The organism is Chryseobacterium pyrolae (genome assembly GCF_025153485.1).
Lineage (GTDB): Bacteria > Bacteroidota > Bacteroidia > Flavobacteriales > Weeksellaceae > Chryseobacterium > Chryseobacterium antibioticum.
Genome location: NZ_JANZQH010000005.1, coordinates 1 through 57671, shown reverse-complemented (window position 1 = coordinate 57671; position 57671 = coordinate 1). Strand labels below are relative to the sequence as shown.

The window sequence follows — 57671 nt, the reverse complement described above, 5'->3', positions numbered from 1 at the left end:
GCGATGATCCCGGCCAACAGATTTGGAGAAGCGGAAGAAGTCGCGGATCTGGTCGCGTTTTTAGCATCCAGAAAAGCATCCTATATTACCGGGGAAATTGTGAACATCAACGGAGGAATCTACTCTTAAATAATAAAAAAATAATGTAACAATATAACAATGTACCGGTGTAACAATAGTGCTGTGACCTCAATTAGATTGTTACATTGTTAAACTGATACATTGTTAAATTAATAGAACTCATGGAAAATAGGGTTGTAATTACCGGAATGGGAATTTATTCTTGCATCGGGACCTCTTTGGAAGAGGTCAGGGAATCCCTATATCAAGGAAAGTCCGGTATTGCTTTAGTACAGGAAAGAAAAGAATTCGGATTCAGGTCGGGCCTTACGGGTGTAGTACCTAAGCCGGATCTTAAGAATCTGCTTAACAGACGCCAGCGTGTAAGCATGGGCGAGGAAAGCGAATACGCTTACCTTGCGACCAGTGATGCGCTGAAACAGGCAGGGATAGACCAGGATTTCCTGGACAGCCATGAAGTAGGTATTCTATACGGAAACGACAGTGTTTCTCAGGCAGTGGTAGAATCTATCGACATTGCCAGAGAAAAGAAAGATACCACATTGATGGGGTCGGGAGCGATCTTTAAATCAATGAATTCTACAGTAACAATGAACCTTTCAACGATTTTTAAATTGAAAGGCATCAATCTTACCATCAGTGCAGCCTGTGCCAGCGGCTCACATTCTTTAGGACTTGCCTATATGATGATCAGTAATGGTTTTCAGGACATGATCATTTGCGGGGGAGCTCAGGAAACCAATAAATATTCAATGGCAAGTTTTGACGGGCTGGGAGTTTTCTCCGTAAGAGAAGATGAACCCACAAAAGCGTCAAGGCCTTTTGATTCCGGCAGAGATGGATTAATCCCAAGCGGAGGAGCGGCGAGTCTTGTGGTAGAAAGTTTAGAATCTGCGCAGAGAAGAGGAGCAACCATTCTTGCAGAGATTGTAGGCTACGGTTTCTCTTCAAACGGGGGACATATTTCAACACCGAATGTGGACGGTCCGGCTCTGGCTATGCAGAGAGCTTTGAAACAGTCTGGATTAAAAGTGGAAGATATCGACTATATCAATGCTCATGCGACATCTACACCGATTGGGGATGCCAATGAAGCCAAAGCGATCTATGAGATTTTCGGAAGTGAAATTCCGGTAAGTTCTACCAAGTCCATGACCGGCCATGAATGCTGGATGGCGGGAGCAAGTGAGGTCGTCTACTCAATTCTGATGATGCAGAACAATTTCGTTGCCCCCAATATCAATTTGGAAAACCCTGACGATGAGGCGAAAAGGATAAATTTGATCTCAAAAACGAAAACTCAAAAAATTGACGTATTTTTGTCAAATTCTTTCGGATTTGGGGGAACCAACTCCGCATTAATAGTTAAAAAATTTGATTAAAAACATGGAAAGGGAAAAAATTGTTGACATCGTTAATGATTTCTTAGTAAACGAATTCGAGGTAGATGGCGATGAGATCAGTAATGATGCCAACCTGAAAAAAACGCTTGGGCTGGACAGCCTGGATTATATTGATATGGTAGTTGTTATCGAATCTAATTTTGGAGTGAAATTAGGAGAGGCAGATTTTAAACAAATGGTTACATTTGATGATTTCTATACAACTATTGAAAATAAAATTGCTGCAAAAAACGCATAACTATCGATTGAATATTTATTCTTTTTAATAATGTAACAATAAAACAATGTACCAGTGTAACAATAAGTTCAGCCGAAATATTGTTACACTGGTACACTGATAAATTGGTAAACTGTAGGTATGAACAAGTGGAAAGGTAAATCTAAAGGAACCATTGCAGGATATAAAATATTCGTTTGGTGTATTAGAAATATCGGCATCCGGAGTTCATATGTCGTTCTCTATTTCGTTGCTTCCTATTATTTTTTATTTCTAAAAAAAAGCAACCGCTACATTTCCTATTATTTTCAAAAAAGACTTGATTACGGATACTGGAAATCAAAAATCAGTATATTCAAAAGCTATTTTACTTTTGGAAAGGTTTTGATTGATAAAACAGCTATCTCTGCAGGTTTAAGAGAAAAATATACCTACGAATTTGATGGGGTAGAAAATCTTAAGAATCTTTTGGCTGAAAAAAAAGGAGGGGTTCTCATTAGTGCCCACATCGGGAATTTTGAAATTGCAGAACATTTCTTTGCTGATATCGATTTCGACTGTCAGATCAATCTGGTTACTACAGATCAGGAGGTGACGGTCATTAAAGAATATCTGGAAAGCGTTGCCGTAAAACAGAGTAATATCAAATTCATCTATGTCAAAGATGATATGTCACATATTTTCGAGATCAATCAGGCTTTATCGAATAATGAACTGATCTGCTTTACAGGAGATCGTTATTTCGAAGGTTCAAAATATCTCGAAGCCGACTTGCTGGGAAAAAGTGCTAAATTTCCTGCCGGTCCGTTTCTGATCGCTTCACGTCTCGGCGTTCCCGTGGTATATGTGTATGTGATGAAAGAAAAAAATCTTCATTATCACTTATATGCAAGGGTGGCAAAAAATATTAAAAACCGTGATTCTCAGGGACTTCTCAATTCTTACGTAGAGAACCTGGAATCAATGATCAGAAAATATCCCCTTCAATGGTTCAATTATTTCGATTTTTGGGATGATATTGATTAATTTTTCTAATTTTATCCCTGAAAACTAATCAATAAACTCAAATCATTAAATAAATTCAGAAATTAGATAGTTCAAATCTTTATCTAGGTTTAGGATCATTTATAAATCCCTGAATTTCTTGATTTTTTGAATTAAAAACACACAGCTTTTCTCCTATTGAAAAAAGAATACGACATACTTGTGATCGGCAGTGGATTGGGAGGTCTTGTTTCGGCTCTAATTTTGGCGAAAGAAGGTCTGAAAGTCTGTGTCCTGGAGAAAAATAACCAATATGGCGGAAATCTCCAGACCTTTTCGCGGGATAAGCTCATCTTTGATACCGGAGTCCATTACCTGGGAGGCCTTTCAAAAGGACAGAATCTTCACCGGTTCTTTTCCTATCTTGAGATTATGGATGAACTGGAGCTTCACAAGATGAATGAGGACGGCTATGACAGGATCTCGTTTGGTAATGAAAGCATAGATTATCCCCATGCTCAAGGCTATGAAAACTTTGTGGAACAGCTCATTGCCCATTTTCCCAACGAAAAACAAAACCTGGAAAACTATTGCGAAGAAATCCAGTATGTCTGTGCACAGTTTCCGAGATATCAGGTAGTAGGGAAAGACAGCTATAATGAAGAGATCCTTCACCTCAATACCAAGAGATTCCTCGAGTCTGTTACTCAGGATAAAAAATTGCAGGCAGTATTGCTCGGATCCAATTTTTTGTATGGCGGAGATTCTGAAAATATACCGTTCTATGTTCATGCACTTACCGTCAATTCATATATTCAAAGTGCCTATAAATGCGTGAAAGGCGGAAGTCAGATTACAAAACTCCTGATTAAAAAGCTTCGTCAGTATGGAGCAGAAGTACACAAACATTCCGAAGTTTCCGAATTTATTTTTAATGATAACAATGCGCTGTCTTCCGTGAAAACCAGAACCGGAAAAGAATATGTAGCGAAAAAGTTTATTTCAAATATAGAAATCCGTTCTGCCATGAAACTGATCGGCGAGGAACGGCTGAGAAAATCCTTTTCCAACAGAGTAATGAGCTGGGAACCTGTTTCGTCATGTTTCAGTGTTTATCTGGTTTTAAAACCTGAGACTTTCCCTAACTTCAATTATAATATATACCACTATTCATCGGAAGAAATGGTCTGGAATGCCTTCCGGTACAACAAAGAAAACTGGCCGGAAACCTATATGCTTTCCTCTACACCCTCCAAACATCATCCCGACTATGCGGAAAGCCTTACCGCGATCTCTTATATGGATTTTGAGGAGGTGAAATCCTGGCAGGAAACGGTAAACACCGTGGCAGAAGAGTACGAAAGAGGCTTGAGATACGAGCGGTTTAAACTGGAAAAAGCGGAGAAGATGATTACCGCACTAGAAAAGAAAATCCCTAACCTCAGACATTCCATAAAAAGTATTTATACTTCATCACCGCTGTCTTACAGGGATTATATTGGCAGTTTTGAAGGAAATATGTACGGTTACATGAAAAATTCAGATAACCCTCTTAAAACGATGGTTTCGCCGCGGACAAAGACAGACAACCTCTTTCTTACCGGGCAATCCGTCAACATGCATGGAATTCTGGGCGTAACGATAGGTGCATTCAATACCTGTGCAGAAATTCTCGGAAAAGAACTTATAGATGATCGCCTGAAACAAATGATTAAGACTCATGAAAAAAAATAACTGGCTAGCGGCTGCATTTTGGGGAATTCAGGTTTTCCTTATCCTTTCCCTTCTTTCGTGCGGTGTCTCAAAATCGGTCAAACATATCCCAGACATCAGTGCTTATACGCTGGATACGCCAAAGGTCAATACGATCAATGATTCTACATTCAGTTTTAATCAGAATTATTTAACCAAAAATAAACAGCAGCTCTGGGAACTTTATGTCAGGGGAAATCCCTTGCAGCTTGGATATAATAATGGAGCATTAACTCAAAAACTCATGCAGCAGCAGGAAGAAATCTTCTTTTCCAAAGTAGAAGGTTTTGTTCCGTCAAAATTTAAACAGAAACTCCTCAGAGGATTCTTGAAATGGTACAACAGGAAAATGTACCTGAATGTAAGAGAAGATTATCAGGCTGAACTCTACGGGTTGTCCCGGTATTCTTCTGAAAAATATGATTTTATTGCGCCGAAATACCTTCGGAACTTATACCTTCACGGAGCCCACGACATTGGTCATGCCATGCAGGATCTGGCCATGGTAGGCTGCACCTCACTTGCCGTTTGGAATGAAAATACCGAAGACGGAGAATTGTTGATCGGGAGAAATTTTGATTTTTATGTGGGAGATGATTTTGCTAAAAATAAACTGATTGAATTTGTAGAACCCGATACCGGAATTCCATACATGTCCGTCAGCTGGCCGGGAATGATCGGCGTGGTTTCGGGTATGAATAAAGAAGGGATCACCGTAACAATTAACGCAGGGAAATCTAAAATTCCTCTGACGGCGAAGACCCCCATCTCTCTTGTGACACGGGAAATTCTTCAGTATGCGAAAAATATTGAGGAAGCGATAGCCATTGCTAAAAAAAGAAAAGTTTTCGTCTCCGAATCTATTCTGGTAGGAAGCGCTCACGATAAAAATGCAGTAATCATTGAGGTTTCCCCTGAAAATTTTGGTGTTTACAAAGTTGGAAATACAAGCAAAGTTTTCTGTACCAATCATTTCCAGTCGGAAGCTTATAAAGACGATAAAAGAAACCAAAAACATATCATAGAAAGCCATTCCGAATACCGCTACGAAAAGCTTCAGGAACTCCTTCAGGAAAAGAAAAAACTGAATCCTGAAAAGATGGCCGCCATTTTAAGGGATAGATCCGGTTTAAAAGACCAGAAGATCGGTTACGGAAATGAAAAAGCAATCAATCAACTTCTGGCGCATCATGCTGTTATATTTTCACCTGAAAAAAAACTGGTCTGGGTTTCTTCAAATCCTTATCAGCTGGGAGAATTTGTCTGTTATGACCTTAATGAGATCTTTTCGGGTAAAAAGGCAGCTGAAAGCTTACAGGCAAAAACAGCCCTGAATATTGCCAGAGATCCCTTTGCAGATTCTGAAGATTTTGAAAATTATCAGGTATCTAAAATAATGGGCGAAGATCTAAGTGATGCCACAGATGATAAAGACGTAGCACTAACGGATGACTTTATTCCCAATTATCAATCCATGAACCCGGATTTTTGGTGGGTATACTATCAGGCCGGAAAATATTATTTTAGTAAGCATGAGTTTTCAAAAGCCAAAGCTGAATTTGAAAAAGCCCTTACCAAGGAAATTACTACAGTTCCGGACCGACAAAATGTAGAAAAATACCTCAAGAAGACCTTAAAAAAATTAAAATGATCCCCAAACATATAAAACTGCTCTTTTGTATTCCTTTTATCATCATCCTAGGGTACACAGCCTACCTGCTTACCAGATATGATTCTATTCCTGACATTATCCCTATTCACGGCTATGGAGGAAAAAATGACGGATTTGGGAGTAAGTTATTTCTTTTTGCACCCATTGCATTGAATCTTGCTATTTTGACCTTCATCTGGATGACGATCAGAAAACCGGACAAGATCAAATTTACTTTTGACGTGAAAGAAGAAGATAAAGAGAAAACCTATTATCAGTACCAGTTGGTGTTGATCATTCTTGCGATATTTGTCACCTTGATTATGAGTCCGTTATCTTTTTTGGATGTTGTCTTTAAATAATTTTAAATGGTATCCATCACTGAATCATTTATTTATAAACGGCTCCGGGACACCCTCTCCTAAAGATTATGAAATCAAAGGAAATGTAGACGGAGAATTCTTAAATGATCTTATCCAATTTATTCTGAAGTAGAATTTAATTTAGAAATCATTCAATAAGTTGAGCATTTTATACGCAAAATGCTCTTTTTGTTTCTTATGAAATAAATCTTTTAAAGGTTCATGTGTCAATAATGTAACATTTTGTTATTTTTACTACTAACTAGGGAAGTAAATTAAATCAAAGTAAAAAATATGAAAAGAATTCGACTAAGTGTTAAGTTTTTATTGCTTTGTTCTTTCTTCAGTTTTAGTGTTCTTTCTGCCCAAAAACACGAGCAGGTGATCAAAGACTATGTTAATTCTGAAAAGACCTTTCAAAGAATAAATCCCGAACTGAAAGCATTTACCATCGTGAATGTTGACCCTTCAAAAAGTTTAAATGGAGATATTGTAGGAATACAGCAAACGATTAATGGTATTCCGGTTTTTGGAAGTTCAGCCAATGTTTTGGTGAGGGAAGATAAAGTACTGAGCTTTGCAGATACCTTTATTAAAACCTACCCTTCCAGCGTAAAAGGTAAGCAGACTGCACAGAAAGATGCATTGGTATCACAGGCTGCAAAACAATTGAACGGACTGACGACTGTCAAAAACAGTGAAGGAAAAGAAGAACCTATAAAAACGAAGCTGGTTTATTTTGCAAAAAGCGGAGAACTTATCCTTGGATATTTATTCAACGTAGAAGAGAAGGGAACCGGCAATCTTTGGAGTTTAGTGATCAGCACAGAGGATGGATCAGTTTTATACCGTGAAAATCTTACCCTTTCATGTAATTTTCATGATGGTAGCCACGAACACCTTCCTGCCGGATTGTCACAACCGGAAAACAATATTCAACCTTCAATGCTTCCGGCTGGTATACATTCTGAAGCTCATAAGCTTAACAAGAATTTTGTTTTGGCTCCCGACAACGCTTCTTATAATATCTTGCCATTTCCTGTAGAAGCACCTTCTTTTGGAAGCAGATCCCTGCTGAACAATCCGTGGGATATAACCGCTTCTCCTGAAGGATGGCATTCTGATGGAACCAATCATTATACGAACACCAGAGGAAATAATGCGTACGCATACACCGACGAAAACAATACCAATACAGTTCAGTTTTCTGCTGATGGCGGAGCTGCAAGAGCTTTTGATTTTCCAATGGATGTGACATTGCCTCCACAGAACTATACTTCTGCGGCGGTAACCAATTTATTTTATGTCAACAATAAAATGCATGACGTATTTTATAAATTAGGATTCACGGAAACGGCAAGAAACTTTCAAACCAACAACTTCGGGATAGGAGGTACAGGAAATGATGCTGTTTTAGCGGAAGCCAGAGATGGAGGAGCATATAATAATGCGAACTTCCAGGCACCTGCAGACGGATCTGCACCTAGAATGCAGATGTACTTATTTGAGCCTACGCAGATGCAGAATCTATTCTACAATTCACCATCAATTTATACGGGGAGAGTGCCAATAAGTAAGACGGCACAGTTTGGCCCAGCGCTTGAAGGAAATGCTCCTGTAACTGGAAATTTGGCACTTTCTGTACCTGCAGATGCATGTACGGCTGTTGCAGCAGGAAGCTTAACGGGTAAAATAGCGGTAGTAACTGCGGCAACTTGTGGTTTTGCTGTTAAAACCAAAAACCTGCAGAATGCCGGTGCTATAGGAGTTGTACAATATCATCCAAACAGTGATACACCAATACCTTTAGGAGGTACAGATGCTACCATCACAATACCGACGATTATGATCGGAAAAACGGAAGGACAGTTTTTAACGGCTGAAATTACTAATGGTGCAACTATTAACGCAACTTTAAAATATGATAAAGCGAATTACGTTTATAAAGACGGAAGCTTAGACAATGGGGTTATGGCACACGAATACGGACATGGAATCACCAACCGTATGACGGGTACTGGAAACAACTGTTTAAATTACGGTACTTCCAATGAGCAGATGGGAGAAGGATGGTCTGATTTCTTTGCCTTAATGTTGACCAACAAGCCCGGAGACAACGCTTCTGTTCCCAGAGGGATGGCTACCTTTACAGCCAACCAACCTACAGATGGACCAGGGATAAGACCAGCGAAATATTCTCCTGATTTTGTAGTTAATAATTATACCTATGCAAGAACTAATGGTATGAAAGTTAACGATAATGTAAGACTAACTAATGGTACCGTAATTCCGGTTACCAGAGCAGACGTTCATAGTATCGGATTTGTATGGGCAACGATGCTTTGGGATCTTAACTGGAAATACGTAGAGAAATACGGCTATAACAGCAATGTATTGGCTAATCCTAACAGTGGAAGTGCAAGAGTACTTCAATTGGTAGTTGATGCCCTTAAACTACAGCAGTGTAACCCAAGCTTTATACAGGGAAGAGACGCTATCTTAGCTGCCGACATGGCAAAAACCAATGGAGCAGATAAATGTCTGATCTGGAAAGTATTTGCGAAAAGAGGTTTAGGGGTCAATGCCGCGCCTGGAGGACTGGTTGGAATATGGCAGAATTATAATCAGCCTGCTCCGGACTTAAGCGACCAGGTGGAAAACTTCGATGTTCCTGCTGAATGTAATGCATTGGCAGTGAATGAAGCTTCTGCTAATTCCAAAGGAATATCTATCTATCCAAATCCGGTGAAAACAGAGTTTACGATAAAAACTCCTTCAGGAATGGAACTTTCAGGAATCACTACCGTTTCAATTTATGATTTTACAGGGAAATTGGTTTCTTCAGAGAAAATCAACCTTAACAAGCAAACAACAGTGAGCGTGAATACTTTATTGAACGGAGCTTATATGGTGACTATCAAGGGTAGCGCGATTGACTACAGCCAGAAAATCATTGTTTCAAAATAAGAGTATAATAATAACAGTATAAAGAGGAAAGTCCTGGAGCTCAGCTTCGGGGCTTTTTGTTTTAGGGTCAAAGTAGCAAGGGATGAAATACTGAAAGTTTAAAGGAAAATCTGATAAAACAGTATTTAAAAGAGAATTGTAGCTCTTCTTTTCGATCTCAATGACTTCCTTCCTCCCGCTTCCATCTTCAGGCTGCCTAGCCTACTCATTCTCAGGATTCAGTTTATTCAGAAAAAGAAATGTTGTGATTCCGCAAATAGCAGACATAGAGGTCGCCAAAATAGCACTTCCGATTACATATTGAAGAAGATTATTCTTGATCAGTTCAAAATTAAGCTCACTGCCTAAAATATTACTGTCACCCTGTACAAAAGGGGATCCTAAAAATAGAGAAGCCGCAATAACAAAAGGAATCAGGGGTGGGAGACTCACGTTGGAGGCTACAAAAGCCAAAACTTTATTCAGCTTAAAAAGAACCGCCAGCGAGATCACAAGAACCGTATGAAAACCCCAGAAAGGAGAAAACCCGATAAACACACCAAGGGCGATAGAAAATGCCTTTGTACGGTTGCTACCGTCACTTTCAAGAACATCCTCTTTGATGAATCTTTTAAAGCTTTTTTTTTTGAAATTATTCACGAAATTTCGCGGAATAATGTAAAGTAGGGTGATCGTCACTAAAATAGTATTCAGAATACTAATCCGTGTAAAATCTTTGAAGGGTCTGAAATGAGAAACCCTTTCCGCAGGATCATATAAAACCTTGATTGGGACATTCTTTACAGGAACGTGCTTCCAGGCTGTCCGTACAATGATCTCGATTTCAAATTCAAATTTCGGAGTAAAATATTTCTTTGGAATTTTCAGCAATGGGTATAATCTGTAGCCGGATTGGGTGTCTTCCAGCTTGATTCCCGTCTCGAACCAGAACCAAAAATTAGAAAACCTGTTCCCAAAGCTGCTCTTTTTTGGAATTCCGTCCTGTGACATATTCCGGTTTCCAATCAGAAGAACATCGTGTTTTTCCTGAAGAAGCGCTTCTACGAACACGGGAATATCATCCGGATAATGCTGTCCATCCGAATCAATGGTGATGGCATAGTGGTATCCCAGGTCTTTTGCCTTTCTGAAACCGATTTTCAGCCCGTTTCCTTTGCCTTTGTTCTCAGGCAGGGAGATCACAGTGATTTGAGGATATTGAGCTAATAAGGATACGGTAGAATCTGTAGAACCATCATTGACCGCAATAATATTTTCGGTGTAATCCAGAACACCGTCTATGACTCTTTTCAGAGTTTTTTCATTGTTGTAAGTAGGTATTAAAATGCAGATTTTCTTTTCATGAATTGCATTTTGTACTTCAGGAAGGGTCATTGTTTTATTTTATAGTGGCTCTTTCCGCGTCTGTAAAGGATTTAGACTGCATCGCAAACTTTTTCACGTAGCTTTTCAGGGTGGAGTTTTGCTTCCCATAATTATTGATAAGGAATGCTTTATCGTCTTTCATGCTGCCTCTGTAACCTACTATTTTAGGAATGTTTTCCTGAACGCTCAGTCTGATCACGCGCAGTTCTATGTTATTAGGATTGCTTTTGATAATGCTTTCAAGGCTTGTTGCACCGGTTTTTACAAGGGCTTTTCTGTTTTTCTTGGCAATTTTCGCTTCCATGATCTGTGCTGCGGCTTTGTAGCCTGTGGTTACGGCATCAGAACCGGATTGTTTTTCTGCAAGATTGATGAATGCTTGCGTGTTTTCATTGGACTGGTTAGCCTTTGCATAGCTGTTTCTTAAAGACTCAAGGTCTGTCTGGAAGAAAAAGATAAAAGCCGTTATGAGAGATAGGAAAAGTTTCATGAATTTATTTTTTATAGCTTACAGACATTTTTAATGCAATAGTCTCGCCAAAAGAAGTGATATTTTTTACTTTAACATCTTCTTCATTTTCAGTAACATCCAGTTGAAGTTTCAGATCCGGTGTTTCGAAAGGATTGATGATAGCCATGAATTTTACGTTCGAAGCAGTTTTTAAAAATAATTTTGATCCGGTAAATTCTTCTGTCAGTTCTTTTACGATCTGCATCATACAAACTCCTGGTGTTACCGGATTACCCGGAAAATGACCTTTAAAAATATCATGGTCTTTATTCAAATGAATAGAAGCGGTATAACTTCCGTTTTCTGCTTTTTCATAAGATTCTAAAGTGTAAAAGTCTGTAAGAATGGTTTGCATAAAATTATTTTTTCATGTTAAAGGTATAATAAAGTCCTGTCTGGAAAACTACATTAGCGTGTTTACCCTGATAATTATTGATTGTGTGAAGAAAGCCATGCTTTATTCTCGCCTCAACACCCAGGTTTTTTGTGATATCATATCCTGCACCGACTGTAACTCCCAAATCGAAATCGTAAGAAGAATTGAAATCCTTTTCTACTACAACGTCAACGGTAGGTCCTACCAATACATTAAACCCTTTAAAATAGAATTTATTTACCAGCTGCGTTCCAAAATAGGATATTTTATACTCGTCCCGGTCATACCTTCCGAGGCTTTCCACCTTTGCTCCCTGTCTGGAATAATTAAATTCAGGCTGTAAAGCATAAAACTTGGTCAGCCTTATATTTCCAAAAACACCAATATAGAAGTCAGTCCGGTTTTTAAATTTATAAGAAGCCTGTATTTCCTCATAACTGTGGGTGTCCTCATGATAATAAAGATATTCCTGATATCCATCTCCCTGGGTGAAGTGTGAAAAATTGGCTCCCCCTCTTACTCCCAGGCTAAAAGTTACCTGTGCATAAGAAAAACAACAGCAAAATATAAAAAGAGCGAAGTAGATTTTTTTCATGAATGATTTATTCAGTTTCGGTTATTTGAAATAGTTTTATATTGATCTTAAAATCCTTATGTTGCAGGTTTAAGCTATCCGCGAAGATATGTTTTTTTGCCTCAAAACTGAAATCGATTTTCTCCTTATTGTTTTTCGTGTAAATGATGTTCTTCAGCAGGCCGTTTTCCTTGTTGAAAAACAGATAGTAAGCTCTGTTGTCGGCTTTGGACAGATAAATTTTAGAACGGTCGTTTTCAAAAGATTCACTTACCGGAAATTGTCTCTTCAGCAGCTCCCGAAAGTCATTTCTTAAAAAATTGATGACGATCTTTTTATCAAGATCCGGAAGAACATAATTCAGTTTAAAATCATCCTGAGAAATCTCGAAATCAATCAATTTATTTCCAAAATCTGAAGTCATGGCCACGCGATGAGTCGTTTCATTCAGCTTTTTGATGATCAGAATACCGCTTACATGGTTTTTATAAATATCCATCTGACATTTATATACATAATCTTCACCGGAAGAAAAATATAAATTTTCAACCGTTTTCTCAGAACTCTGAACAGGTTTTGCCTCTGTAAGTTGGTAGCTTTTACAGGAAGCCAACAGCAGAAGAACCAGGCTATAGGCTAAACTCTGAAGCTGCAATCGCTGCATTGATCTTGGTATTTTTGAAAACAATATTGGTGGTGTCTCCTGAAGCTTCCGTCATATTCACCTGTGAAACCGTAGACTGATTTTTCGGGAAGTGAAGTTCGATCTGTTTAATGTATTTCAGCAGTTGGGCAGATTTCGGGATGAATTTGGCCACATTGAAGTTCCCGTTTTTGTAATAGGATACGGTAAACTCAGGATCGCTGAACATTTTTCCGTTTGAACTTCCTACGATTAGCTTATTGATCTTCTCAAACGTTTTGCTTTTTGCATCTACAGACGATTTTTTCCCCTGATCGTTGATGAAAATCTTACTGTCTTTAAAAACAATGGAGTACTGGTAAGGTTTGGTGTACCTCCAGCTCAGCATATTGGGTGATTTCAATGACATTTTGCCATAGGTAACGATATTCTTATCCAGAAAGTCCATCTTTTTGGTCTGGGTAAAATCGCTCTGAAGCGTTTTGATCTCCTGGGTTTCAGAAGATACTTTCGTGACAAATGCTTTAGCTTCCGCCCCGGACATCGCTGTCATTTGTGCAGAAATGAAACCGGAAATTAATAAAAATGCTCCGAAAGCAATATTTTTAATCATTTTTCTTTGATTTTTGTAATTGAATCGACGGTATAGGTCGAATATTTTTTATGCTTCAAAAATAACAATAAATCGGCCAATACGTTATATGTCTTTTCAGAGGTGTCGTGAAGGAGAACGATACTTCCTTTTCTCAGGCTTTGGGTGACTTTCTTGTAAATTTTCTTTTCATCGTCTGTAACCGTATCCAGTGAACGGACATTCCAGCCGATGCTCGTTTTTTGTGTTCTTTTAATAGCTTTAGCGATACTTGGATTGGTAACACCAAAAGGAGGTCGGTATACATCTGTTTTGATATCACCAACTTTGGCCATTATTTCATCACATTTCTCAATTTCCTCAGTCATTTTTGAAACGGATAGAAATCCGGTATTGTTGGAATGGGAAAACGTGTGATTCCCGATAGTATGGCCTTCAGCGATTATTCTTTGGAAAGTTTCAGGATACTTCTCGATCTGTTTTCCGATGCAGAAAAAAGTAGCTTTTACCTGGTTTTCTTTCAGCAGATCTAAAAAGCGGGGTGTAAACTCAGTTGGTCCATCATCAAAAGTCAATGCCACTTCATCGATTTTTGTTCTTTTATGGGTAATGCTGTTCACAAAATAACCCAGCGTAATGTCAAATGATCCCCAGATCACTACGAAAGAAAAGGCCAGAAAACCAGCCAGATAAACCCACAAGCTTCCATGGAACGCATAAATAAAAACGTTGCAGAAAAGATAAAATAGAATAAATGGATAATGTTTCATCTTCTGTTATTTAGAATTGTACTTATTTCGGTTCCTGTAGTAGACAGATACGTCCTCTCTTTTATTACAAAGCTCTTTCCAGCAGTACCAGACTATGGTCGCTTCCGGCCAGATGATTGTAAAGAAGAATATATTGTATCTGCTCTTTTTTCGTGGAATTAATCATCATGATCTCCGGAATCTGCTGCTCCTTCAAAATATGGCAAGCCATAAATGTTGAAAAACCACTGGCCGTATTAAATTCACCACTCAAATGTTTGTAATAGAGCAATGATGAATTTTGAAATACATCCATCGCCTTTGTATAATACACATCCGATTTTGCATCACCACTGAAACCTAAAATGACAGCATCTATATCTTCAGCCTTTAAATTATTTTTGGTTAAAAAACTTTCAATAAACGACTTTGCTTCTTCTATTTCTAATCGGTTAATGATTTGAATATCTTTAAGTTGAGCATAAGCATTTTCACTCTTATCTTTTCCTAAAACAAAGAAAGCCGCCCCTTCACCCCAGATCACGCCATCGGTCTCCGAATGTAAATAATCGGCAGGAAGATCTTCTTCTTTTTTTATAGTATTGTTGAGACGGTACAATTCCATTGTTCTGTTAGTCTGCTCATCTGCAGCACCTACGAGAACATTTTCAGCTTCACCGTCGTTGATCTGAAGTTGAGCGTCAAGAAAAGAAAATTCTAGGGATGAGGAGGTGTTGACATACGTGAAATTGTACGCATGACACTGAAGTCCCAGAGCAATCTGTCCCGCAACGGTATTGTGAGTCGATTGAATAAAAAATGTTGGAGTCAGGAACTCTTCGTTGTTATCGATCACGTTTTTCAGAAACTTTTCAGAATCCTGCGAACATCCCATTCCGGTTCCTACAATAATGGCGTCCGGGTTCTCAATTCCTGCCTCTTTTAAAGCGTAATTTGAAGCTACCGAACTCATTTTAACGGTTTTAGACATTCTCCTGATCATGGCAGGCGGAATGAATTCTTTATAGTTGGGATCTACAGCCTTTAAGATCTGAACAGACTGGTCAGCCTTAAGATCCTGGAAAAAATGATCTTTTAAAGTGTCCTGTACAGAGATGCAGGATGCACTGTTGATGTATACTGCACTCATGATTTTGAGAAAATTAAAGTAGAACAGTTACCTCCGAATCCGAATGAATTGGAAAGAACATGGTTGATATCTTTTTCTTTCAGTTCTGTAACCGGAGTTAAATCAAATTCTGCCATTTTAGTTTTGAAATTCAGGTTTGGGAAAATAACATGATGCTGCATTGCCAAAATGGAGAATACAGCTTCAATCCCAGCCGCTGCTGCCAGAGTATGTCCGGTAAAAGCTTTGGTAGAACTGAATTCAGGAACCTGTCCTTCACCAAAGATCCGGATCATGGCAATTCCTTCTGAAAGATCATTATTAGGAGTAGCCGTTCCGTGAACGTTGATATAATCGATATCGTCTTTTTCAAGTCCTGATATTTTCAATGCCTGCTGCATCGCTAAAAAGGCACCCTGTCCGTTTTCTGATGATGCGGTCTGATGATGGGCATCATTGGCATTTCCATAGCCGGAAAGATAGGCCAGCACTTTTTTGTTTTCTTTTTTTACAACCTCATCAGATTCAAGAATGATAAAAGCGGCTGCTTCTCCAAGATTCAGTCCTTTTCTGTCGTTGTCGAAAGGAGTGTTGTAAGAATCTGTAAGGATCATCAGCGTGTTGAAGCCGTTCAAAGTAAATTTTGAAAGGGAATCTGTTCCGCCAACGACCACACGGTCTAAAACTCCGTTTTTAATCAGTTTGGCTCCCATCATAATCGCGTTGGCTGCTGAAGAGCAGGCCGTACTGATGGTTGAAACCATGCCTTTTAATCCAAGATAATCAGCGATAGCCAATGAGGAATTTCCTGCATCATGGGCATCGATATATTTTTGCTTTTCAGGAAAGTTTTCGTAAGAGTAGAAATACCTTTCGGTGATATCCATTCCGGCTACGCTGGTAGAAGAGATCAGACCGGTTTTGTATTCATTGATATCTGAAATTCCGGCAGATGCTACAGCTTCTCTTGCGGCTATCATGCCCAATAAAGAAGTTCTCGTCACATTATTGTCTTCAGGCAGCTGAAGTTGCTGTACAAGCTCTTCATTAGACCATTTTATCTCGCCGGTTTTTATACTTCCGGCATGGCGGGTTTCAAACATTTCGATGTCTGAAATTCCATGTTTTTCGGTTGTTAACGAAATAAAATTTTCCTCCACATTGTTTCCGATGGAGGAAATGATGCCCATTCCTGTTATGGCAATTTTTCGACTCATTTTATTTTATAATGTAATAATGTATCAGTCTACCAGTGTAATAATATTGGTACACTGGTAGATTGATACATTGCTAGATTGAATGAATTATTTCGTTCTGTTGTCTTCAATGAACTGAGCCATTGTATCGATAGATTGGAAGATTTCCTTTCCTTTTTTAGGATCAGCTAATTTTATTCCGTAGTCTTTATCCAAAAGAACAATAAGTTCAAGAGCATCAATAGAATCAAGACCCAATCCGCCTCCGAATAAAGGATCTGTATCTTTGATTTCCTCTACAGAAACGTCTTCAAGGTTAAGAACTTCAATAATTTTGTGCTTCAATTCTGTTTTTAAGTTTTCCATAATTATTTAATTTACCAATGTATCAATGTACCAGTTTACCAATTTTAGGATTGTTACATTGCTACACTGTTATATTGTTACATTTTTACAGGGTTAGCAAATATACAAAAGCTTTATAATTTTCCTGATAAAGTTCTGTCCAGCCGCAGAGAACTTTTTCTGCTTTTCCGGATATCAGGATCTGCTCTGCATAATCGTTTAAAAATTGTTCATCAAATTCATCCAGGACAAAAAAGGCATTCTCCGTCTGCATTTTATGTTTAATGCTGATCTCGCCTACACAGATGTTAGGTAAGGTGTAGACAAATACGGCCGGACTCGGGAAGTAGTTTTCCTCCGAGTTGATGCTTTCCTGGTATTTAAAATCCGTATCCAGACTGGATGATCTGTTGGCAAGAACCAATGCTGTTCTGCTGTGGTCTTCCTCTTTTAAAATCATTTCAGCAGCGAGAAAAGCAAGCTTACTCAGATTATCCATCTTGTGAAATTTGGGATAATTGAGTTCCAGGCTTTTATAAGCTTCTTTCGCAAAGTCATGAAATGTTTCTGTCTGGCTTTCAAAAACGGGATGTCCGTTAACGGTTATTTTTGAATGTTCTATGGTGCAGCTGTCAGTTTTCTTCATCATTTCCATTTTAACATTTTTCTAAAACTATAGCTGCATTGCATCCTCCGAATCCTGAAGCTGTTTTTAAAATATACTGAACCGATGCCGGCTGGTTCTTTTTAATAATGTTTAAAGGCTGGGAAACTCCCATCTCTTCAAAATTTTTAGATGGGATCAGGATTCCGTGGCGGGCACTTTCCATGGAAATAATACTTTCCAAAAGACCTGATGCACCGAGACAGTGGCCGTAATAGCCTTTCATGCTGTTTAACGGAGCATGTTGAAGCTCCATTCTGTTGAAAGCAATCGCTTCCATTTCGTCATTATAGATGGTGGCTGTTCCGTGGGCAGAAATAAAATTAATTTGCTCTGAAGTTACATGAGCTTCAGTTATTGCATTTTTGATGCTGGCATACAGCCCGTCTCCTGTTCTGGAAGGCCCGGAAATATGATTGGCATCATTCACCGCAGAGTCTCCAGCTATTTTAAACCTAAATTTCTCGTTTTCGCTTGGAGCAGAGGTAATATACACCGCTGCCGTAGCTTCACCGATATTGATTCCGTTCCTGTTTTTGTCGTACGGTTTGCACGGCTCTGTTCCAATGGCCTGGAAAGAATTGAATCCTGAGATCACAAACTCTGAAACCTCATCACCGGCAATCACGAAAGCGTCTTTATATTTTCCGGCCTGAATCATATTTTTGGCAACGGCAATAGCCATTACTCCTGAAACGCAGGCATTGGAAACGACAATAGGTTTAGTTTTAAAACCAAAATGATCAGCAATCTTCTGTGCTAAATTTGACAAATAAACCCCTTCAGGTAATTCCGTCTGGTTTTTTAATAAACTGATATTGCCTTTGGTGGTAGATAATATGAAAGCCGTTTCTTCCGAAATTTCATGCTTTTCAATAAGAGGTTTAAGACTGAGAAGAAACATTTTTTCCAGTCTTGTAAAATTTGGGCTGTCAAAATTGCTTTTAAATTCTTCGTCAAGCTTTTCAGTATCAATAATTGAAGCATAAAAAGCTTCCTGATTGTCGATCACTTTATGCAATGCTACCCCTGATTTTCCTTCCACCAGATGATTCCAGTTAGAAGAAACATCAAACCCTAAAGGAGTGACGCAGTTGTAGTCTGTAATATAAATTTCTTTTCTCATTATAATCCCATTTTATTTTTCCATGCCTGAAAAAACTCAGGATTATAAAGGCATAAGCTTCCATTGCTGTCTAAGAAAACCTGGATGGTTTCTCCACTGCACACAAGTTTGTTATCCTGATTGAACAGTTCGTAGGTATAGATAAGTTTTGCAGACACTGAATTCACAAAAGTGGTTACAATTCTAAACGTTTCTCCATATTTTAACGGAAGGAAATGTTCACAGGTGCTTTTTACAATAGGGGTAACGTAGCCTTCTCTCTGAATATCAAGATAAGTAAGGCCGTGCTCTCTTCCGAAAGCTTCTCTTCCGTCCTCGAAATACACGATATAATGTCCGTGCCAGACAATACCCAGCGGATCTGTTTCATTGAACCTTACCCTTACTTCTTCCGTACAGGTTAATATATTTTCTTTAGACTGCATTTTGTTTCCTTTCGTAAAAAATAGAAATCGCGACCATCGCAATGTAGAACGCAAAGAGGAAAGCAAGTTCTTTAGCAATTCCTCCAATACCACTGTTTCTTAAAATAATATCGTAGTAAGCGTTCAGTCCCCAGTTCATTGGGGAAAATTTCGCCACAGTTTGCATAAATTCAGGCATTAGAAATACAGGAACCCATATTCCTCCGATAGCCGCCAGAACGACTACTGAAGTAGCTCCAAAAGGTGCAGACTGTTCCTGAGTATCTGCAATAGTTCCCAGTAAAACACCAAATCCAATAGCTGCCAATCCCGAAAATAAGGTGACCACAATAAGCTGGAACATTTTTCCCGAAACATCGAATGCCGGGAGATCCATATACGGGAAAAGATAGATTCCCACGGCTACCATCAGTAAAAACTGGATGATGCAAATGATCAGATAAGTGAATGTTTTTCCTAAAATATGAACGAAATACGGTGTAGGACTGATCCTTGCTCTTACGCTCGTACCCTGGCTTTTTTCTTTAACCAAATTAATAGAAAGCGGAACTACAATAAAGAAGATCGCAAAAAGGGTCCATGCCGGAACGTTGTGCTGGACAGAATTCGGCATGACGTCTATCGGACCTTTTTTTGGGGTAATTTCTTTGAAACTGATGAGGTTTTTGTTCTCATCGAGGTTTTCTTCCGTGCCCAGCTGATCCTGAAATGCTTTGTAGATCTTTTTGTTTTCGATCTCAAAAACCATTTTATTTACGGAATTCATCACAGAATTTTTGAATCCTGCATTCGTAGCGGGGTCAAAATACAGATGAATTTCTTTTGCTTTTGGAGCTGTTTTTTTCACAGCTGCAGAATCACCTTCCAATCCAAACGAGCTTACGATCGTCTGAACCTTAGAATCAATATTTGAATTTAAATCTTTCGTTAAGTTTTCAGGAATAACGATGGCCATCTGATAATCTCCTGAGAAAACGGCATCTTGTGCTGATTTTTCAGTGTAATTCGTAAGCAGCTGGAATGTTTTGCTGGTTTCCAGTTCCTGTTTTATGTTTTTTGAGACCTCAGACTTATCATTATCAATAAAAATAATCGGGATTTTTGAGCCTTCCAGATTTTTGAAAGTAGAATCCTGAATTAAAGTGATCGTCACAATTAACAGCAACGGCATGACGAAAATAATGACTATTCCCCCGATATCTCTCTTCAGAAGAAGGATTTCCTTCACGAAGCTTCTCCAAAGTTTATACAACAACATCTCTTAGTTCTTTTCCTGTTAATGATATGAAAACGTCTTCCAGATTTTCAGCGTTGGTAATCTGTGACACCAGTTCTTCCGGTGTTCCTACTGCGTGGATTCTTCCTCTGTCGATAATGGCGATCTTCGTACAGAATTCTTCTGCCTCGGAAAGGTGGTGGGAGGTGTAAATGATACACGTTCCGTTTTTATTCAGTTCCTGTAAGAAATCGATGATTACTTTTTTAGACTGAACATCAACACCTACTGTAGGCTCATCCAGAAACAATACTTTAGGATTGTGAAGGGTTCCTGCGATAAGGTTGCAGCGGCGTTTCATTCCTCCTGAAAATTGTTCTACCTTTTTATCTGCAAACTTTGAAAGTCCCATAATCTCTAAAGATTCATCAATGGTTCTTTTCAGTTCTTTATGCTTTAAACCGTACAGACTTCCATAAAACATTAAGTTTTCTTTAGCTGTAAGGGTAGGATAGAGTGCATATTCCTGAGGCACGATTCCGATGATCTCTTTGATCTTGAAACTGTCTTTCTGAGGAGACATACCATTGATTGTAAACTGTCCGGAAGTCGGTTTGATTAATCCAGAAAGCATAGAAATCAAAGTGGTTTTTCCGGCACCGTTGGGTCCCAGAATACCATAGATCTCATTTTTCTCAATATTCAGCGAGATATCATTCACAGAAAACTCCTCGGAGTTTTTGTACTTTTTATATAGATTTTTGATCTCAATCATGTTCTCTGCCATATCAGATCGCTTTTCTCAGTTTTTTATAGAAAGCTTCTTCCAGATCAGCAATGTGAAGCATTGATTTTGAGAGGTTGTTGTAAATATCGCTTTTTGAATTCCTGTTTTTGTAAACACGGGCAATATCCACGGCAAAATCTCTCCACAGGTCACCAATTGCGGTGATTTCTTTGGATAGTTCTTTTAATTCATCATTTTTAAGAATAACTGCCGCTTCCTGAAGAAAGGCTCCATAAATAAATCTGAAACCGCCTCCACCGGTACCAATTTCCTCCTGCATTCTGATCAGTTGGCCCAGATAGTGGTTGGTGACTTTAGTTCCTTTCTTTTCAGCCCATTTTGGGATGCTTTTTGCTACCCACCTCATGGCTTTTACGCCGATAAGAGGAACGGGAGCCAGCATATTTTTGCAGGTATCCTTGATTCCTTTTTTAATGGCCTCTTCAATGTTTACATTTTCAGGAATGTAAGTAGGGTAGTACATATGTCCTTTTGGCGGAAGTGCGCCTTTAGCATATCTTACCTTTTCCAGCTCGGCTTCAGATAATGAGGTGGTGTAATCCATCACCGGATCGCTGATCAGGAATTTCCCGTCTTCTTTTCCGTATACCACAAGGTTGTGTGCATTGAAGTGGAATTTATATTCTTCAGGGAAATAGGTAAGGTTAAAAACGCCCACCTGAAGTCCTGTAGGGATATTCTGCTGTAAGTTTCTTTCTAAAGCAGACTGTGCCTCTTTAGGATTCGAAAACTTTTCTCTTTTGATTTTAATTCCTAATCTTTTTGCCGCTTTGCTGAAAATAGCACCGGGCATCGGGCGATAGCTGAAGCCTGGGGCGAAATTGACTTTCAAAAATGGCAGATAGACAAAAAACAATCCGGAACCGATCCCGAAGATCATTGGTTCACTGAGTTTTAAGCCTTTATTGAGTAACAGATTGGAGGCAACACCGTTTTCGCAATGTGCGGTCTGATGGTGTTCAAAGTTAAGTTTCATTTGCTGCTTTTATCTTTTTCATTGGCGAAATGAAATTACACATATAGGTATGCTTCATTTCTATATTATTTTCCGTCAAAGTTCTTTAGTTCATCCACTGAAATTCCGAATGCATCAGCATATTTTTTCAGTACGGTTTCGCTTAGTGTTTTGAATACTTTTGGTTTGGTGTGTCTTTTCACCCTCCACTGCCACATTCCGACATAGGAAGATAATACACCCAAATCCATTTTATTAAGTTCCATGAAATAAATAATGGGACTTACTGTGTTATTGGCGACACCCTGTCTGGCTTCTTCAATTCTTTCATGAATAAGCTCCAGAGATTCTTCCAGGGCTGCTTTTTTAGCTTCCCAGCCGATGCTGTTGGCTGTCGTGTAATTGTCGTTTTCGTCCGTCACATACAAGACTTCGGTCATGTTTGCTGACTTCAGATTGCTTTCGTCCTGAGGCAGGTCTTGTTTTTTCATGTAAACAGTATTATTCTTTTACTTTAAGATGAAAAATGGTTCACCTTTTTAATTCTTTTTAATGAGTTGGCTAAAATAGTGAAAATACATTATATGTAAATCATATTAAACAGCAATGACCGGGATCGGCATTTTTAAAGGATAAATTCAATTTTTGAGCCGAAAATTTTAATCGTGCATTTGTAATGGATTTGCTGTAACAAGTGTATGATAAGTATAGACTAATATAATTCTAAGAAATTTGGATTAAAATAAATAAGACTTATGAAGAAATTTTTTATTTCTGTATCGCTTTTTTGCATGTTGCATGCAATGGCACAGAAGTTTGATACTCAGAAGGTGACGGACAGCCAGGGGTATACCTATGAAACCGTAAAAAATGATCAAGCAGGAGTAAGGGTTTATACTCTGAAAAACGGATTGAAAGTGTACCTGGCGAAAAATGACGATGCTCCGAGAATTCAGACCTATATTCCGGTAAGAACAGGATCCAATAATGATCCAAGTGACAATACCGGTTTGGCGCATTACCTGGAACATATGGTTTTCAAAGGAACTTCTCATTTGGGAACTCAGGACTGGGCTAAGGAGAAAGCATTGCTACAGCAGATCTCTGATCTTTATGAGCAGCACAAAGCTGAAAAGGATCCTGAAAAGAAAAAATTACTCTATAAAAAGATAGATGAGGTTTCTCAGGAAGCTTCGAAATATGCTATTGCCAATGAATATGACAAGGCTATTTCATCACTGGGAGCAACGGGAACGAATGCTCATACATGGTTAGACGAAACAGTGTATAAAAACAATATTCCTGCTAATGAACTGGAAAAATGGCTGAAAGTAGAAAAAGAACGTTTTTCTGAGTTGGTATTGCGTCTTTTCCACACAGAATTGGAAGCTGTATATGAGGAATATAACAGAGCTCAGGATAATGACGGTCGTCTCGTGAATTATGCGATGATGGAAGCGCTTTTCCCAAAACATCCAAACGGACAGCAGACAACAATCGGAACTTCAGAGCATTTAAAGAGTCCGTCAATGGTGGCTATTCATAAATATTTTGATACGTATTACGTGCCGAATAATATGGCTGTTGTTTTGGTAGGAGACCTGGATTTTGACAAAACCATTAAAATGGTAGATCAGTATTTTGGATCTTTCAAATACAAGGAGCTGCCGATGAAAAAGATGGTGTCTGAACAGCCGATGGAAAGCATTGTGACAAGAACTGTAAAAAGTCCGAGCACACCGAGAATGACCATGGCCTGGAGATCAGATTCCAATGGAACTCAGAATGCAAGACTGGCAGATGTGGTTGCTGAAATTTTAAGTAACAGCGGCGATGCAGGTCTGATAGATCTTAATATGAATCAGACCCAAAAGGTATTAAGTGCAGGAGCTTACGAATCTGCTTTTAAAACCTATGGTGCTTTTACAATGTCTGTGACTCCGAAAGACGGGCAGAGTTTTGATGATGCTAAAAAGCTGTTGTTAGACCAGCTGGATTTAGTGAAGAAAGGACAGTTCCCGGATTGGATGCTGAAAGCCATTGTGAATGATAAGAAGGTGCAGCGTATGAAGACCTGGGAAACGGCAGACGGGCTGGCTACTAATCTTTACAGCATTTATATCAATGGAATAAGCTGGGAGCAGGAGCTTGATGATATCAACCAATATGAAAAAATCACGAAGGCAGATGTTGTTAAGTTTGCGAATGAGTTTTTCAAAGACAACTATGTGGTAGTCTACAAAGAAAAAGGAGTGAATGATAAGTTGGTTCGTGTACAGAATCCCGGAATTACACCAATCAAACTGAACAGAGATGTTCAATCACCTTTTCTTAAAGAGATTTTAGGAACCAAAGTATCTGAGATCAAACCTGAATTTATTGATTATAAAGCTGCGATCCAGACTTCTCAGATTAAAGATAAGAAGGTAAGTTTTGTAAAGAACAAGTATAATGATGTGGCTCAGATCAGTTATATTTTCCCTTTCGGAACGGATAATGATAAGGAACTTTCAATCGCGGTAACGCTTTTTGAATACCTTGGAACGGATAAATATACTCCTGAGCAACTTAAAGGGGAATTCTATAAACTGGGAATCACTTACAGCTTCAGAACATCCAACGACCAGATCTTTATTACATTAAGCGGTCTTGAAGCCAATATGAAGAAAGGAGTAGAGTTGATGAACCACTGGCTGACGAATGTAAAAGCAGATAAAGATACTTACAGCAAGACTGTGAAAACGATCTTAGAGTCGAGAGAGGCTGCCAAAAAAGATAAGACAAGAATCATGAACGCTCTCACGAACTACGCTAAGTACGGCAAAAATTCAAGAATGGCGGATATCGTTTCTAAGGCTCGTCTTGAAAGCATTAATGTTGCAGAACTTACTAAGAAGATCAAAGCATTGAACCAGTCTCCGTATGAAATATTGCTTTACGGACAGGATCAGTCAGGGTTAGAGAAAGCGGTTAAACCTTATATTGTGACAGCGAGCATTCAGCCTGCAAAAGCTAAAGAATATCAGGAGCCTTCAGCAGAAGGAAAAGTATATTTCACGAACTATGACATGGTTCAGATGGAAATGTCTAAAGTAGCCAAAGGAAGTGAGGTGAATTTAGGCAACTTCGGAAAAGCTAATGTGTTCAACGAGTATTTTGGAAGAGGCTTGTCTTCTATCGTATTCCAGGAGATCAGAGAAAGTAAGTCACTGGCTTATTCTGCGTATGTTTCTTATGCTAATGCTACAGAAAAAGGACATGCGAATTATATCACGAACTATATCGGAACTCAGGCTAATAAGCTTCCGTTAGCAGTTAATGCGATGAATGATCTTATGGCTTCTCTGCCACAGATTCCTGCACAGTTTGAGAATTCAAGAGGGTCTGCGCTAAAGCAGATTGCTTCTAACAGAATTAACAGAACGAATATTTTCTTTAATCAGCTGGCATTGAAAAAGCTGGGTGTTGATTACGATATCAGAAAAGATATTTATTCTGAAATTCAGGGATTGACGTTGCCGCAACTTACCAGTTTCTACGATACTGAGGTTAAGCCTGTAAAATATAACACGGCTATCATCGGTAAAAAAGAAAATCTGAATATGGAATCCATCAATAAAATGGGAACGTTCCAGGAGGTGTCTCTTGAAGAGATCTTCGGGTACTAAACTTTTATGATACCAAAACTTTTAAGCGGAGCAGTAATGCTCCGCTTTTTTTGTTTTCTACATTTAATTTTGAAGGGAAAGCTTTTATTTCCTTTGTCTGTAATTCAGCTTAACCAGCAGGTACACTTCTTTTTTCTCAAGATCATTGCACCAGGTACGTTGCGAAACAAGAGCATCATTATACAGATCAAGATCTTCCATATTGCTGTAATATTCTATTCTCTCGGAAGTCTGGTATTTAAAAAATGAAAGAAGATTTACTTCATCCCCAATTTGCGGAGCTACCGGAAACTCAACAGAATTTTCAAACTCGAATTCAACATTATCTGAATAGAACCTTACTTTTACACTCATTATTTTATTTTCATCAAATATATAGAAAAATAGAGGGGATAAAATATTTGGGATCACACTTAACCTGACTTTGGAATAAAAAATTGGATGGAAGTAGGAAGATGGAGGCTGGAAGTTACTGTAGGCTTTCAATATCTGGCAGTTTATAATACCATTTGATGAAGCAGTTTTAAAAGGAAAATAAAACCGTCCTGTTTCAATTTTTCACCTCGAGAAACCTCCCTCTCCCAGCCTCCAGCTTCCTTCTTTAATACCTATCAAAGAAAAAACCAACCTTTATTGAGGTTGGCTTCATTATTTTGAATAAATGATTTTTAAGATTTCACTTCCTGAATAAACAGATTGATCTCTGCTCTGATCAGCAATTCATCATTATTGAATGTCTCACAAAAGATATGACAGATGTTTTCATATTGAGAGATCATTGAGGCTTTTGAAATGATCTTATCGCCTGTCTTTGGAAGTGCAAACAATTCGATCTTTTTGATGTTGGTAATAAAGCCTATTACTTTGGTATCTGCTTCGGGATTTTCAAAGAAGCTCTGTCCGTGAATGGATGAACAGGTTTGAGCCAGATTTTCGATCAGGCCTGCTTCTACAAATTCACCATTGTGGACAAAGATATTATCGTCCTTTATTTCAAAGGAAGTCACAACTTTTTCTTTGGTCAATTCCAGGATGTAATCTGCCATCAGCATCGGTTCGCGGTGCGGCAGAAAGTTGTGTATATTGATGAGGTGGTCTTCCTTGATTTCCATTACATTTATTTTACAGCAGTTTTCATTTGAGATTTTGCAATAATCACATCATTCAGTTTAGTCACGATGTCTACCAGTGTTACCCCCATTACTTCATTCAGAATCGTTACTTCTGATATCAGACGGTCTCCTGTTTTTGGAAGCATTTCTGCCTCAAAAGATTTAATAGCACCTATATATCCTGTAGGAGCATCTTTTCCTAAAAGATAGTACTTGTATCCCGTATGTAAGGCGACACTCTGTGCCTGGTGCTCAATAAGTCCCGAAGCCTGAAAAGTTCCGTCCTGAATAAAAATGTTGTCTTCTTTGATTTCAAATCCGGACACAAGATGTTCATCAGCGTATTCCATCAGTTCATGAACCATGACAAATGGAGAACGCTGTGGAATAAGGCTTCCTACAAAATCTTTGTCGGATGTCGGTAGTTTGTGCTCCATTAGCAAACCGTTAATAAGGCACAAGAGTATGCAAATCTTCCACTTTCAGGAACACAAAGCAATACTTGCTCTCCTTTTTTCAGCTTTCCTGAATTCATTAGTTCTTCCAATGCGATAAAAATAGAGCCAGCACCAATGTTTCCTACTTCAGAAAGGTTGTAGAACCATTTCTCTGCAGGGAAATCCATTCCTTTTTTAGCAAATTCTTCTCTTAAGCCATCTTTAAAGTAGCCTGAAGAAATATGAGCCAGAACATGGTCTATCTTTTCAGGATCCAGATTATGTTTGTCAAAAGAGGATCTTAAACTTTCAGCACCTTTTACGAGGATGTATTTGTCCAGGATTTTGGTATCTTGTTTTATTGCAAAAATAGACTCTTTCAGCCATTCATCAGAAGGATAATCTGCCCATGATTTCAGGCTTCCGTCTTCCAGCTTGTCGCATCCTGCATACATACATGCTTCGATCTCGTGAGCGTAAGAATAAAAATCGATGAAATCTATTTTTAAAGAAATTCCATTTTCTCTTGGCTTATTTTGAAGAAGGAACGAACCTGCACCGTCAGAAAGCATCCATCTCAGGAATTCTCTCTTGAAGGCAACGATAGGTCTTTCTTCCAATGCTTTTAAGTTTTCAGCTTCATGGTTGAATTTATCTGCCGTCATCCATGCAGACATTCTCTCTGATCCCGCACAAATAGCGTTGTCATGTACCCCCGCCTTTACGGAAAGGAATCCGTAGTTCAGGGCATTCATTCCGGAGTTGCAGAGACCTGTAGCGGTATTAATTTCAATAGATCTTCCGATATTCAGTTCGCCATGAACCATAGAAGCGTGTGAAGGCTGCATCTGATCCGGGGAAGTAGTTCCTACAGACAACAGTTTCATATCTTCTTTTTTGAAGTTTTCATCGAATAGTCCTTCTACCGCTTTTGCGGTAAGCTGTGCATTGGTGTGAGTAGGATTTCCTTCTTTGTCCAAAGCATAATATCTTGTTGTGATCTTGTTATTTCTTAAAATCAATGATTTTGCTTTAGAAGGAGCGTCATTTATCAGACCAAGATAAGTCTCCATTTCATCATTTGATACCGGGTTATTAGGTAAATATGTTGATGCTTTTGTTATAAATACGTCGTACATTCTATTTTAAATTAATTCCTTGTAAATATGTTTTTTGTTTTTGTCTTTTAAACCAAAATATGGGGGTTGTCAGTAGGTGTAAAACTAAGACGACAGGTGAGATAATCCATATCGCGGCCATCAAATATACCTTAAAGAATTTTATCAGCAATGGACGTTTCTCTTTTTTCTTGATAATGAGATTAGACCATATCGTGAAGATCTTGTTGCCTACTTTTTCTACCCTTACCAAAAAAGGACGGATCTCTACGGCTCCGTTCTGTACCAGTTCAGGCTGAAGGCCAGACAGATTTCCGTTGCTGAAATGCTTCTCGATAATATGACCATACTTTACGGATCCTGAAATTTCTTCATCCGAAACCCCGGCAGCAGGAAGCATTCCTGATTTTTCCTTTTGCCCGGTAGTAAGCCAGCGTAAGATGGTGAGTACACTTGTATAATTGTCATGTCTGTCTACTAAAGCAATATTTCCTACCAGCTTTGCCCCAAGATCTTTTAAATATACTTTCAGCTTCTCCTGAGAAAGCATCCACATATTTCTGGTTCCTGAGATAGTCACCACATCTGTATCTTTCAGTATTCTTTCGGCAAAACCACTCTTCAAAAAAGAGATGACAGGAATAGAAGGTGTAAGATACCATACCTGATATCCGAATAAGATGAGATCGTACTTTTTGCTCAGAATCTCTTCAGAAGGAGGAAAAATCTCTTTAGGGATCTGAAGATAAGATTCAGGAAAAGTATTGAAGAAAACATCACCGGGCCACGGGAAAGGAAAGTCTTCTTTCAGCTGAATATTATAATAGGTAACGTCATATTCATCCTTTTTGGCTTCAAAAGGTTGAGCCATATTCTTCACAATATCTTCCAGCTGGCCGGTCTGTGAATAGTAGATAACGAGTATGTTTTTTTTCATTAATATTCTTTAGCGGTTACAAAAATATGCTTTTCATATTTATTTAGTGTTTTTTGAATATTTTTATTCCCTTTGAATTAAATTCTTCATAATAATCTGAATTGCCTGGTGCTGAATGTGTGGTATTCAGGAAAATTATAGTTTCGGGTAATTTCTCCAGTGTGTTGATGGTAAAGCTTTGATCCGAAACCAGAAGTATATCAATATTCTTATTAATTTCTGAAAGTTCTTTAATGTAATGCAGTTTTCTTCTCTTAACCAGATAAGTCTGCATAGCTGTCTGCCTCCTTTCTTCATTCTTAATGAGTGAGAAAATCCTTCTTTCCGCTTGGTAAAGTGTCAGCAATACATCTTTCTGTCCGAAATCATCAGCTATATGCAGGATAGAGGCATCTCTTGGAATATGCTTGTTTAGTTCAAAATAAACGGATTTGTTGGTATTAAAATCAACTTTGACTTCTTTGACCACTTCGCTTTCCTTGAATAAATAACTAAAGAATAATTTTTTCCTGAAATAATTTTCATCCTCCAGTTCGTTTCTCAATTCAGCAAACTTTTCTCTGAAATAAGCGTTGATCTTTTTCGTCCTTTCAGAATAGTTTTTTCCAAAACTCAGATCATCTTTACTGATCCTCTCACCTACTTTTACCGTGATGCTTCCGTCGTAGATGATGAAGTCTCCTTTCGGCAGTACTTCAGAATTCCCGTGAATATATAAGGGAAGAATATCCAATCCAAACTGTTTAGCCAGATAAAATGCCCCTTTGTGGAACCTTTTCACATCGTTGGTATACGAACGTTCCGCTTCCGGGAAAACAACCAGAGAATATCCCTGATCAATTTTTTCTTTCAGTTTTTCCATGCCGTTCTCGATTCCCTGCGAAACAGGATAAAAGCCGAGCGCTTTTACCAATTTTCCAAAAACTGGCGATTCGTAGACCCAGTCATTCACCAGATAAATGATTTTATGCGTAGCCATAGCAATAGCCAGCGTGTCCAGAAAAGAAGTGTGGTTGGCGATGATCACGGCCGGTTTACTGAAATCTTCCGAAGGGTTTTTTATGACTCTTTTTCTTACAAAAGGACTGAGGTGCAGCACGGATGTTAAGAATTTAGCTAAAATTAATTTAATGATATCTAAAGTTTTCCCTTTTGATCTCTTGATAAAGATACTTCCGATCAGTGAAAAAATCAATCCTCCCAATCCGTAGTAAAAGAATGAAATGATGCATCTTAAAAACAGTCTGAAAGTGATGGGAGAAAGTCCCTTCTTTGCCCTGTTCGTGATCAGCAATCTAAACCAGAACGGGTACAATGTTGAGGTGATGATGATTACAGAGAACATTCCGATCAAAGCAACCAGTGCCAGTGAATGTAAAGCCGGATGTTTGGCAAAAATCAAAGAACCGATAGACAATATTGTTGTGAAAACAGCCAGAATAATAGATGTCCTGTAGGTAGGAAGCTCGTTTTTCCCTGTTGTATGTTCCTTCTGCATAGCTTTCGTCAGGAAAATACTGAAATCATCTCCTACACCAAAAACCAGTGTACAAACCACTGTGCTGAAAATATTTAATTCCAGTCCCAGGAAATACAGGATACCCGCCGTTACAACTCCTGTCAATACAATAGGAAACATTGTAAGAACGGTAAGTTCAAAATTCCTGAAGAAAACAATGATCGTCAGGACGATAGCTAAAAGGGAATAATTGATTAGTGTACTGAAATCTCTTTTCAGCAGCCCCAGAAAGTTTTCGTTCATCTGCTGACGGTCGATAGCCAGGGCATCGTGATTTTTTTCAACGTCTTTTATGAAGGCGTCTCTTTTCTTTTCATCTATTTTTACCACATTGGAAACCGTATAGAAACCGTTTTCATTGCTCAGGAACTCGGAGATTTGTAATGCTTTTACCTTCTCGTAGTCCTTAAGGCTTAATGTTGTGTAATTCTTACTTAAAATAGTATTAAAGCTGTCAAAAGCACTGCTGTTGAATCCAAATTGAGTTCCGCTGTTCACCAGTTCTGAAACAGTTCTGCTTTTTTTATCAGCACTCCAGAATGTATTCCATACTGCGATCCTGTGTTTCTGATCTTTTTCAGAAAGGACAACATTTCCGAGTGAGCTGTAGCTAAGGATCTTCCCTTCTTTTTTTTCCTTCTCCAGGAAACTGCTCAGACGGGAATTTCTTGTCAGTGCTTGTTCCTCCGAATTCCCATAAGAAATAGTGTAAATAGATTTTGACGTAATATCAGAAAGCTTCTGCAGTTTGGCCTCGCTTATTTTTAATTCTTTCGGAATAAAATTGAGTGCCCCGATATCCTCATTGAAACCCACGTGTCTGAAACCAAACAGACAGGCAATGATGAGTACTGAGCAACCAATGATCAGAGGTTTGTTTTTCTCATACGGATAAGAACCTATCTTATCAATAAAATTGGTACTGTGATGGTCTTCTTTCTGCTTTGGTTTATAAAGCTGGGGAACAATGATTAGCGCGGTAATGGACGATAAAATAACAGTAATGGCGGCAAAAAGGCCGAGATCCTTCAATGCTTCGGAGCGGACAAATACCAGGCACAGAAAAGAAACCGCTGTGGTAGCACTGCTCAGTACGATCGGCTGTGTGATCTCCTTGTAGAGCTCTTCTATATTATTGTTATGCTTATAATGCGTAAGAATATGAAGGGCATAATCTATCGTGATCCCAATAAGAATAGCACCCACACTTAAGGAAATAGCTGAGATTTTGTCTTTGATAAAATAAAGAATCAGCAGGGCTAGTAAAACTGAAAAAACAGTTGGAAGGAATACAATAATAGGTGTAAAAAAGTTCCTGAAGTAATAGATCAACAGGATCAGCAGTACGGTCATGGAGATTATTACCGTATTCTGGATGTCTTTTTTGATCTGTTGTGCATTGGCTACAGCGATAACCGGCGAACCGAAATAGCTGAGCTCTGTTTTTCCTTTGAACTGTTTGTTGATACCGTCTTTTATCTCGTTAAGTTGGTTGATAAAAGCTTCATTGCCCTTGGTGTCATTGCTTTTGTTTTTCGGTTCAATGAAGAGGAGAAGGTTTTTCCCGTCTTTGGTGACAATATAGCTGTCTTCAAGTTTGAAGTCTTTACTGATATTTAAAGCATTTAATTTCTTGATTCCTAAATAAGTAATTCCCAGCGGATCTTTTTTAATGAAATCTTTCATCACAAGACTCGTTGGCGAAACCAGAGAGACATAATTGTTCTCTATCTGTTTTGAAATGCTGTCTTTCTGAAGTTTCCGTTCAATTTCCTTATAATCGTTTTCATCAAGGAAAAGTGGCAGGTTTTGGCTTACAAAATCAAAGGTTTCGGAGATTTCATTGTCGTTTACCTTTCCCTGAATAGAACCAATGTATTTTTTTAAAGGTTCAATTTTCTGCAGAAAAGTATCAGCGGTTTCAGAAAGCTGAAAACTATCTTCGTGGGATTTGTTCTCTATGATCACAATAATCTTATCCGAAAAATTCAGTTGCTTAAGAACTTTTGCCGTAAGATCAGATTTTTCATTTTTAGGGATGATCTGATTAATATCCTCCTCAAAATTAATTTTTGAAGCAAAAAATCCGCATATTCCAGCTATCCCCAAAGCAATAATGGCAGAAAAAATTCTGTTTTTAGAAATCAGATAATATAAAAATATAAAAAAACGATGCATTACATTGTGAGATCAAGTCTGCAAATTTAATTTTTTCAGTTTTAGTTCAAAACATTTCGGCTATAAGTTTTGTCTGAAAATCAACAAAATATTCTAGGCAGAATAAAAAAATAATCTACTTTTGCAAAAGTTCCCTCTCAAAAAATATATTTTAAACTAATATTATTATTAAATAAATAAGAATCTGTTTTTAGATATGTTGAAAAAAAATGATGAAAAAATAAACGGATTTCTATTTGTAATAGTACTTCCGCTTCTGCTATTTGCCATGTCCTATTATGGATTTGAGTCTTCCTATACCAGATTGAAAACATCGGAAAAAACACCAGATTTTCTATTCTCTTCGGTATATGCCTATAGGGTAATTCCGAATTTTATGAGTGTACACATGACAGACCTCATGTACAGCCTGATTGATGGGCCTCTTTCTTTTTTTAAAAATTTCCTTTCGAAAAATGGAACTCCCTTTTATCACGGACTTTTTCTGATGAACAGTGTGTTTTTTGTTCTATGTTCCATTGTTTTGAATACGATATTTAAACTGAAATCGGTAGACTTTCTTCAGAATACCAATACAAGGAGAATTATTCACCTTTTGTCGGTTTTCTTTATTGTCATTACACAGTATGCGCCTACCAACTGTGATACCATTGCTTTGTGCTGCTACCTGACAGGTGTTTTTCTGATTTTAAAATATCTTGACACAGAGAATAATCTTTTTTTTGGTATTCTTGTAGTTCTTACCATATTTTCTACGTTTGTAAGAGAGACAGCCTGTCTTAATATTGCTTTTTTTGCAGCGGTTTTTTTTAGAATAAAAGATTTAAAGGAAGGAAACTATAAAGCCATCTTGAAAATTATTCCTTTGGTTATAGCCTTTCTTGTACCTTATCTTGGTCTCAGAATTATCCTTAAGCAGGAGCAGACAACTTTTGTGGAAGGGTTTTATATCGACAGGAATTTTACAAGTCCTTTTAATCTTGCTGGACTTATTTTTGCCGTTATTGTGCTCTATTTCATCTATAAGCTATGTAGTGGCAAAGAAAACAGAGCCGTTTTTCAAAGATATCTTTTCTTTTCGGCACCATATCTTCTTATGATCACTCTGGTAGGGCTTTTTTGGGAAGTCAGGCTTTTCCTGCCACTGATTCTTACAGGAATGATTATAGTGTATCACAAGTTTAAAAACCCCCTTGAATCAGCATGAGTTTACTACATCCATATTTTTTAGTGGCCATTGCCTATATACTATTCTTTAGTGTTCAGGAAGTTTTTGGGCGGAAGGTAGAAAAAAAATGGTTTTGGTTTTTAGGAGTCTATCTCATTATACTGGTTGGTTTCCGGGATAATGTAGGACCGGATTACGGAAGTTATAAAGGACTTTATATTTACTCAGATACAAAGAGCTATTACAGTATATTCATGAAGATGCTGCATTTGGAAGGTCCTGATCATTTGGATGTGGAGTGGCTGTATACTTTGATCAATAAGATTCTCCTGAATGTCTTTAATGCTCCCTTTTATATTCTTACCCTGGTAATAGCCATTTTTGCAATAATTTTCAAAATAGAGTATACCGAAGACAATACTTTTTATCCTTTTACATTTACCCTGTTTATGTTTATTCCTAACTTTTTTGTAGGGGAAAGCGGGCAGATCCGGCAGAATTTGGGGACTTTCATTGTCTACTTTGCCATACGGTATATTAAAGAGCGGAAGTTTTGGCATTACCTGTTCTTTATATTTCTGGGTTCGGGGATTCACAGTGTATGCTACCTGTTCCTTCCGATGTACTGGGTTGCAAGGGTACCATTAAATAAGACAGTAATGCTCCTGCTGATCATTACTTCTATCTTCCTGTCTCCGTTTGAAGTGTACCGGGTTTTTGGAGATTTCCTTACCAATATGGCATCGGATAACATGCTGGTAGAAGGCTTTAACGGGTATATGGACGAGTCTATACAAAGGCTGAATGGTGGTTTTGGCATTCCCGAGGCGATGATGGCTATTTTAACATTCTTCCTATTTGTCTTCGATACCAAAATGAAGGAGCTTTATCCTTATTATGAATACCACAGGAACTATGCAGTCATCGGAATCTGTTTTTATTTTATTTTCAGAAACAATCCCATCTTTTCATCCAGGCTGGCAGGAACGTTTATCGGGTTTTCCTATATCATCATTCCCAACGCAATGTATGTTGTTTCTGGAGGGGTTAAAAAGATGATTTATGCGTTTATCATTGCTCTGTTTATTTTCAACTTTGTTGTTTTTGGATTCTTTAATAACATTAAAATTGGAAGATTTACGCTCGAACTTTATAAAAATCATATTCTTCCATAGAACTTACCCATTGATCATATCATGTAAAAGACAGCTCTGAAGCTGTCTTTTTTGTAGTTTCCTTTCTCTATACAGATTGTATTGTTACGATTTATTCAACCTGAATTTGCCCATCGGATATATCAACTGAAATATTTACTTTTGCTTGCTATAAAATGAGTTGTGCCGTTTTTGTATTGATAATTCAATAATGATATATTATTAATGATGTAATTTAAATATTAAAATTTTATTTACATTATTAATGACTTATTATTGGTAAAGGCTTAAAAGTTGTATTTCCTGAATGGCACACAAGTTCAAGGATATGAAAAATTTAGTTAAAAATTTTGCGGCAATTTTTTGCTTAGTGTCGATTTGTACCTATTCTATGAATAGCAGGGAATTAAATGAAATTCCTCCTTCGTACAGATATACGGAGAGATCAGTGTTTACGGGTGATACATTACATAGACCCGGTAGTAGAGTAGAAGCAGTCCAGGACTGGACAAAAGCCCCCAACAGCTATATTTTTGACCCCGACCAAAGTAGTGAAGGTCTCCTGATTCCTGTAAAAAAGGGCTATGTTATGTGGAAAGATGATAAATACATAAAAGCCGGCGGAATCCCTTCAGGGAAGGTGACTGCGGATGTATTGTGGGAAGACACTCATGGATTGATTAAATCAGGACCCGGATACTCGCTGGAGATGCTGGACTCTGATCAGGATGCTAAAATAAAAGTTCCCATCAACAAAACAAAAAAAGGAAATGCCGTTATTGCCCTGAGGGTCGACGGAGAAATCTTCTGGAGTTGGCATATCTGGGTAACAGACGATCCTACCAATGGGTCTGCTTATAAAAGCTTTACCAATATTACAAGAATGAAATCAGACGGAACGGTCGAGCAAATTCCTGATTCCGACTGGAAATGGATGGATCGTAATTTAGGAGCTTTGAGCGAATCTATCACTTCTTCAGACTGGAACAGAAACAATGGACTGCTCTATCAGTGGGGTAGAAAAGACCCGATTCCGCCTTTGGTAACAAGAGGGAATGATTTCTATGAGGTGTCCGGTTCTATAGGAAGGGTAAGGCACAGAGGTGCGAAAAATTTTGACGGAGCCGTGAGTATTGATAACCTTACAAAATTGGTTCCGCTTGCCAGCGCGGAGGTTGCCAATAATATCAGGATTTCCGTGAAAAACCCGTTAAGCCTCATCTATGTAAATAAAGACGACAACAGCGGGCAGGCATATTATAATAACAACGTGAACCTTCCGGTCAATTGGTTCGGACGGTATGCCGGAATTCCCGATAGTAGGCTTTCAGAGCTTAATCTTTGGTCAGATAATTCCCAAGGGATGATCACAACAGGATATAATAACGATAGCAGTGCACAACCTTACAGGGATAAATCTCCCTACGATCCATGTCCGAACGGGTGGAGGATGCCTTCAATGCTTGTCGCGAATTTAGCATCTCAATCTTACATCGATGATATCAGGATAGATTTTTCCCCTTTCGGAGTTCGAACGAATATGTCTAAAAATGTTTTTGAAACAAATAAATACCACATCATAAAACCTACAGATAATGGTGTTCCTGCATTTATGACAGGATTTCGGGTTTATCCTAACCTTGGTTTTGATCTCTCGAATGTTGGCGGAAGTAATATGGGGATTTTCCCCGGAACAGGACAGCTCATCAGGAATGCCCACGTAGGACAGTATACCGATCAGCACCATACTGCTTTGTGGACAGCAACAATGGCCAGGCACTTTGATGCATCTCCGGCAGTAATCACCAGGGGGCTTTTTATGCTCCCTGATAAAGGACAACCGGATATTCCGGATCCTAATTATCCTAATATTAAAGGGAGGTATTTCTATATGCCAATGTCGGGAATGTATACTTCCGAAGCGAATGGTTGCCGATGTATCAAAGATCCGCTTTATATCGTAGACCGTTATGATTTTCCTTCTGAATACCTCCCTTCTGCTTCAGAATACATAGAGGGATTGAATAACCCCAATACCTATCAGTTCGTTAAAAATACCCAGCCATATACTATAGAAATTCCTGTAAGTAAAGCTTTCTCAGTGCAGAGTCAGCTTTTGAATAACCCGGAAATACTGAATCCATCCAGTTTTAGTAATTTAAAGGCAAATGTGCTTTGGACCACCAATACGGCTCTGGTCAACAGGATTTCAGTCATTAATCCTTCTCCTTCTTCACTTCAGGGGATCAATGAATCCAGGATTTCAGTTTTAATCAACCCGAACCAGAGCGGGAATGCGGTAGTAACATTACACAACGGGAATATTTCTTCTCCGGTATACTGGAGCTGGCATATCTGGATCACAGATTCTTCTCTCGGATCTTTTAATTATACAACGGAAGCTCCGGTTGCTGAGGCTGTGAACTATGTGAACTACGTAACTAAGGCAGATGTTGTGCTTCAAACAGAATTCATGGATAGGAATCTGGGGGCAGTAGATGCTTTCCCGATGGTTGCGAATGGGCTTACGCCCACCACTGCAGAGCTTGCAAAAATCAGAGCCTCTACAGGAATGCATTATCAGTGGGGAAGAAAAGACCCAATTCCTACCTTTCAAAATGCGGATAATAAAGCTGCGTTCAATATATTTTTAGGGGCAGCATCAGATAATGGGGCAGTGGCTTATACTACCCTTACAGCTGCTATGTATAATAATATGCAAGGAAATTATATTATCCCTTACAATGCCTATGCTGCCGTTTCAAATGTGCAGACTACGGACAGACCGGCAGAAAAAATAGCCAAAGCACTGTCCTATTCAGTAAAGAACCCTCTGGTATATATGATCCCAAGTTCTTTTGCTCCCTATAACAGTACAATACCCAATTATACCAACGGAACAGACTGGCTGGCTGATGAACCGAATCTTGCTGCAGACCGATGGGGTAGAGGGGGAAAGAAATCTCCTTTTGATCCATGTCCGGAAGGTTGGAGAATCCCTGATATTACAAGTGCGGCATTGGTTTCTAATCAGGATTTTGGACAGTCTCCATGGTATAAAAAAGACAAAAAAATAGGCACTTTTTATAATGTCATGACAGACTATTCAGGGATTAGAGTGAGAAATCCGTCCACAACTTCTACCATAGGCTATATGTTTGTGGGGGCATCATATGTGGTAGGGAATTTTCCGGATTCAGGAACACGTGGCTTTAGAAGTGTTCTTGCGAATCAATCTTCGCAGGGAACCTTTAATACCGTTAATTTCCAATACCCTGGGGTTTGGACGGGAGCTCTGGCAGCCAACTATCTGGGAAGATCAGTCAATGTTTTATTTGATGCAGCCTCTACAGCCAACCGCTTTATTGCCTTTAATGATAATAATGATCCATATTTCGGGACGAGTTGCCGATGCGTGAGGGTGAAGTATGATACTGACGGAAATGAGGCAGGTCCTATTCCCAAACTGCAGGTCGCAGTCATGGCTTCCGGTAAGCAGGCTGACGTGCTGAACAATGCTGAGGTAAAAGAAAAAGTAAATGAAAACAAGATTTCTTTATTCCCGAATCCGGTAAAGGATGTTCTTTATATCAGTGCATCGCAAGAAAGAGGCTATTACTATCAGATCTATAATATGTCCGGTCAGTTGGTAAGGTCAGGACAGTTCGAAAATGGAAAAACAGATGTATCTGTTCTTCCTTCAGGAATATATTTAGTAAGAATTAATAATTCTGAAAAGATGGTAAAAATAATCAAACAGTAAAGCTTTAAAAATGCAGTAGCAGAGCAGAATAGGGTTTCCTGTTCTGCTTTTTTATGTCTTCCATATACTTTGCATCTATCAGCATTGATGAAAAATTCTATATTATCTATTTTATTGAAGCTGAATTTTGCCCTAAACTGTACGCTCTAAAGGACTTGATATGCCTAAAAAAGCCCTTGGAAGCGCATGTTAAACGTATCTAAATATTAAATTAAACTGTTTTAACAAAAAGTATATAATAAAAAAGCTTTACTTTTGCAAAAAATTTTTTTAGAATGTCGAAAAATTTAGTAATCGTAGAGTCCCCGGCAAAAGCAAAAACTATTCAGAAATATTTAGGGAAGGATTTCGAAGTGAAATCAAGTTTCGGACACATCCGTGATCTTCCAAAAAAAGGAATGGGAATAGACCTTGCCACATTCAGTCCTGATTACGAAGTTTCGGCTGATAAAAAGAAACTGGTAGCAGAATTAAAGGCTGCCGTAAAGAAAGCTGAGATGGTATGGCTGGCTTCCGATGAGGACCGCGAAGGAGAGGCTATTGCATGGCACCTTGCGGACGAATTAAAATTAAAGCCTGAAAACAGAAAAAGAATTGTTTTCCACGAGATTACTAAAAATGCCATTCTAAAAGCCATTGAAAACCCAAGAGATATTGATCAGAATCTGGTAAATGCTCAACAGGCGAGAAGAGTTCTGGACAGAATTGTAGGTTTTGAAATGTCTCCGGTTCTTTGGAAAAAAATTAAACCGGGTCTTTCCGCAGGAAGAGTACAGTCTGTAGCTGTAAGATTAATTGTAGAAAGAGAAAAAGAAATCCGTGAGTTTGTTCCAAAAGCAAGTTTTAAACTGGATGGAATCTTCTTAAATAAAACCGAGCAGGAAATTTCTGCTAAACTAAAAAAAGACTTCGAAAAAGAAGAAGACGCAGAAAAATTCCTTGAAAAAGCAAAGACTACAGAATTCAAAGTTCTGAATGTTGAAACAAGACCGGGAATACGTTCTGCATCTGCACCATTTACTACATCCACGCTGCAGCAGGAGGCTTCTTCAAGATTGGGGTATAATGTAACCAATACGATGCGTCTTGCACAGAGATTGTACGAAGAAGGGTACATTACCTATATGAGAACTGACTCTGTAAACCTTTCTCAGGAAGCTATCGAAGGAGCGAAAAAACAGATCACTTCAGAGTACGGATCTGAATATTCTTCACCAAGAAACTACACAACAAAATCTGCTTCCGCACAGGAAGCCCACGAAGCAATTCGTCCCACTGATTTTGCTGTGAAAAGTATCAGTGATGTTCAATTAAACAGATTATACCAATTAATATATAAAAGAACACTGGCTTCACAGATGGCTAATGCCAAAATTGAGAAGACGGTCATTGAAATAGGAAATGCATCGTTGCCCCAGCATTTTGAAGCGCAGGGAGAGGTGATCATTTTTGATGGTTTCCTAAAAGCTTACGGGATTGTAAAGACAGAGGACGATGATGAAGAAAACAACGAAAAGCTTTTACCTAAAGTAAGTGTAGGTGAAATTTTAAGTTATAAAAAGATTATAGCTTCAGAAAAATTCACAAGACCAAGCGCGAGATATACGGAAGCTGGACTGGTGAAAAAACTGGAAGAACTAGGAATTGGACGTCCATCTACCTATGCACCGACCATCCAGACCATCCAAAACAGAGAATATGTAGACAAAAGAGAGATCGATCCTCACACCCGTGAAGTGGTTAAAATGTCTCTGATAAAAGATAAAATCAAAAAAGAAGTTCTTGAAGAAAAATTCGGGGGCGACAAAAATAAATTTGTCCCTACGGATATTGGTGAGGTAGTGAATGACTTCTTAACGGATAATTTCAAGGAAATTCTGGACTACGGATTTACCGCAAGAGTAGAAGAAAGTTTTGACGAAATTGCCAACGGAGATCAGAAATGGAAGGAGATGATGACCAATTTTTACTCAAAATTCCACCCGAGAATTGAAGATGTAGAAGAAAATGCTGATCGGGCGAATGGTGACAGACTTCTTGGAGTAGATCCTAAAACTGGTAAAAATGTTCACGCAAGAATCGGAAGATTCGGAGCGATGATTCAGATTGGTGAAACTGAAGATGAAGAAAAACCTATTTTCGCTTCATTGATGACCGGACAGAATATTGCAACCATTTCCTTAGCTGAAGCACTGGAGCTTTTCAAACTTCCGTTTGAACTTGATGAATTTGAAGGACAGGGGGTTTCTGTAGGCGTGGGAAGATTTGGCCCTTATGTAAAGTGGGGTGAAACATTTATCAGCATTCCAAAAGGAGAAGATCCTCTTGCTGTGAGCCAGGCGCGTGCAGAAGAGATCATCAACGAAAAGAAAAAAGCGGATGCACCTATTGCTACTTACAAAGGAGATCCGGTAACCAAAGGAACCGGAAGATTCGGACCGTTTATCAAATACAAGGACTTGTTTATCAATGTTCCGAAAAAATATAATTTTGAGAGCCTTTCACAAAGCGACATCAACGAACTCATTGATGCCAAGCTAGAAAAAGAAGCCAACCGATACATTCAGCAATGGGAAAAAGAAAAGATCTCTATCGAAAATGGGAGATGGGGTCCTTTCGTGAAATTCGGAAAAGCAATGTTCAAGATCCCGAAGAAAAAAGATGATACAAAATATGAGGCTGAAGAGCTGAAAGATGTGTCTTTGGATGAGGTGAAAAAATGGATCACAGATCAGGACAAAAATGCTTTTGTAGAGAAAAAGAAGCCAGCCGCAAAGAAACCGGCAGCGAAGAAAACAACTGCTGTGAAAAAGCCAGCAGCCAAAAAGAAGTAATCTTAAAATAAATATACAAAGCCGTTAACAATATGTGTTGACGGCTTTTTTTATGAACAAAAATGCCACGGCATAGGAACTTGCTGTGGTTTTTTTGTATGTTTGTTCAGTAAAGCAATTAGTAAATTAACCTATTCTCAAGTTTTCAGATTAAAAATATGGATTTTGAAGATTTTATCATTTCACCAAGAAATTTCAAAGCAGAAAGCTGGCAGATCGGCAGTAAGATTACGAAAGATATAAAAGAAGACAGTATCGTTCTTCTCTTTGTTTCGGATTACAGAGGAGCGGGCGGCGATGCGGAAGTACAGGATTTTACAGCAGTCAGAAAAGAGTTTTATAAGCTTTCACAGCTGGATTTTGAAATTCCTGTAGTAGATCTTGGAGATCTTGTTTCCGGGAAATCTGTTCAGGATTCCCATTACATTCTGCAGGAAGTTTTATCGGCATGCCATTACAAAAGAGCCCTCCCGGTGATTATCGGAGGATCCAACGATTTTGCTTTCTCACTATTCTCAACATTGAATTTTCATAAGAAAAATATCAATTATACCCAGATCAGCAATATTATTTCCCTTCAGCAGGGTGAGGCTATCAATGAACATACTTTTTTGGGAAAGATATTAGGGTCTAAAAATTTCTCGATCAAAAACTACCACCACTTAGGATATCAGAAGCATCTGAACGAAGCAGATTCAATAAGACTCATCAAAGAAGTTGAATTTGATATCATCCGTCTGGCTGAAATGATGAATTCAACAGAAAAAACAGAACCGTTTTTCAGGAAAACAGATTTGGTAACCTTAAACTGTGATGCCATTGAAAGCTTTAGTGAACCCTTTTCTATGAATCCTCAGGTGAACGGATTGAATAGGAGAGAGATCTGTGCCTATATGAAAGAAATAGGATTGAGCGAAAACTTAAAGTCTGTAGGGATTTTTAATTATAATATCTATTCCGAAAATCAGTTAAATCATCAGCTACTGGCACAAATGATCTGGTATCTGATCGAAGGAATCAACATCCAGCGGTCTCATCCCAGAGAAAGACATTATGAGCTCTTCTATGTTTTGATAGATGAAGATCAATATGCTTTCAAACGGGATACCTTCAGCAATTTATGGTATTTTGGGGATGATGACAATATAGAAAACTGTATTCCATGTTCCAGGAAAGATTTTGAAGAAGCAAAAAGGGGAACGCTTAATCCCAGGCTGACCTTTTAAGTATACACAAGATGAAAAAAAAGATAGTATTAAGTATTGTTCTGCTGACCGGAGTGTTCTGCTTCGTATATTTCTGGAATAAATATTCCTATGCAGGAGAGGAAAATTATTTTTCTTCCGATACAAAACCTGAAACCGGGCTACAGATTGGTATTATTGGCGACAGTTGGGTCGTGAGGCAAAATTTAGATTCCCTTCTGGAAAAGAAACTTTTGGATAAAGGAGTTCAGTCGGAAATCTATTCATCCGGAAATCCAGGCGCCAAGACTAAAAGGATTTATGAAAATCTTTTTAAGGACGATGGAGAAGAGTTTTCTTCCAAAAAAGTAATTGAGAAAAAACCGGATTACTGCATTGTAATTGCTGGGGTCAATGATGCAGCAACCCATGTAGGGCCTGAATTTTACACCCATCATATGGTGATGATCATTAAAACGTTGTTGCATTATAACATCAAACCTGTTGTGGTTTCTCTTCCTGAATTTGGAGTCGAAGAAAATTTTAAAAATAAAAATATAATAAGCAGTCTTAGCAACAGAGGAGCCGAATTATTTTTAAACGGAGGAACAGAATTTAAGATACCTGATTATAGAAATGCCCTCCTAGAGGAATTAAAACGAAACGGACTGGATAAAAAAGTGGCCATTTTAAATTTCGATGAAATAAGCAGAGATTTTGATAAAAACCGGGATCTCTATGCAGATCCGCTTCATTTAAATAAACAGGGCTATCAGAAATTCAGTGAATTTTTGGCAAAAGGAATCGTTAATTTAGCAGAAACAAAATGATGGTTTCAATTATAGTTCCCGTGTATAATGTAGAGAATTATCTGGCTAAATGTCTGGACTCTCTTGTGAATCAAAGTCTTCAGGATGTTGAAATTGTGGTTGTTAACGATGGAAGTAAAGATAACTCCGGACTGATCATTGAAGAGTATGCTAGGAAATTTCCTGGAAAAATAAAAGCGTTTACCAAAGAGAACGGAGGTTTAAGTGATGCCAGAAATTTTGGATTAGATAGAGCTTCAGGAGAATATATAGGTTTTGTGGATAGTGATGATTATGTCATAAACACAATGTTTGAAGAAATGTTGCAGTTGGCAGAAAAGCATGACGCCAAAATGGTTATCTGTAATATCCAGAAAGTAGATCAGAACGGAAAAGTTGTCCAGAAACTGACGCAAATTCCCAATATGCCTGAAAAGATTGAATTGGAAGATCATTTTTCAGTTTTTTCGGATCTTAGCTATTTTGCCTGCAATAAGCTGTTTAAAAAAGATCTCTTTGCTGATAAAAGGTTTAAAAAAGGAGTTCATTTTGAAGATATTCAGCTGATACCGCAGCTGCTTCTTGAGTGCAAAGTTGTGGCTCAGACGCAGAATTTTCATTATCAGTACCTGGAGCGTACAGATTCTATTACGAAAACCCATACCGAAAAAGGACTTGATATCCTGAAAGCCGTGAAAGATGTGGAATCTGGATTTGAAGGATCAGAATATTCCCATAAAAGGAAAGAGCTGAAAAACTTTCAGATTTTTGAAGGCGTATACTCTTTTCTTGCTTATGTGGCTTTTGTGAAGAACGAAGAAATTTTCAATACAATGACTGATGAATTGGCCATTTTTATGGAAGAAAGAAAAATAAAAATTCAAGATATATTGAGCTATAGTCGTTTCGGTAAGAATTATCTTTTATCTTTGTCGGTGAAAAAAAAGATTTTTTATCTGTTGTTTTTTGCCGGACAAAAGAAATTGATAAGAAAAATGTTATAACACAAATGATAAGTACAATTGTTTCGGTCATCAATAAAACTTTGACAGAGAGTTTCTTATGAAGCGTCTTGAGAAGTTTTATCAGAGGCATTAATGATGTACTTGATAAAAAAAAATGAAGAATTTTGAATTGTTCTTAAGCGAATCAGGAATTTCTATTTTTTACGTGAAAATAGGACTGGGTTTTCTGTTCGCTTTTTTAATTACCTATTTCTCCATTCCTACCATCATTAAAATATCCAGAAGAAAGAATCTTATGGATGAGCCAGGGATAAGGAGTTCTCACCTCAGGAAAATCCCTAATCTTGGAGGGATTGCCATTTTTTACTCGATCGGAATCTCCGCATCGATCTTTGCCTATGAGCTATTTGATCTCTATAAATTTTTATTTGCCTCATTAATTATCCTTCTTTACATTGGAGTAATGGACGATATCGTTGTGATGCGAGCGTATAAGAAACTGGTAGCGCAAATCATTGTATCATCGCTTATTGTAATTGGATCGGATATCAGAATCAAAAGCCTTTTTGGGATATTGGGGATATATGAACTTGGTTATATTGTAAGTATATTGTTCAGCATCATTACCTTTATTGTCCTGATCAATGCATTCAATCTGATTGACGGAATAGACGGATTGGCCGGTGGATACTCTGTTATTTGCAGCGGTTTGTTCGGAATAAGCTACTATCGGTTGGGAGAATATAACTATCCATTAGTAGTTTTGTCAGCGATTATTATAGGAACTGTACTGGCATTTCTGTACTATAATCTATCTAATTACAGAACCAATAAAATATTTATGGGGGATACGGGATCAATGCTTCTCGGTTTCCTGCTGGCTTTTACATCCATCTGTTTCATCGATATTTTCATAGATAAAGAACTTCCCAATGTTCCGAGGTATCACCTTCAGTCAGCTCCGGCTATTGCGGTAGCTATTCTTATTTTGCCTATAGTAGACACCTTAAACGTGATCATTGTAAGGCTATGTAATAAAAAATCACCTTTTGATGCCGATAAAAACCATATCCATCACAAATTGCTCAAACTAGATCTTACGCACAGACGTTCCACATTTTATATCATTGTTTATTATCTGATGATCGTAACGGTAGCTTATTATTTAAGGCATATCAATATAAATCTGCTTCTGCTGATAATCATTTTGCTAGGTTTTTTTGGTGCCTACCTCCCAGATATTATTTATCGTTTACGAAATAATAAGAAAATATCAATTTAATTTTTACTTTTGCAAACAACATTCAAATATGATGAAGAACTTAAAGTATTTATTTTTAATATTACCCTTTTTTATTACATCCTGCATCACCAAAAAAGATGTAAGGTATATGCAGCCCAGCGAAAGCCTTGTAATCAATGAGGAAGGACTTATTCCCTACAATATTCCTACCTACAGAATTACAAAGAATGACATTCTTAATCTCAATATTGTAACCACTCCTAAGGGAGATGCAGCTCAGTTTTATTCATCTCTAAATTCATCAGGTGGAGTTAACGGTGGTAATAATACCGCATCAGCAGGTGCTGGAGGTGGTACTGGCGGCTCATCTGTGGGAGGAAACGTGAATTTTTATTTTAACGGACTGAAGGTGGATTCCAAAGGAGATATTAATGTATTCGGAATAGGATATGTTAAAGCTGAAGGAAGAACACTTGAAGACATTACGCAGGAGCTTCAGGAAAAAGTAAATGAAAACTTTCAGGAAGGAAAGGCTGAAGTAAGGCTGAATACAAACGGGATCACGTATTATATTTTGGGAGATGTAGAAACTACAGGTCTTTCAGGAGAAAAGGTAGTACACAAAAACACACTTACAATCACGGAGGCACTTGCTATTAATGGAGGTCTGAACAGAACGATAGATAGAAGAAATATAGTTATTCACAGAAAACTGCCGGAAGGAATCAAAAAAGCAACAATAGACCTTACTCGCGAAGATATTATGAATTCGCCTTACTATTATATACAGAATGGTGACGAGATCTATCTGAATACCAGAGGAAAGAGCTTGAACGGATTTGGGAAAGATCCTGTACAAACTTTAGTTACTGGGGTATCGGTGATTACTACAGCATTATCAATTTACCTGCTTCTTAAAAACCTTTAACCATGATTCCAGAAAAAGACACCAAAGTAGGGAAAAGTGAACTCCAGAAGGAAAAGTACGGATCGTTTGCATTATTTGATATTGAACATTTTCTGAGAAGAATACTCAAAAACTGGTACTGGTTTGTATTTATGCTGTTGATCGGCTATGTTATTTCCTGGGTATACAGTAAATATTATGCACAGAATATTTATGCTTCAAACCTTTCTTTGAGCATATCCAATAATACTTCCAGCTATTTTACACCTAACCAGTCTATCAACTTTATCTGGGGACAGAACGGAAATCAAGATGGAGTTTATCTTAAAAAAATGCTTTTATCAAGATCTCATAACGAGTTTTTGGTTAAAGAACTGGATCTTTTTGTTAATTATTCTACCAAAGGAGTAATCAAATCAACGTATATTGATAAAACAGATTCGCCGATCTTTCTGCAAGTAGATAAAAAACACCTTCAGCAGATTAATTATCCTATTACGCTGATTCCAAAAGGAGGAGACTCCTATGAGGTAGTTCTTCCGGCAGAAGGACAGTCTACCAACCTGTATAGTTATGAAACAGAAGGTTTTCAGTCTATTAATGGATACAGCAAACCAGCGAATAAGATCATAAAAATTAATGAATGGTTTAATTCTCCGAATCTTAGATTCAGATTGCTTAAGAACACGGAGACTCCTAAAATAAAAGTTGATAATATTATTGTAACACTTGGTTCTGTAAACCAGAGTGTTAATGATATTGTTTCTACAATAGGAGTAGAATTTGATAAGGAGATCGCTACGATCATGATTATCAATAAAAAAGGATTTAATCTCAACAGTACTGTAAATTTCTTAAATAAATCAGTAGAGGAACTTCAGAAAAAAAGACTTGCCGATAAAAATATAGTTAATAAAAATACAGATCTTTATCTACAGAATAATATAGATAATATCCGCAAAAAACTAGATTCAAGTGCTACAGCTCTGAACTATTTAAAAACTTCAGAAAAACTTTATAATATTAAAGACAGAGACGAAAAGTCTTTAGATAAAATAAAAGACCTTGAAGCGAAGAAAGCTGATATTGTAAGTAAGATCAGCTCACTGAACAATATTAAAAATACTTTACAGGCTCAAGATTTTGATAAAATGATCAGTACCAATGCTGCCGGTTTTGAAGACGGATTTTTTTCTGCTTCTGTGACAGAGCTTAAAGCTTTATACATGAAGAAAAGAGAAATGTCAACCATCTACAAACCGAACTCTGAGCCTATTAAAGAAATAAACAGACTGATTGATGAAGCAAGATCAGGATCTTCTGGTACTTTGAGAAATTATTATACGAAATATTATGATGAGATCAGTAAAATAGACCGACAGGTGGCAGAAGCAAATATCGATCTGAATTCATATCCTGAAAAAGAAAGAAAATATCTGGATGCAGAAAGAGGATACAGTATGATTGAAGCCACCTATAATAGCCTTTTGGGAAGACAAAATGAGGCGCAGATGAAAGTGGCTACCAACCAGTCTGATATCACGGTAATAGATCCTGCCAAGAACCTGGGACAGGCTCCGATAGGTCCGAATATCAAAGCGATAAAGCTGGCAATTATGACCGGACTGCTATTACTTCCATTATTATTCATTCTCATCGGGGAAGCATTAGATAACAAAATCCGAAATATCAAAGAATTGTTGAGTGCAACGAAGATTCCGCTTCTGGGTGTGATTGGAAACAACAGCAATGAGAATATGCTTACCGTTTTGGAACAGCCTAAATCATCAGTATCAGAAGCCTTCAGAGGGATAAGAGCAAGCATGAGATTTCTGATGGAAAACAATAAGGAAGAAGGGAAAGGAAAAACCATTTTGGTTACTTCATCCATTGGAGGAGAAGGAAAAACATATATTTCGATCAACTTGGCTTCAGTAATAGGATTAAGTGATAAAAAAACAATCCTGCTTGGGATGGACCTTAGAAAGCCTAAGATTTTCGGGGATTTTAAAATCGATAATAAATATGGGATCTCCAACTATCTTACAGGAGAAGTTGAAATCGAGCAGATCATCAATAAAACCAAAATTCCTAATCTGGATGTTGCGACTTCCGGACCTATCCCTCCCAATCCTTCAGAACTCTTAATGAGCGAAAGAAATTTCAGATTTTTAGAAGAGTTGAAGGAGAAGTATGATTTTATCATTATCGATTCGCCGCCGGTAGGTCTGGTAGCTGACTCATATGAGCTGATGAAATATTCTGATGCCAACATATATGTGGTGCGTCACGAATATACAGAAAAATATATGCTGAAAATGATTACGGAGAAGTATCACAATGAAGAAATTAATCATTTAGGTATTATTTATAATGACTATAATACAAAACAAGGCTATGGATATGGCTACGGATATGGATACGGTTACGGCTATTTCGATGAAGACAAAAATTATAAAGAACCATTATTGATAAAAATACGAAATAAGGTACAGACAATATTTAATAAAAAATAGCGTTTTAAACCCTCAGCAAATGGGGGTTTTTTAATACGTTCAGTATTTGGAATCTAAGGAAAAAAGAATATTTTTGCCACTTTGCCGTTTACTTTATAACAAATTATGTTTTTTTGTTTATTTTTAACTATACATTAAGAATATCATTAATATAAAAATGTTTTATATTTGCAAAAATTAAATTTTAAAATAACCATAAATCCATATTCTTTTATGAATAAAAAATTATTGTTTAGCTTTCTTGCCCTCCTTGGAATGGTAAGTGTTAAAGCACAAAGAAACGAATTGGGAGTTCGTCTAGGGATGAGTAACCTAGTGGGGGACATTGGAAGGACCAATTACATTTTACAAAAGCCGTTGGATTTAGACAGGATGTCAGAATGGGGATTCCCATTTTATGGAGGTTTATTATATAGATTTAATTTTAACCCGCACCAAACCGTTAGATTGGACTTAGGTTACAACCAGATCCAGTTTAGCGATAAAGCTGCAAAAGAAGAATATAGAGTGAATAGAAACTCATACGGAAAAAACAATGTATACGAAACCAGCTTAATGTTCGAATACAACTTTTTCCCTATCAATAACGAGCAGGTAAGCATGGTGAGCCCATACATCTTCGGAGGTATCGGTGCTTTGATGTTTGATGCTCCTAAAGCTAATCTTGTCCATGACTTTAGAAGAGATGCAGACGGAGTAGCACAGGCTCCTCTTAATGAACTGGATTTTAAAAGTACTCCGGAATACACATTAGGAAAAAAAGTAACAATGCATATCCCTTTTGGGGTAGGTTTAAAATATAAGTTCAACCATAGCTGGGCTATATTTGCAGAAGCTACATTCAGATATACATTAACAGATCAGTTGGATCACAGCAGAATTATGTCTAAAGATGTAACTTCCAGCTTTAATGCAGATATCCTGGATCCTACTACAGGCGGTTCGCTGCTACAGTCAGGAAACTATTATGCAGTCTCTAAAGAAAGAGAGCAAGAACTTATTAACAAAAGAAATATAGGGGATGAAAGGTCTAAAGACTGGATGAATACTTTTAGTTTAGGACTAAGTTATTCATTCGGAAGACCTCCATGCTATTGTGATTAATTAATATGTCGTTGATTAAAGATAAAATAAATTCTGAGAATTTACCGAAACACGTCGCCATCATTATGGATGGCAATGGAAGATGGGCAAAAACTCGTGGCGAAGAAAGAACCTTCGGACACAAGAATGCCATTAATGCAGTAAGAAATGCTATTAATGCCTGTAATGAGATTGATATACCCTATTTAACACTGTATACATTTTCTTCTGAAAACTGGAGCCGTCCTGCAGATGAAGTAAGTACACTGATGAATCTGCTGGTGGAAACCTTATTGCTGGAAGCCGAAGAAATTTTCAGCAAAGGCCTTAGAATGCATGTTATAGGCAATCTGGGAAAACTGCCTCTCCTGGTGAGAGAACAGCTTGAAAGGGTTGTAGAACTTACCAAAGAAAACACAAAAGGCAATTTAGTGCTGGCAATAAGCTACGGTTCACAGAACGAAATGTTAGATGCGGTAAAGAATATCAGCTCTGATGTGAAAGAAGGAAAAGTTGATGTTGAAAATATCGATGAAAAACTATTCGAAAGTTATCTGTATACAAAAGACTTTCCTCCTGTAGACCTTCTAATCAGAACAAGTGGTGAAATCAGAATAAGCAACTTCCTTCTTTGGCAGATTGCTTATGCAGAACTACAGTTTTTAAATGTCCTATGGCCAGATTTTACAAAAGATATCTTTTTCCAGTGTATTGTTGATTATCAAAACAAAGAAAGAAGATACGGATTGACTGGCGATCAGATAAATGCCCAATAAATTTAAAGAAAAGAAAGACTCGATAAAATGAAGTTTAGACTATTACCCATCATAATGTTTGCTGCTTCGGCGCATTTTTATGGACAAGTAACTCCTCAGGACAGCACTAAAGTAAATAGCGCTGTACATGCAGAAAATGAAGCAGGAACTTACACTCTTAAAGACATTGTTGTAGATGGGGTAAAAAAATACACGCCGGCACAGATCTTACGATTTACGGGCTTAACGAAAGGCGAAGTTGTAGATATTCCAGGACAGAAAATCAGTAACGCTGTTAAAAAGCTTTGGGATACCCAGTCTTTTTCAGAAGTTGAAGTGTATGTTCAGAGTATTGAAGGGCAAACCATAATTTTAAGATTCTACTTAGAAGACCTTAAAGAACTTGGTGAAGTAAAATTCACAGGTAAAGGGATCGGTAAATCTAAAAACGAAAAGCTAACTAAAGACAACAATCTAAAGCCTGGAACAAAGATCACCCAAAACCTGATCTCTGGCCTTAAGACTAAAGTTCCTAAGGATTACGTGAAAAAAGGTTTTGCTGATGCTAAAATTACCATCCAGGATAAGGTGAATGCAAACGATCCGTCTATGGTAGACTGGACCATCAATGTAGAAAAGGGCAAAAGAATAAAAATTGACCATATCGAATTTGAGGGTAATCAGAGCGTTACCGATGCTCAGCTTAGAAAAAAAGCTTTCAAAGAAACCAAACAGAGAAGATTTGGGATTGGTGGAATTCTGAAGTCTTCTAAATTTATTGAAGAAAAATATCAGGAAGATAAGCAAAGCCTTGTAAGCTACTATAACTCTTTGGGATATAGAGATGCTGCTATTGTTTCAGATTCCGTATGGAGAAATAAAAGAAATAACTACGAAATCAACGTAAAATTAAACGAAGGGAAAAAGTATTATATCGGAGATGTTACATTCACCGGAAATACAGTGTATCCTACAGAATATTTACAGAGATTACTAGGATATAAAAAAGGAGATATCTACGACGCCGTAGGTTTCAATAAAAAAGTAGGAGAAGACGGAGGTAAAGAAGACGATTCAGACATTAAATCGATGTATATGAATAACGGTTACCTTTTCTCTAATATTACACCGGTAGAAAAATCGGTGTCCGGAGATGCGGTCAATCTTGAGATCAGAATTAATGAAGGAGAACAGGCTACCTGGAATAAAGTAACATGGCAGGGGAATACAACCACCCATGATCATGTTGTACTGAGAGCTTTAAGAACAAAACCGGGGCAGCTTTTCAAAAAAACAGAAATTAAGAGAACTTATTTTGATCTGGCAGGTATGTCGTTCTTTGATCCACAGCAGGTAGGTCAGGATATTCAGCCAAACCAGCAGGATAATACCGTAGATATCAACTGGAAGCTGGTTGAAAAAGGTTCTTCTCAGGTTCAGTTACAGGCAGGTTACGGTGGTAACAGCTTTATCGGTACCTTAGGACTTACATTCAACAACTTCTCTCTGAAAAACTTCCTTAAATTTAAAGACTTTAAGCCGGTACCTCAGGGAGATGGTCAAACCTTATCTATCCAGGCACAGGCAGGACAGTATTTCCAAAATTATGGGATTTCATTTAGTGAACCATGGTTGTTTGGAACGAGACCTACTGCGCTTTCAGTAAGTTTAAACACTTCCAGAGTAAAATATAATGACAGTAATGGAGGTGATCAGAAGCTTAACATCTTCTCCGCATCAGTTGGTCTTAACAGATTACTGAACTGGCCGGATGATTATTTCTCATTATACACAGGAATCCAGTTCCAGAATTATAAATTCAGTAACTATCCATTCCAGTTTGGAGATACAACAGAATACTACGGGGATGCCAATAACTTAAGTCTTAACTTAGGTTTAAGCAGAAACTCCGCAGGTCTTGACCCTATCTTCCCAACAACGGGTTCAAATATTGAAGTTTCCGCGAAAATGACCGCACCTTACTCATTGTTCAGTAATAAAGATTATTCTACAATGTCACCGGTTGACAAATACAAGTGGATGGAATTCTACAAAATCAAGTTCAAAGCCGACGTTTATAACGAAGTTGCTGGAAAGCTGGTATTGAGATCTTCTGCTGAAATGGGATTCATGGATGGATACAATAAAAAACTGGGTGCTCCGCCATTCGAAAGATTCTATGTTGGAGGTACAGGTTTATTTGGTGGTAGATATGACGGTCGTGAATTGATTCCTTTAAGAGGTTACGAAAATGCATCTACATATGGAGGAGAACCTGACGATATTACACAAAAAGGTGGGGGTACAATCTATAATAGATTTACATTAGAGCTAAGATACCCGATCTCAATGAATCAGACCGCTAAGATTTATGCACTTACCTTTGCTGAAGGGGGTAACGTATGGAACTCATGGAGTACCTACAATCCATTCCAGTTGAAAAGATCAGTAGGTGTTGGAGTTAGAGTATACATGGGGGCGTTCGGTTTGATCGGATTTGACTTTGCTTATGGATTTGATAAAACTGTTTCAGGAACACAGCCATCTGGATGGAGAAACCACTTCTTGATGAACCAATCATTATAATTCATACCTATGAAGAACTTTAAAATCATTTTCACATTTGTATTTTTACTGCTTTTCGGGTTTTCAAATGCCCAGAAAATAGGAGTGGTAGATACCGAGTATATTTTAAATAAATTACCTCAATACAAAGAAGCCGAAGCAAGATTAAATTCACAGATCGATACCTGGCAGTCAGAACTTCAAAATCTGCAGTCTGAGTACGAAAGAAAAAAAGCGGCATTTGAAAGTGAAAAAGTTTTGCTTATCGGAGACCAGCTAAAGCTTAGAGAGAAAGAAGTAGTCGATCTCGATAAAAATATAAAAACAACAACAAGCTTACGTTTTGGAGCCAATGGCGAAATTACAAAGCTGAGAACAAATCTGGTTGTGCCGTTTCAGGATCAGATCTGGGGCGCTGTGAAAACAGTGTTCGAGAAGAACGGCTTAGGCATAGTTATTGATAAAAGCAACACTAATGTTATTATTCATCAGCCAAGATTTGATTATACAGAAAAAGTATTGGATGTCTTATTAAAAGGATCGAATGGATCTGATAAAAAAGAAAAGAATAGTAGTAAAAGTAAAAAGTAACTTTTAAATTAACTTTTACCTAAAATTGAAATCTAAAAACAAATTAAATTATTTATTTTACCAATTATGAAAAAATTAAGTGTATTATTTGCCGCGGTAATAATGGTTGTATCGGTAAGTATGGCAAAAGCTCAGAAATTAGCTACTGTAGATTTAATGGGGGTTCTTAATGCAATGCCTGAAAAGAAAAAAGCAGATACTGACATAAAAGCTTTCTTAGATGCAAAACAAGCTGAGATCAAGAAAAAAGCAGATGCAGGACAGGCTAAATTGAAGCAGTACAGTGAGGAAGCTCCTAAGAAAACTGCTGACGAAAACAAAGCTAGAGAAGTAGAATTACAGAAGATTCAGGAAGAGATTGCTCAAATGCAAGAAAAAGCTCAGAAAGATCTTCAGGGTAAGCAAGATGTTGCTTTCGGGCCTATCGAGAAAAAACTGAACGATGCTATCGAAAAAGTAGCTAAAGCTAGCGGATATGAATTCATTATGGATGCAAACTCTGCAGCATTGGTTTACAAATCAGGTGCAGACGCTACAGCTGCTGTTAAGAAAGAATTAGGGATCAACTAATAAATTAACAAAGTTTTATAAATTAACCGCCTCTTTTAGGGGTGGTTTTTTTATTTTTGCGCTATGGAAAGAGAAGTATCAACGACCGTTAAAGTGAGATTCAGCGATTGTGATCCGATAGGACATTTGAATAATGTAAAATATTTGGACTATATGTTCAATGCCAGAGAAGATCATGTAGAAACATTTTATGGATTCACATACGAAGAATATACCAAGAAGACAGGATGCACATGGATTGCCATTCAGAATGAGATCGCTTATTTAAAAGAAGTGAGATACAATACTCAGGTTGTAATCAGCAGCAAGACCATAGAAGTCCAGGACCGAACGGCTAAGGTAGAAATACTGATGAAAAGCCTGGATGAAAAAACAGTTCATGCCGTACTATGGGTTACTGTGATCTATTTCAATCTCAAAACAAGAAAATCAGAAGTTCACCCCGAAGACATAAAAGAAACTTTTCATAAGTTCTATGTCGACCTGGAGCAGAAAGATTTCCAGCCAAGAGTAAAGTTTTTAAGATCTCAAAACGCGAAAAATTCGTAACCACCTGGACAAAGAGAAATAATCTTTTATGATGAAAGCATATATTTTCTTTTAGCAGTACATTTGATACGTAAAATAATAAATTACAGATGAAAAAAATAGCAGTAATAGGAAGCAATGGGCAGTTAGGTAACTGCATCAGAAAAATAGCCACTGATTTTGAAAATTCCTATGAATTCATATTTACAGATTCTCAGACCTTAAATATTACAGACGAAGATCAGATCAATGATTTCTTCTACGATAACAAACCTGATTACTGTATCAATGCATCAGCATACACAGCGGTTGATTTAGCTGAAAAAGAAATTGATAAAGCATTTGCCGTAAATGCTGATGGAGTCGGATACCTTGCCCAGGCCTGTGTAGATCATAAAACTATTCTGATCCACATTTCCACCGATTATGTATTTGATGGGGATACCAACCTTTCCTACTCAGAAGATGATTTCACCAACCCAACCGGAATATATGGTGAGTCAAAAAGAAAAGGAGAAGAACTGGCATTGGAAATCAATCCAAAAACCATTATTTTGAGGACTTCTTGGCTCTATTCAGAATTTAATAAGAATTTTGTTAAGACAATGCTGAACCTTTTTTCTCAAAAGGACGAATTGGGAATTGTTGCTGACCAGTTTGGGCAGCCCACCAATGCGAATGATCTCGCAGAAGCCATCATGGATATCATCCAAACGCCAAACAAAACCTTCGGTATTTTCCATTTCTCAAACTATCCGGAAACTACCTGGTTTGAATTTGCTAAAAAGATTGCCGAATTTTCGAACTCTTCAGTGAAATTAAATCCGTTAACCACAGAACAATATCCTACGCCTGCAAAAAGACCGGCCAGAAGTACCATGTCTTTAGATAAAATAGAAGAGATTTATAAAGTAGAAGCGAAGCACTGGGAAAATAGCCTCGAAGAATCTGTAAAAATACTTACACAACAATAATTATGAAGAATCTAGCAGTTGCCTTTTCCATGTTGTGTGTCCAGCTTTGTTGTGCACAGAATGTATACCTTTCGAAAGTTGAAAAAACAAACGACAATACAGACAAATTCCTCTATAAAAAAACTGAAGCTACAAAGGGTGCCGAATATTTAGGGGAAATTGAAGTTCAGGGATTCTCAAATGATGATGCGGCTGTTTTTTCCTTAATATATAAGAAGGCAAAAGAAATAGGGGCCAATACATTCTCATTTAAACCTTTCGAAAATATAGATGGAGCTCCGCAACCCCTCAATCCTGCAAATTATAAAATTGCTCTATACTATACTCCCAAAGAAAATTTAACAGGCCAGAAAGGGGTGCTTTATGTTTTTGCTTCCTCAGATAAAGATCAAAAGATTAACATCAATAGGAAGGATTATATACTCACACCAAGATCTTATCTTACACAGAATATCATTCCCGGAGAAGTATATACCATATCAACAAAAAAACTGTTGGGTTCCACGATTAAAGTTCAGGCCAAAAACAATGATGAAAACCTTTATTTTCAGGTTTCATCTGCAAAAGTTAAATCAGATACCTCTGGAACGGGCGGTTTAAACCTAAAATCAGGTGATATTATCGGATTGGAAAAGTCCTATGCAGAATTTTTGAGCCTGATATATATACAAAATAAACAGTAGAACTGAAGTTGGAGCTAAAAGGGAAGATTAAATTAAACATTAGTTTAAATTTTTATCACTGCTTATCAGGAGTTTATGATTTAATATTACAAAATGATGAATTTTATGTTAAATAAGTTTGTTTTGCGTTGTGATAAGTTGTTATCTTTGCCCCACTGAAAAACGCAAGTTATTTAGTAGCACAGAAGAGCTTTTAGATAAGCGATACTATTTAAGAAAATGCTTTTGGATATATAGAAAATGCTTTTACAATTTTTAGAGATAAAAGTTGCGGGAGTTAAAAAATTTTGTATCTTTGCAGTCCGGTTAAACGGAGCGC

At 37.7% G+C, this 57671-nt stretch carries 50 protein-coding genes (1 of these 50 running past the window's edge); 27 read left to right on the top strand and 23 right to left on the bottom strand.

Features of this window, described 5'->3' with window-relative positions; all coding sequences use genetic code 11:
- The 8 genes from flxB to NZD88_RS11775 all read left to right on the top strand — a co-directional run.
- Positions 1–129, top strand: the 3' portion of a protein-coding gene (gene flxB, locus NZD88_RS11810; RefSeq protein ID WP_169234083.1) for a flexirubin biosynthesis SDR family reductase FlxB. Its footprint begins 603 nt before the window's first position; the window shows 129 of its 732 coding nt (coding positions 604–732); its start codon lies off the left edge, out of view; its stop codon occupies positions 127–129.
- 113 nt (positions 130–242) lie between these two features.
- Positions 243–1463 carry a beta-ketoacyl-[acyl-carrier-protein] synthase family protein gene (locus NZD88_RS11805; protein ID WP_259829333.1) on the top strand — a complete coding sequence of 407 codons (1221 nt, stop codon included), beginning with the start codon at positions 243–245 and terminating at the stop codon, positions 1461–1463.
- Between the two features lie 4 nt (positions 1464–1467).
- Positions 1468–1722, top strand: coding sequence for an acyl carrier protein (locus tag NZD88_RS11800; protein WP_034701488.1), 255 nt, complete (start codon positions 1468–1470; stop codon positions 1720–1722).
- A 120-nt stretch (positions 1723–1842) separates the two neighbouring features.
- A complete protein-coding gene (locus NZD88_RS11795; RefSeq protein ID WP_259829331.1) occupies positions 1843–2727 on the top strand; it encodes an LpxL/LpxP family acyltransferase in 885 nt (294 codons plus the stop codon).
- 156 nt (positions 2728–2883) lie between these two features.
- The gene (locus NZD88_RS11790; RefSeq protein WP_259829330.1) at positions 2884–4419 is read left to right on the top strand and encodes a phytoene desaturase family protein; all 1536 of its coding nucleotides are present in this window, start codon (positions 2884–2886) and stop codon (positions 4417–4419) included.
- Positions 4406–6088 carry a C45 family autoproteolytic acyltransferase/hydrolase gene (locus NZD88_RS11785; RefSeq protein ID WP_259829328.1) on the top strand — a complete coding sequence of 561 codons (1683 nt, stop codon included), beginning with the start codon at positions 4406–4408 and terminating at the stop codon, positions 6086–6088. Before NZD88_RS11790 ends, NZD88_RS11785 begins: the two co-directional genes overlap by 14 nt.
- Positions 6085–6450: a DUF1648 domain-containing protein gene (locus NZD88_RS11780; RefSeq protein WP_259829326.1), complete on the top strand. Its 366-nt coding sequence runs from the start codon at positions 6085–6087 to the stop codon at positions 6448–6450. The genes NZD88_RS11785 and NZD88_RS11780 overlap by 4 nt, the downstream gene beginning before the upstream one ends.
- Positions 6451–6744: 294 nt before the next feature.
- Complete coding sequence (locus tag NZD88_RS11775; RefSeq protein ID WP_259829323.1) at positions 6745–9417, top strand: T9SS-dependent M36 family metallopeptidase; 2673 nt, start codon at positions 6745–6747, stop codon at positions 9415–9417.
- A 201-nt stretch (positions 9418–9618) separates the two neighbouring features.
- On the opposite strand, the gene NZD88_RS11770 is transcribed toward NZD88_RS11775, so the two are convergent.
- From NZD88_RS11770 to DarG, 17 genes are all read right to left on the bottom strand, one after another.
- Positions 9619–10791 (bottom strand): DUF2062 domain-containing protein, encoded by a 1173-nt coding sequence (locus tag NZD88_RS11770; protein WP_259829321.1) that lies wholly within the window; start codon positions 10789–10791, stop codon positions 9619–9621.
- A 4-nt stretch (positions 10792–10795) separates the two neighbouring features.
- Positions 10796–11272 (bottom strand): hypothetical protein, encoded by a 477-nt coding sequence (locus NZD88_RS11765; protein WP_259829316.1) that lies wholly within the window; start codon positions 11270–11272, stop codon positions 10796–10798.
- Positions 11273–11276: 4 nt separating this feature from the next.
- Complete coding sequence (locus NZD88_RS11760; RefSeq protein WP_259829314.1) at positions 11277–11648, bottom strand: ApeI family dehydratase; 372 nt, start codon at positions 11646–11648, stop codon at positions 11277–11279.
- A 4-nt stretch (positions 11649–11652) separates the two neighbouring features.
- Positions 11653–12264: a PorT family protein gene (locus tag NZD88_RS11755; RefSeq protein ID WP_259829313.1), complete on the bottom strand. Its 612-nt coding sequence runs from the start codon at positions 12262–12264 to the stop codon at positions 11653–11655.
- 7 nt (positions 12265–12271) lie between these two features.
- Positions 12272–12907 (bottom strand): flexirubin biosynthesis protein LolB2, encoded by a 636-nt coding sequence (gene lolB2 / locus NZD88_RS11750; protein WP_259829312.1) that lies wholly within the window; start codon positions 12905–12907, stop codon positions 12272–12274.
- The gene (lolA2, locus tag NZD88_RS11745; protein ID WP_259829311.1) at positions 12873–13499 is read right to left on the bottom strand and encodes a flexirubin biosynthesis/transport protein LolA2; all 627 of its coding nucleotides are present in this window, start codon (positions 13497–13499) and stop codon (positions 12873–12875) included. The genes lolB2 and lolA2 overlap by 35 nt, the downstream gene beginning before the upstream one ends.
- Positions 13496–14248 carry a polysaccharide deacetylase family protein gene (locus NZD88_RS11740; protein WP_259829310.1) on the bottom strand — a complete coding sequence of 251 codons (753 nt, stop codon included), beginning with the start codon at positions 14246–14248 and terminating at the stop codon, positions 13496–13498. The genes lolA2 and NZD88_RS11740 overlap by 4 nt, the downstream gene beginning before the upstream one ends.
- Before the next feature lie 64 nt (positions 14249–14312).
- Entirely contained in the window at positions 14313–15377 is a 1065-nt protein-coding gene (locus tag NZD88_RS11735) for a beta-ketoacyl synthase N-terminal-like domain-containing protein (protein WP_259829309.1), read from the bottom strand.
- A complete protein-coding gene (locus NZD88_RS11730) occupies positions 15374–16573 on the bottom strand; it encodes a beta-ketoacyl-[acyl-carrier-protein] synthase family protein (RefSeq protein WP_259829308.1) in 1200 nt (399 codons plus the stop codon). The genes NZD88_RS11735 and NZD88_RS11730 overlap by 4 nt, the downstream gene beginning before the upstream one ends.
- A gap of 87 nt (positions 16574–16660) precedes the next feature.
- Positions 16661–16918: a phosphopantetheine-binding protein gene (locus tag NZD88_RS11725; protein WP_034727005.1), complete on the bottom strand. Its 258-nt coding sequence runs from the start codon at positions 16916–16918 to the stop codon at positions 16661–16663.
- An 85-nt stretch (positions 16919–17003) separates the two neighbouring features.
- Positions 17004–17546, bottom strand: a complete 543-nt coding sequence (locus NZD88_RS11720) for a 3-oxoacyl-ACP synthase (RefSeq protein ID WP_259829307.1) — start codon at positions 17544–17546, stop codon at positions 17004–17006.
- Between the two features lie 7 nt (positions 17547–17553).
- The gene (locus tag NZD88_RS11715) at positions 17554–18687 is read right to left on the bottom strand and encodes a beta-ketoacyl synthase N-terminal-like domain-containing protein (RefSeq protein WP_259829306.1); all 1134 of its coding nucleotides are present in this window, start codon (positions 18685–18687) and stop codon (positions 17554–17556) included.
- Positions 18687–19112 (bottom strand): acyl-CoA thioesterase, encoded by a 426-nt coding sequence (locus tag NZD88_RS11710; RefSeq protein WP_169234060.1) that lies wholly within the window; start codon positions 19110–19112, stop codon positions 18687–18689. Before NZD88_RS11710 ends, NZD88_RS11715 begins: the two co-directional genes overlap by 1 nt.
- Positions 19102–20370 carry an ABC transporter permease gene (locus NZD88_RS11705; protein WP_169234059.1) on the bottom strand — a complete coding sequence of 423 codons (1269 nt, stop codon included), beginning with the start codon at positions 20368–20370 and terminating at the stop codon, positions 19102–19104. Before NZD88_RS11705 ends, NZD88_RS11710 begins: the two co-directional genes overlap by 11 nt.
- The gene (locus NZD88_RS11700; protein ID WP_259829305.1) at positions 20357–21115 is read right to left on the bottom strand and encodes an ABC transporter ATP-binding protein; all 759 of its coding nucleotides are present in this window, start codon (positions 21113–21115) and stop codon (positions 20357–20359) included. The genes NZD88_RS11705 and NZD88_RS11700 overlap by 14 nt, the downstream gene beginning before the upstream one ends.
- A gap of 1 nt (position 21116) precedes the next feature.
- A complete protein-coding gene (gene darH, locus NZD88_RS11695) occupies positions 21117–22112 on the bottom strand; it encodes a BtrH-related acyltransferase DarH (RefSeq protein ID WP_169234057.1) in 996 nt (331 codons plus the stop codon).
- Between the two features lie 65 nt (positions 22113–22177).
- The gene (DarG, locus tag NZD88_RS11690) at positions 22178–22582 is read right to left on the bottom strand and encodes a flexirubin biosynthesis protein DarG (protein WP_259829304.1); all 405 of its coding nucleotides are present in this window, start codon (positions 22580–22582) and stop codon (positions 22178–22180) included.
- A gap of 264 nt (positions 22583–22846) precedes the next feature.
- Between DarG and NZD88_RS11685 the strand changes: the two genes are divergently transcribed.
- A complete protein-coding gene (locus NZD88_RS11685; protein WP_259829303.1) occupies positions 22847–25759 on the top strand; it encodes a M16 family metallopeptidase in 2913 nt (970 codons plus the stop codon).
- 84 nt (positions 25760–25843) lie between these two features.
- On the opposite strand, the gene NZD88_RS11680 is transcribed toward NZD88_RS11685, so the two are convergent.
- From NZD88_RS11680 to NZD88_RS11655, 6 genes are all read right to left on the bottom strand, one after another.
- On the bottom strand, positions 25844–26113 hold the full coding sequence (locus tag NZD88_RS11680; RefSeq protein ID WP_259829302.1) for a hypothetical protein: 270 nt from the start codon (positions 26111–26113) through the stop codon (positions 25844–25846).
- A gap of 314 nt (positions 26114–26427) precedes the next feature.
- A complete protein-coding gene (locus NZD88_RS11675; RefSeq protein WP_259829301.1) occupies positions 26428–26871 on the bottom strand; it encodes a hotdog family protein in 444 nt (147 codons plus the stop codon).
- Positions 26872–26876: 5 nt separating this feature from the next.
- The gene (locus tag NZD88_RS11670; RefSeq protein WP_259829300.1) at positions 26877–27308 is read right to left on the bottom strand and encodes a hotdog family protein; all 432 of its coding nucleotides are present in this window, start codon (positions 27306–27308) and stop codon (positions 26877–26879) included.
- Positions 27308–28447, bottom strand: a complete 1140-nt coding sequence (gene darB, locus NZD88_RS11665) for a dialkylresorcinol biosynthesis protein DarB (RefSeq protein ID WP_259829299.1) — start codon at positions 28445–28447, stop codon at positions 27308–27310. The genes NZD88_RS11670 and darB overlap by 1 nt, the downstream gene beginning before the upstream one ends.
- Before the next feature lies 1 nt (position 28448).
- Positions 28449–29363, bottom strand: coding sequence for a dialkylrecorsinol condensing enzyme DarA (locus tag NZD88_RS11660; RefSeq protein ID WP_259829298.1), 915 nt, complete (start codon positions 29361–29363; stop codon positions 28449–28451).
- 43 nt (positions 29364–29406) lie between these two features.
- Positions 29407–33060 (bottom strand): MMPL family transporter, encoded by a 3654-nt coding sequence (locus tag NZD88_RS11655; RefSeq protein ID WP_259829297.1) that lies wholly within the window; start codon positions 33058–33060, stop codon positions 29407–29409.
- A gap of 196 nt (positions 33061–33256) precedes the next feature.
- Between NZD88_RS11655 and NZD88_RS11650 the strand changes: the two genes are divergently transcribed.
- From NZD88_RS11650 to NZD88_RS11565, 18 genes are all read left to right on the top strand, one after another.
- Entirely contained in the window at positions 33257–34267 is a 1011-nt protein-coding gene (locus NZD88_RS11650; protein ID WP_259829296.1) for a hypothetical protein, read from the top strand.
- Positions 34264–35403 (top strand): EpsG family protein, encoded by a 1140-nt coding sequence (locus tag NZD88_RS11645; RefSeq protein WP_259829295.1) that lies wholly within the window; start codon positions 34264–34266, stop codon positions 35401–35403. The genes NZD88_RS11650 and NZD88_RS11645 overlap by 4 nt, the downstream gene beginning before the upstream one ends.
- A 370-nt stretch (positions 35404–35773) precedes the next feature.
- Positions 35774–39145 carry a T9SS type A sorting domain-containing protein gene (locus NZD88_RS11640; protein ID WP_259829294.1) on the top strand — a complete coding sequence of 1124 codons (3372 nt, stop codon included), beginning with the start codon at positions 35774–35776 and terminating at the stop codon, positions 39143–39145.
- Positions 39146–39420: 275 nt separating this feature from the next.
- Positions 39421–41979 carry a type I DNA topoisomerase gene (gene topA, locus NZD88_RS11635; RefSeq protein ID WP_259829293.1) on the top strand — a complete coding sequence of 853 codons (2559 nt, stop codon included), beginning with the start codon at positions 39421–39423 and terminating at the stop codon, positions 41977–41979.
- Positions 41980–42137: 158 nt separating this feature from the next.
- The gene (locus NZD88_RS11630) at positions 42138–43205 is read left to right on the top strand and encodes a formimidoylglutamase (protein ID WP_259829292.1); all 1068 of its coding nucleotides are present in this window, start codon (positions 42138–42140) and stop codon (positions 43203–43205) included.
- An 11-nt stretch (positions 43206–43216) separates the two neighbouring features.
- Entirely contained in the window at positions 43217–43993 is a 777-nt protein-coding gene (locus NZD88_RS11625) for an SGNH/GDSL hydrolase family protein (RefSeq protein ID WP_259829291.1), read from the top strand.
- Positions 43990–44976: a glycosyltransferase family 2 protein gene (locus tag NZD88_RS11620; RefSeq protein ID WP_259829290.1), complete on the top strand. Its 987-nt coding sequence runs from the start codon at positions 43990–43992 to the stop codon at positions 44974–44976. Before NZD88_RS11625 ends, NZD88_RS11620 begins: the two co-directional genes overlap by 4 nt.
- Before the next feature lie 115 nt (positions 44977–45091).
- Positions 45092–46219, top strand: a complete 1128-nt coding sequence (locus NZD88_RS11615) for a glycosyltransferase family 4 protein (RefSeq protein ID WP_259829289.1) — start codon at positions 45092–45094, stop codon at positions 46217–46219.
- A 28-nt stretch (positions 46220–46247) separates the two neighbouring features.
- Positions 46248–47108 carry a polysaccharide biosynthesis/export family protein gene (locus NZD88_RS11610; RefSeq protein WP_259829288.1) on the top strand — a complete coding sequence of 287 codons (861 nt, stop codon included), beginning with the start codon at positions 46248–46250 and terminating at the stop codon, positions 47106–47108.
- Between the two features lie 2 nt (positions 47109–47110).
- Positions 47111–49603 (top strand): exopolysaccharide transport family protein, encoded by a 2493-nt coding sequence (locus NZD88_RS11605; protein ID WP_259829287.1) that lies wholly within the window; start codon positions 47111–47113, stop codon positions 49601–49603.
- A 213-nt stretch (positions 49604–49816) separates the two neighbouring features.
- Complete coding sequence (gene porG / locus NZD88_RS11600) at positions 49817–50707, top strand: type IX secretion system protein PorG (RefSeq protein ID WP_259829286.1); 891 nt, start codon at positions 49817–49819, stop codon at positions 50705–50707.
- A gap of 5 nt (positions 50708–50712) precedes the next feature.
- Entirely contained in the window at positions 50713–51462 is a 750-nt protein-coding gene (gene uppS / locus NZD88_RS11595; RefSeq protein ID WP_169234036.1) for a polyprenyl diphosphate synthase, read from the top strand.
- Positions 51463–51489: 27 nt separating this feature from the next.
- Positions 51490–54027 (top strand): outer membrane protein assembly factor BamA, encoded by a 2538-nt coding sequence (bamA, locus tag NZD88_RS11590; RefSeq protein WP_259829285.1) that lies wholly within the window; start codon positions 51490–51492, stop codon positions 54025–54027.
- 9 nt (positions 54028–54036) lie between these two features.
- A complete protein-coding gene (locus NZD88_RS11585; RefSeq protein ID WP_169234034.1) occupies positions 54037–54597 on the top strand; it encodes an OmpH/Skp family outer membrane protein in 561 nt (186 codons plus the stop codon).
- Positions 54598–54663: 66 nt separating this feature from the next.
- Positions 54664–55167: an OmpH/Skp family outer membrane protein gene (locus NZD88_RS11580; protein WP_169234033.1), complete on the top strand. Its 504-nt coding sequence runs from the start codon at positions 54664–54666 to the stop codon at positions 55165–55167.
- Between the two features lie 63 nt (positions 55168–55230).
- Positions 55231–55716, top strand: a complete 486-nt coding sequence (locus NZD88_RS11575) for an acyl-CoA thioesterase (RefSeq protein ID WP_169234032.1) — start codon at positions 55231–55233, stop codon at positions 55714–55716.
- A gap of 89 nt (positions 55717–55805) precedes the next feature.
- On the top strand, positions 55806–56669 hold the full coding sequence (gene rfbD / locus NZD88_RS11570; protein WP_259829284.1) for a dTDP-4-dehydrorhamnose reductase: 864 nt from the start codon (positions 55806–55808) through the stop codon (positions 56667–56669).
- A gap of 2 nt (positions 56670–56671) precedes the next feature.
- The gene (locus NZD88_RS11565) at positions 56672–57352 is read left to right on the top strand and encodes a hypothetical protein (protein ID WP_259829283.1); all 681 of its coding nucleotides are present in this window, start codon (positions 56672–56674) and stop codon (positions 57350–57352) included.
- The last annotated feature ends 319 nt before the right edge of the window (positions 57353–57671 follow it).

What these genes read in the sequence shown, in the direction of transcription:
- NZD88_RS11620 (WP_259829290.1), top strand. Translation starts at nt 43,990, where the DNA reads ATGATGGTTTCAATTATAGTTCCCGTGTATAATGTAGAGAATTATCTG.
- NZD88_RS11800 (WP_034701488.1), top strand. Translation starts at nt 1,468, where the DNA reads ATGGAAAGGGAAAAAATTGTTGACATCGTTAATGATTTCTTAGTAAAC.
- NZD88_RS11640 (WP_259829294.1), top strand. Translation starts at nt 35,774, where the DNA reads ATGAATAGCAGGGAATTAAATGAAATTCCTCCTTCGTACAGATATACG.
- NZD88_RS11765 (WP_259829316.1), bottom strand. Translation starts at nt 11,272, where the DNA reads ATGAAACTTTTCCTATCTCTCATAACGGCTTTTATCTTTTTCTTCCAG.
- lolB2 (WP_259829312.1), bottom strand. Translation starts at nt 12,907, where the DNA reads ATGCAGCGATTGCAGCTTCAGAGTTTAGCCTATAGCCTGGTTCTTCTG.
- NZD88_RS11775 (WP_259829323.1), top strand. Translation starts at nt 6,745, where the DNA reads ATGAAAAGAATTCGACTAAGTGTTAAGTTTTTATTGCTTTGTTCTTTC.
- NZD88_RS11580 (WP_169234033.1), top strand. Translation starts at nt 54,664, where the DNA reads ATGAAAAAATTAAGTGTATTATTTGCCGCGGTAATAATGGTTGTATCG.
- NZD88_RS11805 (WP_259829333.1), top strand. Translation starts at nt 243, where the DNA reads ATGGAAAATAGGGTTGTAATTACCGGAATGGGAATTTATTCTTGCATC.
- NZD88_RS11630 (WP_259829292.1), top strand. Translation starts at nt 42,138, where the DNA reads ATGGATTTTGAAGATTTTATCATTTCACCAAGAAATTTCAAAGCAGAA.
- NZD88_RS11700 (WP_259829305.1), bottom strand. Translation starts at nt 21,115, where the DNA reads ATGGCAGAGAACATGATTGAGATCAAAAATCTATATAAAAAGTACAAA.
- lolA2 (WP_259829311.1), bottom strand. Translation starts at nt 13,499, where the DNA reads ATGATTAAAAATATTGCTTTCGGAGCATTTTTATTAATTTCCGGTTTC.
- topA (WP_259829293.1), top strand. Translation starts at nt 39,421, where the DNA reads ATGTCGAAAAATTTAGTAATCGTAGAGTCCCCGGCAAAAGCAAAAACT.
- NZD88_RS11730 (WP_259829308.1), bottom strand. Translation starts at nt 16,573, where the DNA reads ATGAGTCGAAAAATTGCCATAACAGGAATGGGCATCATTTCCTCCATC.
- NZD88_RS11645 (WP_259829295.1), top strand. Translation starts at nt 34,264, where the DNA reads ATGAGTTTACTACATCCATATTTTTTAGTGGCCATTGCCTATATACTA.
- NZD88_RS11605 (WP_259829287.1), top strand. Translation starts at nt 47,111, where the DNA reads ATGATTCCAGAAAAAGACACCAAAGTAGGGAAAAGTGAACTCCAGAAG.
- NZD88_RS11725 (WP_034727005.1), bottom strand. Translation starts at nt 16,918, where the DNA reads ATGGAAAACTTAAAAACAGAATTGAAGCACAAAATTATTGAAGTTCTT.
- darH (WP_169234057.1), bottom strand. Translation starts at nt 22,112, where the DNA reads ATGAAACTTAACTTTGAACACCATCAGACCGCACATTGCGAAAACGGT.
- NZD88_RS11780 (WP_259829326.1), top strand. Translation starts at nt 6,085, where the DNA reads ATGATCCCCAAACATATAAAACTGCTCTTTTGTATTCCTTTTATCATC.
- porG (WP_259829286.1), top strand. Translation starts at nt 49,817, where the DNA reads ATGAATAAAAAATTATTGTTTAGCTTTCTTGCCCTCCTTGGAATGGTA.
- NZD88_RS11585 (WP_169234034.1), top strand. Translation starts at nt 54,037, where the DNA reads ATGAAGAACTTTAAAATCATTTTCACATTTGTATTTTTACTGCTTTTC.
- NZD88_RS11770 (WP_259829321.1), bottom strand. Translation starts at nt 10,791, where the DNA reads ATGACCCTTCCTGAAGTACAAAATGCAATTCATGAAAAGAAAATCTGC.
- NZD88_RS11740 (WP_259829310.1), bottom strand. Translation starts at nt 14,248, where the DNA reads ATGAAACATTATCCATTTATTCTATTTTATCTTTTCTGCAACGTTTTT.
- NZD88_RS11795 (WP_259829331.1), top strand. Translation starts at nt 1,843, where the DNA reads ATGAACAAGTGGAAAGGTAAATCTAAAGGAACCATTGCAGGATATAAA.
- NZD88_RS11670 (WP_259829300.1), bottom strand. Translation starts at nt 27,308, where the DNA reads ATGGAGCACAAACTACCGACATCCGACAAAGATTTTGTAGGAAGCCTT.
- NZD88_RS11660 (WP_259829298.1), bottom strand. Translation starts at nt 29,363, where the DNA reads ATGAAAAAAAACATACTCGTTATCTACTATTCACAGACCGGCCAGCTG.
- bamA (WP_259829285.1), top strand. Translation starts at nt 51,490, where the DNA reads ATGAAGTTTAGACTATTACCCATCATAATGTTTGCTGCTTCGGCGCAT.
- darB (WP_259829299.1), bottom strand. Translation starts at nt 28,447, where the DNA reads ATGTACGACGTATTTATAACAAAAGCATCAACATATTTACCTAATAAC.
- NZD88_RS11650 (WP_259829296.1), top strand. Translation starts at nt 33,257, where the DNA reads ATGTTGAAAAAAAATGATGAAAAAATAAACGGATTTCTATTTGTAATA.
- NZD88_RS11685 (WP_259829303.1), top strand. Translation starts at nt 22,847, where the DNA reads ATGAAGAAATTTTTTATTTCTGTATCGCTTTTTTGCATGTTGCATGCA.
- NZD88_RS11615 (WP_259829289.1), top strand. Translation starts at nt 45,092, where the DNA reads ATGAAGAATTTTGAATTGTTCTTAAGCGAATCAGGAATTTCTATTTTT.
- uppS (WP_169234036.1), top strand. Translation starts at nt 50,713, where the DNA reads ATGTCGTTGATTAAAGATAAAATAAATTCTGAGAATTTACCGAAACAC.
- NZD88_RS11760 (WP_259829314.1), bottom strand. Translation starts at nt 11,648, where the DNA reads ATGCAAACCATTCTTACAGACTTTTACACTTTAGAATCTTATGAAAAA.
- NZD88_RS11675 (WP_259829301.1), bottom strand. Translation starts at nt 26,871, where the DNA reads ATGGAAATCAAGGAAGACCACCTCATCAATATACACAACTTTCTGCCG.
- NZD88_RS11565 (WP_259829283.1), top strand. Translation starts at nt 56,672, where the DNA reads ATGAAGAATCTAGCAGTTGCCTTTTCCATGTTGTGTGTCCAGCTTTGT.
- NZD88_RS11625 (WP_259829291.1), top strand. Translation starts at nt 43,217, where the DNA reads ATGAAAAAAAAGATAGTATTAAGTATTGTTCTGCTGACCGGAGTGTTC.
- NZD88_RS11720 (WP_259829307.1), bottom strand. Translation starts at nt 17,546, where the DNA reads ATGATGAAGAAAACTGACAGCTGCACCATAGAACATTCAAAAATAACC.
- NZD88_RS11715 (WP_259829306.1), bottom strand. Translation starts at nt 18,687, where the DNA reads ATGAGAAAAGAAATTTATATTACAGACTACAACTGCGTCACTCCTTTA.
- NZD88_RS11575 (WP_169234032.1), top strand. Translation starts at nt 55,231, where the DNA reads ATGGAAAGAGAAGTATCAACGACCGTTAAAGTGAGATTCAGCGATTGT.
- NZD88_RS11785 (WP_259829328.1), top strand. Translation starts at nt 4,406, where the DNA reads ATGAAAAAAAATAACTGGCTAGCGGCTGCATTTTGGGGAATTCAGGTT.
- NZD88_RS11705 (WP_169234059.1), bottom strand. Translation starts at nt 20,370, where the DNA reads ATGTTGTTGTATAAACTTTGGAGAAGCTTCGTGAAGGAAATCCTTCTT.
- NZD88_RS11655 (WP_259829297.1), bottom strand. Translation starts at nt 33,060, where the DNA reads ATGCATCGTTTTTTTATATTTTTATATTATCTGATTTCTAAAAACAGA.
- DarG (WP_259829304.1), bottom strand. Translation starts at nt 22,582, where the DNA reads ATGAAAAAACAAGACCTGCCTCAGGACGAAAGCAATCTGAAGTCAGCA.
- NZD88_RS11610 (WP_259829288.1), top strand. Translation starts at nt 46,248, where the DNA reads ATGATGAAGAACTTAAAGTATTTATTTTTAATATTACCCTTTTTTATT.
- NZD88_RS11710 (WP_169234060.1), bottom strand. Translation starts at nt 19,112, where the DNA reads ATGCAGTCTAAAGAAAATATATTAACCTGTACGGAAGAAGTAAGGGTA.
- rfbD (WP_259829284.1), top strand. Translation starts at nt 55,806, where the DNA reads ATGAAAAAAATAGCAGTAATAGGAAGCAATGGGCAGTTAGGTAACTGC.
- NZD88_RS11735 (WP_259829309.1), bottom strand. Translation starts at nt 15,377, where the DNA reads ATGAGTGCAGTATACATCAACAGTGCATCCTGCATCTCTGTACAGGAC.
- NZD88_RS11755 (WP_259829313.1), bottom strand. Translation starts at nt 12,264, where the DNA reads ATGAAAAAAATCTACTTCGCTCTTTTTATATTTTGCTGTTGTTTTTCT.
- NZD88_RS11680 (WP_259829302.1), bottom strand. Translation starts at nt 26,113, where the DNA reads ATGAGTGTAAAAGTAAGGTTCTATTCAGATAATGTTGAATTCGAGTTT.